Raw genomic sequence first — 57,671 nt, 5'->3', positions numbered from 1 at the left:
ATTACGTAGGAATTGCAGATTAGTATTGAAGTAATGATCGTTTTGCCACCCACAACTCCAAACCTGTGCGTTCCCTGTGTGCAGACCCATCAACCATATCTCCCGGATAGCAACAAATATAGGGATTGCCTTTAAATCGTTCTCAGATAATACTTTATGCTTTTGGTATGAATCCAGGAAAACAGTCCATTGTTCATTGTCAAAATGCTCTCGTTCTTTCCCTCTAACCCTTGACCACAAAAACACGGAAACATCATAGGCCCTCCAGCCAAAACCTCCGCAATCAAAGTCGAAATGAGTCAGGGTATCCTCGTAGAAATGTACGTTCGCTCCATGAAGATCACCATGACATGCCCCCCAATCCAGCTCTGATGAGATTTCAGCTATGCTATTTGCCAATACTTCCGACAAAGATTCTAGATAATCGATATCCTCTTGCCTGTGGGATAAAGGCTTGCGAATCGATTGAAGCGGTTCTTTAAGCAGATGATCCAGATTAAGCGTAAATCTTTGCTGCCCACATTCGAAATCATCCATAGCCAGATGCATCTTAGCCACTTGTTCACCGTATAATTCACAGCTAGCTTTTCCATCGGAATAATTGCCTTTTGCAAAAGTAAACAGAACTGCGTAACGTGTTCCTTCAGGAGCCTCCAGCTCAATTAGGTAACCACCCTCCCTGCTGATTACCGGAGCCGATACCGGGATATTCTTCTTATTTAAGTGATTCAATAACTCCAGTTCAAAATCAATCTCATGTTTATTTCGCCAATGAGCTTTATAGATCCTAAGAATGTATTTATCAATAGAGGTCTTTAGTAAATAGGTATCATTAAGTCCGTTCTCATAAAAACCACACTCCAGAACATCCCCGATTTCATAAAGATCATTAATTACGGGTACTATGGCATGGGAAGAAATTACGGAATGATACACCGGTAGTTTCAGCATATAAATCACCCTTCAACGTTAATTGCTACTCACTATTTATTTTCACGTTTGGCCCGTATAAAGGCGAGGGATTTATTAAATATAGCTAAACTTTCCGCATCGTTAATTTAATTGCTCTATAATGCTCTGCTTCGATATTGATCGTCTAACAAACTGAACCATACCAGTCTGGACAAGTAAAATAACCAAGAAATACAGGAAAATAGCACTCCAAGGGAATTGGTATTGAATGTAGGAAAGCCCCCCCATATTCCCTGCACTCTTACTTATCATGTATCCCATTAGATTGCCCGTAAAAAGAGCCATCGTAAAGCTTCCAACCACTAAAAATCCTGTTTCATAGGTTAACATAGCCATTAATTGTTTTCGGCTCATTCCTATGGCTTGCATAAGGCCTAGCTCCCCTTTTCTTGCAGAAATAGTGGTGATTATGGTGTTCAAGAGATTGATCATACTGAATACTGCTATAAAAACCATAAAACTATACACTGAAATAGTGATAGTTCTAAAAGCAATTCTATTGGATTCCACAACTTCGGAAAAAGACAATAATTTGAGTGTATCCTCATTGAGAATCACACCCTCTAACTCACTCTTTATTGACTCTTCATTCGATTTATCCATAGTAATAACTTCGTAGCTCTTATTGCTATTAAAAGGGGCTACAGTTTGCATTACTTTGGGTGGAAGATAAAATGAAGTTCCTGAATTCTTATCCGTAATATCTCCAATGATCTCAAAATCATGTTTAACCTTCTCCTGATCATTAGCAATTATGAATGAAATATGATCACCGACAGCGTAATGAGCCCCGTAATAATCTAAGTCACTACTGGCGCTGTTAAGGAGAATGTAGGATGCATCCGACGAATCAACATCCGGGATCTTCCCCTCAGCCAAATGACTACTCCATCTTTCGTTGTTTAACGTAGGGATATTCTCAATACTGACTATCGCGGCCCCGTCATCCGTTTTTATTCCTTCGATAGCAGCTTCAATATACTGATGTTCGATTACGTCCTCAACTTCATTTATAGCTAAGATTTTATTTTTTAAAGAAGTAGATAGTTGCCCTTCCGTCTGAAGATCACTTAATGAGGTTGTTTCAGAATACAACTCATTATTAATTTGAATATCAAACCGACCATGATTCGGAAAATATTTCTCTGCTTTTGAGATTGGATCGACCGAGTTTAACAATGTCCCCAAGGAAACAAATAGCGTTCCGCTTAAAAAAAGAGACAGCAAAGTCAACACCGTCTTTTTCCTGCTTCTTGATAAGTTCAATGCAGCTAAAGAAAATGGTGTGAGTCTTTTCGAGTTTCTTTTCTCCTTTTTTGTATTAACATCGGCATCTACATGTCTAATCGCCGTTATAGGAGAGATTCTTGATGCGAATTTAGATGGTGCGTTTAATGAAGCTCTAACTGTTACTTTGGTGAGCAAACCGGCTAAAAAGGCAAGTGAAAAACTTGGAACTGCATTCCAGTGAAAGCCACTTAAAATCCAGCTCATTAAACATCCAAAAATAACTCCAATAGGGATATATTTTCTTGAAAGATTTTTCCCTTCATATAGAACTAGCTGTTTTATCTGCCTTTTTGTTGCACCGATTGCTCTAAGTTGTCCGTATTGTTTAATTCGCTTAGTAATTGAAATATAAAAGATATTGTAGATGACAAGCCAACAAGCCAGTGCGATAATCAGCATGATAGACAAGATGGATATCACAGTGCTTCCTGACAGATTATTACTGTCCACATTCACATTATTGATCTGAACATTTCTCTCAGAGATACCCATTCGCTGCCCTATTTCTTTGATTTTTGACTTCAGTTCCTCGTTGGAATAACTGCTGCTGTTGTTGATGCTAATTGCCGCGGAGTAATCCTCTTTGGAAAGAAACGGATCTGCCTCAACGAACGCGCTTGATACCAGAGCATTGTAGCCGATTCGATTCTCGTTACCTGATGCGGTTGTTTGCAGAATTCCAGAAATCACAAATTGGCTGGTTTGAAATTCTTTGCTGGCATTGTTTCTAAATTGCAAAGAAATAGAATCGCCAAGCCCCAGGCTTCGATCATCAGATAACTGAAAGTCTTTTTCTATTGCAATTTCATTTTCTTTTGTAGGGAACTTCCCCAGAACGATATTGGCATTTGATAAATCCATCATGGCTTGATCCGTGTAGAGAATGGACAATAAGCGTTCTTCTTTTTTCTCTCTGCCTATTTCCTTATAGAGTCCGATTTTATTAATTCCCTCTATTTCTTTCAATCGTGAGATTTCATTGTTATTGAGATTATAGAATAAAGCCTGGAAATTCGACTCATGTTGTAGGTTAGTAAAAGAATTATAACCAAAGGTCATTACAACAGTTAATAAAAACGCAGCTAAAGCTATCACACTGCCTACAAAGTAATTTTTGGTTTTTTCCGCTTTTAAATTTGCTTTTGCAATTCTTATCATTGCTGTTTTATTCTGTATGGACATTGATACATCATCCTCCTATCGTATAACGAATATTCCTCCCTTTGCATCATCAAGTGAATACTTTCACTATTTATTCTATAGATAATATTCTCCAACAAAGATCAATCACCCTTTAAATAGATGATATATACTATATTTACTATTTATATAATATATGGATACAACAAAAAAGACTTCCCCCTCTGGAGCGTTTGAGTATCTCCAAGTTAGCGGAAGTCTTTTTATGCTCAATATGCCTTGGGTAGCAAACATTTAGATTAATAAATTACGCCTCGGCACTTCTCTCCTGAAGCGCACCGACCAACGGATTCCACCGCCAGCGCGGAGTCAATCCTTGCAGATGTACACCTCCAAACCACTCATCGCTGCCATTCTTCTGCACCCAGTCTTCGTTTCCAGCTATTACACTCTTACCTAGCTCTGTTAATACAAGCTCACAGTCTTTAAATTGCATTACTGAATCGTTATAAACAGGGAACTCATTGCATCCATGGGTTTGTAGCAAAGGGTACGTGCCTTGTACCATCTTTCTTAGGATATGCCAATATTGCAGGTCGCCCATTCCTAAGATGTTAAGCTTATCACCCACATTTTTGAACAGCTCATAGGGTGATTTTATTCCCTCACGGATCATCTCCAGCGTGATTTGTTCTACGATGCCAAGTCCGTTTGTAGTAGAAGGAAAGCGCGATAAATGCGCCCGGAAGGCGTCATGTGCAAAGGGTAAAGCCGATGTATCTGTAGTTAATCGTTGTTGCAGCAATTCTGGATTCGGTGATACATAGGCTTCCCAGAGTGCTTGACCTGCTTCTAATTCTTTGGCTCCGATTAGCTTCCATGTGCCTGATAATGTTTCCATCTGCTCTATAGAAAGTTGTCCAAGTCCTCGAAATAACTTTATTCCCGGATACTCTCCAATGCATAGTAAGCTTAGCTTGGTGGTTAACATTTTCTGCTTCGAGAACCAATGGAGTAAATAACTGAGCATCGTCTGATCGAAAAGGTCATGCTCGAACCATAACACCACTTCTTCATATTTATGGAAATCAGCTAAAATCTTCTCTTGCCTCTCACTATTGGCGATAAATTCCCTCTGCGGAATCCCCATCGTTTGTTCCAAATATTGCGCTCGAACAGCGCGGTTATCTCCATCGGCAGGATCCAAAAATACCGGCCCATGCGAATATACCTCTCTCCACACTAGTACATCACCTTTCACGATTCCTTGCCGCAGCTTCTCTCCCACTACATCTCCATTTACAATGTGAAGCACAGCTTTTCCCCCTTCGTACAAATGGTTGAATACGGAAAGAACATCTGCCACAGGCAATGCACCTTTCAGCTTGCGGCGGGCATCAAAAAGTCGCTTCTTCAACACCGAAACCGAAGTCCCCAGAAAGTCAGCAATCTCTTGTAGTGAGTAGCCTTGAAAATAATATAATTGAACGGCAATCCGCATATTGGAAGTTAATGCAGCTATAGACTCGTGAACCAGCCGCTGGGTTTCCTTTTTTTCAATAATATCTGCTATAGAAAATGAAGATTCTGTCGCTTGCGCAGCTTCCTCGTAGGGTAATGCAGGATGCTGCTTTCTTCGCAAGATGCGATAACATTGCCGCACCACAATAGCTTTAAACCAGCCCGGGAATGCCTCTACTGCTCGTAATTTATTCAAATGCAAAAAGGCTTCTGTGAAAGCTTCCTGCACAGCATCTTCCGCTAATTGATAGTCACGCAGCTTTTCGAACGCAACTGCATTGGCCATCGGTGTAAAGTGCTTAACAATCTGTTCAAAAGCTTGTCGGTCTCCTTGTTTAGCCTCTTCTATATACTGAAGCATCTGTCCTCCGCTCCCTTCTTCCGTATTATATACAAGTGCCAATGAAGTTTCTAAAGGTTACGGATGGGATTGAAAAGTCAGACGTTATTTATTTTTTCCTATTACATCCTTTGCAACCTCTAGAGCTGAAGAGGCTCGCGGCCAACCTACATAAAAAGAAAGGTGGGTGATGGCCTCCACGATTTCTTCAAGTTGTAAGCCGTTCTCTAAAGCCAAGTGCAGATGATAGGGGAGTTGTTCCGTCATGCCCCCCATCACCAAAGCAGAAATCGTAATCATGCTACGATCCCGAAGTGATAATTGCTCACGTCTCCATAAGTCCCCAAATAACACATTTTCCGAGTAGTCGACGAATGCCGGAGCGAACTCCCCTAACGATTCCCGTACATTTGTGACGATTTTCTGATGCGCCATATTACACCTCCCTAACCGGAGGTTGTAGCATTTGAGCAACACCGTTACCAAACGACCAATCTTCGAATTCCGTATCGACGAGCACAATGAATATATCTTCTTTTCTGATGTTTAGCGTCATCGATAATTCCTCGGCTAGCCTCGCGTAAAAGCTTTTCTTCTGTTCCGTTGATCTTCCGGATTTTAGCGTAACTTGGATATATATCAGTCCGTCGCTTCGTTCAATATTTAAATAATCTTTACTATAAAAAAGTTCCCCCGCTTTATGCGCATGAAAAACCTGAAACAGATCATCCTCCGGTACATGGAAATGCTGAATTAACGCGCTCATAATCGCTCTGCATATTCCTTCTAGCTGATGAATGTCGTATTGTTGCTCCAGATAACTGACTCTAATGAATGGCATTTTAATTCACTCCTTCTTTGAATTCTTTTATTGTACTCTCAGTATTTTGATTTATATAATTGAATAAGATAATAATCTTAATCAATTATACCGATAGAGGTGACAATCGATGGATCTAAAAGAACTGATGGCTTTTAAGACCATTCTTCAAGAAGGCACTTTCTCACGCGCTGCCGAGAAGTTGAATTATGCGCAGTCTACCATTACCAACCAAATTCAACGACTTGAAAAAGAACTGGGCATACAACTCTTTCACAGAGGCTGGGAAGTAGAACTGACAAGTGCCGGGCAAGTTTTTGCAGCGGAAATCGATAACCTTATTCAACATTGGAACTATGTAACAGAACTCACCAAAGCTTTACAGCATGACGAAATTGGCACACTTCATATCGGAGGCATTGAATCCATGATGGAATCCGTCCTACCGAACGCCTTGCGAAAGTTTCAGGAGCAAAAACCAAAGATGGCATGTAACTTCATTCAGGGTAACACTGATTCCCTCTCACAACTTGTTCTACAAAGAGAACTGGATTTCGCCATCTGCGGTGAGCCGTCCGACCTGTCTTTCTTTTATTTCGAACCGCTTTATCACGAGAAAATCGCTTTTATAGTAGATGAAAATCATCCTTTAAACGGACGAGACGATATTTCATTTCGAGAAATTCTTAAATATCCAATTATAGCTGGAGGACGCACTTGCTTATATTACCTTCGGTTAGCTAAGCAATTTTCGAGATTCGAATCAAAGCCCACTTTATCCACCATAAGCCAAATTTCTGCTATTCCTCATTTTGTAAGAAAGAACCTTGGGGTGGGGGTAGTGCTTGATTCGACAGCTTTAATGACAGATATCGTAAAAATAGATGTTGAACTAAGCGAGCCGTTCATTCAAGTGGGTATATTGCAGCGGCGCAACCGAGAATATCTAGCAACATCATCTAAAGAACTAATCCTACAAATCATAAAAGAAGAAATTGAGAGGATTAGTAATGCTAATCCTACGCTCCACATTTGAACCTCAAGCTAGTTCCATATATGATAGCTTTATCATCGTTATCAGGGGAGGATTCATAGAAGTGGCAGTATTAATCAATGAACAAATCAGAGCATCCGAAGTAGTTCTTACAGGACTTAGGGGTGAGAAGCTGGGGATCGTCTCACGGGAAGAGGCGCTGGCCATGGCCAGATCAGCGGGAGCTGATCTGGTATGCACCTCGCTAATGAGCAGCCCACCGCCCTGCAGCCTAACTGCAAAGGGCAAAGCAAAAGCGGCCGCGCAGAAAGAAGCAGCCTCAGCACGCAAGGCCAGTGGTGGCTCAGCTGCAAAGGGCGGCAGCAAGGAGAAGGTCAAAGAGCTCCGCTTCACTGCTCATATTGAAGAGCATGACTACGATACGAAGCTCCGTCAGGCCGAGAAGCATCTACGCTCCGGCAAGCCGGTGCAATTAGTTGTCAAAGCATCCGGTGCGAAGGAAGCTGCTGCCGCAAAGACGGTACTAGAACGCCTCGTAGCTGACCTCAAGGAAGTCGGAGTCAAAGATACCGGCATCCAGACAGGCGGCAAAGGTTCACAGGTGAAATTAAATCCACGGTGAAGAGTGGAATTTCAGATAATTTAGGCTCAAAACCAAAATCAGTAGACCATTTCATGAAAAAGCTGCTGCTATCAGCAAATGTAGCTTAATTGCGAGCAGAATTCAGAATTGCGTTTGGACACCACAGCCCTTATTCGTAACTATTTCGCTGTTCTGGGATGCTAACGGACTTCAGAGACTTTATATCACTAAAATAGCACGATATTCCCTCCATTTATGGAAAATAAGATCTCTCGAGTCCGCAACTTCCTCCAAAAGGCTTAAAATGTACAAATAGCTGCATCTAAGTCCGTTAGCACAATAGCAAGTGGAAATCAGGAACTGGGCAAGGGGCATGATTCTTATATGCAAGCAAAAGCGCCTTCGGTGCCCCTAAAGGACGGTAAGCGTTTATGCGAGAAATAGAAGGATAATGTCTCGTGCCAAACTTATACTTTCTTGTATTATTAAAAAAGGCCATCCTCTACAGGATGGCTTTTCACTTCATAGACAATGTCCTTGCTCGCTCTTAATCAGTCACCTTAAACATGATTACCCATTAATCCCCTTGGGCGATAGTTCATACCCCCAGCATAGAGGTGGGAGACATCTCCCAATCCAATACATCTGGGAACTGCATAGTGCTCGCTGCGCTCTTCAAACAAGATCGTCGTTACCGAGCTTGGAGCAAGCCAAAATACGGACCAAGCCAAGGCTAAAGGAATCTGCAATAAATGGGCTAGCCATGCAAGGCCAAAGCCACCGTGACACACAACTCCAATCTTCTTGGTAGAAGGCTCGAGGATACGATATAGGCCATCTTCTCTTTTATAGTGGTGGCTAAGCAAGAATTGATCTGAAGCCGCTTGTAGTTCGCTAAACCGCAATCTGTATTCCTCTTGTTTTAACCAATGATCTGTTTGATCAGACCATTCTCTTTTTCCACTCGATAGTTCACTAATATGTTCTCCGGGACTATCCCATATAGGCGCCATTTGTCCATCCAACATAACCCCTGTCCAATCCAATTCACAAGTCCAAGGTTCTGTCTGAATTACAAGTTCCGTCTCTTTGGCCACATAACTTGCTGTTGTCTGTGCTCTACCCAATGGTGAAGCATATAATTCATCCAGTCCGATAGATGCCATGCGTTTTCCCAATGCCGCTGCTTCCTGATGCCCGAATTCCGTTAGATCATCTATGGAATAGTCCGGATCACCATGACGAATCAGAAATATTTGCATAACAATGCCCTCCTCCCCTCAAATCCAGCCTTTTTCTTCCGCCAGCCGTACCGCCTCAATCCGGCTTTTCACTTCCAGCTTATTGAGAATTTCAGAGATGTAATTGCGGACAGTGCCATAAGACAGATGCAGCGAAAAGGCTATCTCGCTCGCGGTTTGCCCTTCTCCAGCCAGTTTTAAAATCTCGCGCTCCCGTGCTGTTAATGGATTCTCCTCCCGCAGACTGCCGAAGACTAACTCAGGAGATACCTCCCGATGTCCAGCCATGACACGACGAATAGATTCAGCTAGCTTATCTACAGGCTCGTCCTTCAACAAATACCCTTGAATACCAGCCTTTACTCCACGCTCAAAATACCCTGGACGGGCAAAGGTGGTCAAAATAATAATTCGGGTCGGACAACCCTTACTCCGCAATATTTCTGCAACCTCCAGCCCGCTCTTGAACGGCATTTCAATGTCCATGAGACAGACATCCGGCTGAAGCTTGTCGATTAAAGCTAACGCCTCCGCCCCATCACAAGCTTCTCCGACTACTTCGATATCGTCTTCAAGATCCAGCAAAGAAGCCATCGCTCCCCGAAGCAGACGTTGGTCCTCCGCTATAACAATGCTTATCATGCAGTCTCACCCCCTTGTGCATCTTTTACGATTAGCGGGATGGTAACGATCAGCGTAGCTCCCTGACCCTCAGCTGAGCTTAGCGACAGGGAGCCATCAATCAGGGATAGACGCTCTGCCATTCCCTTCATGCCATTTCCATCACTAAGCCCACCATTCCCTCTCTCCCCATGCTGTAGACCAATGCCGTTATCCTTAACGGTAATTCGCACTTCTCCAGCCAGCTTTGCCACTCCTATGAAGCATTTGTCCGCTCTACTATGCTTTACGATATTAGTCACTGCTTCTTTGATACAGAGGCTGAGGATATTTTGCGTCAGGTCGGATACCCCCTCCAGAGAGATATCCCCTTCCACTTCTAAGGCGATCTCTGCCGTCCGCAGCATCTCTCCAGCTTCAGCCAGTTCCTCTGCCACTGAGACCGCACGCATTTCCGACACTAGCTCACGCACTTGACGGAGCGCAGCCCGTGAAGTGCGCTGAATTTCCCGCGCCTCCTCTTGGGCTCGCTCCGTATTTTTCGTCACCAGCTTCTCTACGAGTTGGCTCTTTAACGTAATCAAGGACAAGGTATGGCCAAGAGTATCATGCAGGTCACGGGCGATTCGCATTCGTTCCTCACGCTTCACCAGCTCTTTAATCACCTCATTGGCTTGATCCAGCTCTTTCTCCAGCTTCTGATTCCGATTCATGGACCTCACTCCGAACGGACTAATCAACATAATAATAATAAACGGAGCTAAAAACATCACGCTTCCCCACTCCATCTCACGACCCACTAAGACCAGCACCGAAAGGATCATGATCACAAAAGAAGCAAATGCAATTTTGAACCCTTTATTCTCCGTATAATATGCGATAAAATTTGCGGTGAAAAAGCCCATGTACAGATTATAGGGGGTATAGAACAAACTAAGCACCACGATGATTAACATTTGAATAAATAACCAAACATTAAACACTCCACCCCGCACCCAATACAGCTGGCGATAGCTGATGGCAAACACCGCTATCATAATCCCGCCCAGGATGAGCTTCATTCCAGTCTCCCCGCGCAAATTCAGGATGGGCAAAACCAGATAAACAGCCCATACAAAAGGGAAAAAACCCTGTTTTTGTGGAAATAACCGGAACTTCGCACGCTCAGACATTCATTCACACCGCTTCCTGTTTTTTTCGAATATAGACCGATAGTAACATAAAAACTACCAAATATCCGAGTAAAATCAAGACATTACTCCATGTCGGAGCTGAGCCACGAACGATTTCCCAGGCTCCATTCCCATAGTTATAGGAAGGCAACCAATGACCAATCCGCTGCATTAATCGTGGCAGTATCTCAATCGGCATCCACATGCCTCCTGCTACAGCAAGAGCCATATAAATCACGTTGCTGACTCCACTGGCTGTATCCACCCGTTTCATAGCACCTACAAGCGTACCAATCGCTAAAAATGGAAGAGAACCGATCAGGATCCACAGCCCGCTAAGCACCCATTGACCTGCGGATAAAGAGACGCCATTGATTAAATAGCCTGCGATAAAAATACAAATGACCGAAAACAGATGCATCATCGTCTGTCCGAACATTTTTCCGAAAAAATAGATCGATCCCGGCAGCGGTGTAATCCGAATAAAGGTGGTCCAGCCTTGTGTTCGTTCTTGCACCAACCGGATGCCAAGCGTCATAATGGCTGAGCCCATTACACTGAAGGTCGCCATGGACATTAAATAATGAGCACGCCACGTTAGGTCATCGCTACCTGTATTGACCACCCGGGTGAAGATGAAATAGAACATGATGGGCATGAGCAAAGACCAGAACACATAATAGGGATTACGGATGATCCGCAGCATTTCCGCTTTACACTGTACAGTAATTAGTCTCATGGTTAGACAGCCTCCTCTTGGTTCATGGTCAATTGTTCAAAAGCCTCATCCAAACGTCCCTGATCAATTCGAACATCTTTCACAGGAAGTCCAGCCACAAAAATCGCTTTAAGCGCCTCATCTGTATCCTCTGTGGTCACGTGAATGCGGCCATCTTTTTCATAACAATCCTCTATAGCAGCTAAATCTAGCAGGTTTCTGCGCAATTGCGAGCGATCACCCACAGGCAGGAAGGACACGGAACGCTTCACAATCCGCGATTTAATCTCAGCTGGACTTCCGTCCGCAACTAAGTGGCCTTTACTGAATAATAGAATACGATCCGCAATATCTTCTGCTTCCTGCAAATAATGGGTCGTGAACACAATCGTTTTTCCTTGCTCCGCAAGTCCACGAACCGTTTCCCAGAACCGCCGCCGGGAAGTAATATCAAGTCCGACTGTAGGTTCATCGAAAAAGATCAGCTCCGGATTACCCGCGAGGGCTAGCGCAAAGCCCAAACTACGCTTTTGACCGCCCGAGAGCTTCTCGGCGTATCTATTCAAATCGGCTGGCGCAAGTCCAGTAGTCTTAATTAGAAACTCCATATCCATAGGCTTTGGATAATAGCTGCGGATCAGATCAATGATCTCCCGCACCTTTAGCCGATCCATTACACTTACCTCCTGCAGCATCGCTCCAGTCTTTTCACGTACTGCTTTATCCTTCGGATGATGACCGAACAACTCCACTGTACCCTCGGTAGGCTCTATTAGCCCCAGCAGCATGCCTAATGCCGTTGTTTTACCCGCTCCGTTCGGTCCCAGAATAGCTGTAATCGAACCTTTAGCAATGTTAAAGCTGATATTATCTACGGCCTTTTTATCCTTATATATTTTGCTGACCCCGTGCATTTCTATAATATTATCCATAACGTAATCCCTCCGCTTCCGAATGCGTTTGATCTATTTCAATCATATGGAAAAAGAAGACATGACATTAGTATGGACTGTCATTTCTTTAAGATGACAACTGTCACCTTCCTGGCTTCGAATAAAAAAAAGAGGCTGCCCTATCAGTAGAATGAACTACTAATAAGGCAGCCTCTTTAGGTGAAGAGAGTTTAGTTATCTCCGGAGGAATCCTTTTTCCAGCAGGAACTCCTTCATATGCAGCCGTGCTGGCTGTGCCAATCGCTCCGCCATAATGGCCGACCAAGGGGTGTCTTTGGCGCCGTGGGTCCGCTCACGCATATAGTCTGAGGAGACTTTATCGTAAGTTTTGACCTGCTCCACAGTGGTTTCCGCATTGTAGCGATTACGATGCAGAACAGCCTCTAGTGGAAGCCGCGGACGCAGGCCCGAAGCTCCGTCAGGATAACCTACACACATCCCGAATAGCGGATAGACCAATTCAGGCAGTCCCAGCAATTCCGATACCTCCGCGATCCGGTTACGGATTCCACCGATATATACAATTCCAAGTCCTAGTGATTCCGCAGCCACTGCAGCATTCTGTGCAGCAAGCGCAACATCAACGGTAGCTACAATCAGGTTCTCAGCAGAATCTTCATAAGAAGTCTCTCCCTGCAAATGAGGTTTCGTCACCTCGCGCAGCCGATACAGATCAGCGCACCAGACCAAAAACACTGGGCATTGTTCTATATAAGCCTGATTGCCCGCTAGTCCCGCAAGCTCCGTCTTTAGTGCCGGGTCAGTAACTGCAATAACACTATAAGCCTGAACATTGCTTGAGGTTGAAGCCATCTGAGCTGCTCCAATAATAGCGCTAAGCTGATCTTCACTTACTGGCTTATCCTGAAACTTGCGGACAGATGCATGTTTCATTAACAGAGAAATTGTATCGTTATTTACTTGCACTGTGGCCACTCCCTAAATAGTGATAGTGATATTACAGCTTTACCCGCTGTAGCCGAAGTGCATTCAAGACAACAGACACGGAGCTAAATGCCATCGCAGCTCCTGCCAGCCATGGGGCTAGAAACCCAAGTGCAGCAATCGGTATTCCTATTGTATTGTAAGCAAGCGCCCAGAACAAATTTTGTTTAATATTTCTCATCGTTTTGCGGCTCATCATGATCGCATCAGGAATACTCTTCAGATCCCCGCGCATCAGCGTAATATCAGCTGCTTCCATAGCTATATCCGTTCCTGTCCCAATCGCCATACCCGTATCGGCAGTAGCCAGTGCCGGAGCATCGTTGATCCCATCCCCAACCATGGCAACCTTAGTCCCATTCTGTTGGAGCTTGCGAACCTCTTCGGCTTTGCCCTCTGGCAGAACCTCTGCTAACACTTTCTCGATCCCTGCCTGCTTCGCAATAGCCTCAGCTGTAATTTTATTGTCACCAGTGATCATTACGACTTCAATACCCATATCATGGAGCGCGGCTACAGCCGCTTTTGAGGTCGGTTTAATCGTATCAGCAACGGCCACAATCCCAGCGATTTCACTCTCTACCGCTACTAGCATAGCTGTCTTTCCCGACTCCTCCAGCTTCTTCATAATTGGAGTCCATTCTGTGATATCAAGCTGATGATCTTCCATCATCCGCCGCGTGCCTACCATAACCTGCTGATCGGAAACAACGGCCATAATTCCACGTCCGGGCACATTATCAAACTGCTCAGCAGTAGGCAAAGCCAAACCTCTATCAGCAGCGCCAGCAACAATAGCCTCCGCAAGTGGATGCTCAGATAGCTTTTCAGCAGCTGCTGTTAAAGCTAACAATCGGTTTTCCGCGTTTTCTTTTCCATAAGCTGCAATTCCAGTAGTAGTCACAACATCGGTAAGCACGGGTTTACCATTCGTCACTGTACCTGTTTTATCTAGCACAACGGTCTGAATCCCTTGCGCTCCCTCTAAATGTTCCCCGCCCTTGAAGAGGATTCCAAGCTCTGCTGCCCGGCCCGATCCTGCCATAATGGAGGTTGGCGTTGCCAGACCTAGCGCACATGGACAAGCGATTACGAGCACTGCAATGGCTTTTTCGAGGGCATCAGCGAACTGGCCAGGGGCTGCCCAGAAATACCAGATCAGAAAAGTTATTACGGCAATACCCACAACAATCGGCACAAAAATCCCTGAGATTACATCGGCAATCCGCTGAATCGGAGCTTTGGAGCCTTGAGCTTCCTCCACTACTCGGATAATTTGAGCCAGCGCAGTGTCGCGACCCACTTTATTGGCTTTGATTCTCAAGATACCGTTCTTATTCATAGTGGCACCGATCACGGTATCCCCTGGTTTTTTCTCCACAGGAATACTTTCTCCGGTCAACATCGACTCATCCACAGAAGAAGACCCCTCGACAACTTCACCATCCACAGGTACCTTTGTTCCGGGCTTCACCAATACAATATCACCAGGAATAACTTCATCTGTCGGGATATTCATTTCTTGCCCATCCCGAATTACGAGGGCGGTTTTTGCCTGAAGACCCATTAAGCTTTTGATTGCGTCAGAGGAACGGCCTTTCGCCAGCGCCTCAAACCATTTACCGACAAGGATAAGTGTAATGAGTACAGCACTCGTCTCATAATACATTTCTACAGTATGATTCATTCCCTTCATGCTTAAGGAATCAATGGTCAGATAAAGACTGTAGAAATAAGCTGCCGACGTCCCTAATACGACCAACACATCCATATTGGCACTCCGGTTACGAAGGGCTTTATAAGCACCGACGTAGAACTGCCAACCGATGATAAATTGCACAGGGGTAGCCAGTACAAGCTGGAACCAAGGATTCATAAATATATCCGGTGTTGGAATCCAGCCGGTGAAGGAGAAATGACCAGCCATCGCCCATAACAATGGGAACGAAAGAATTGCAGAAATGATCCATTTCCACTTTTTATGTTGAATTTCTTTTCCACGACGATCCACATGATCCTTGCGGTCTTCTTTAAGAGAAGCTTTATATCCGATACTGCTTACCTTCTCCATGATCTCCCTTGGACTGATATTACCGGGTGTATATTCTACATGTGCTGTTTCCAGCGCTAAATTCACATTAACTGCTGCTATACCCGGTGTACGGCTCAACACTTTTTCAATCCGTGAGGAACACGCAGCACAGGTCATCCCCGATATATCAAAATCCGCAGATTCTTTAATAGTGTCATAACCAAGAGAACGGATTTTATCCTCAATTTGTGGCAACCCTGATACTGTCGGATCAAATCCAACTGTAGCCTGTTCCAAGGCTAGATTCACATTCGCACGAGATACGCCGTCCATCCGGGACAAACCCTTCTCAATTCGGGTTGCACAAGCGGAACAGGTCATGCCTGTAATCTGTACAGTTGCCTGCTGTTCGTTTGGTGAAGCTGTTGTTTTGGTTTTATCCATGATTTCCACGCCTCCACATACCCCTATAGGGTATGATAATTTCTAAAAGAAAAGGCATTGGAGCTTTGGGTAGCTTCCCCATATCACTCCAAGCCTTATTACTGTGCTTCAAATTAAACTACGTCATACCCTTGATCTACAATTGCTTCTTTAATCGCACCAAGGCTTACTTTGTTCTCATCATACTCGACGGAAACTTTCTTAGCAGCAAGATCAACTTTAGCTGTGGCTCCAAGATTGCCTACGGCTTTCTCTACGGAGTTAACACAGTGACCACAAGACATTCCTTCAACGTTTAATGTAGCGTTTGACATTAATATAACCTCCAATAAATGTTGTGAAGCTATGCTCTAGAAGCATTAGCTTATTATTTCATTAATTTGTTAACCGTAATTAGGAGCTCGTCGATAACCTCATGTTCGCCAGCTTCGATTCGCTCAACAATGCAACTTTTCATATGTCCTTCTAACAGCATCTTACCGACACCATTTAACGCCGCCTGTACCGCTGCGAGCTGGTTGAGTACATCATCACAATAGGTATCCCGTTCAATCATACCCTTTACCCCGCGGATCTGGCCTTCAATCCGGTTGAGGCGCGTATTCAAGTTATTCTTGAATTCTGCCGAATGATGACTTTTTCGTTCTCCTGATGATGAAGAATGACAATTTATGTCGCAGGATTCTGCAGCTTGCTCTTTCTTGGCAGTAGACATAAGAATCAGCCTCCTTGGTTATAATATAATATACCCCCGTAGGGTATGTCAAGAGGCATTCCTAATTCATCCACAGATGATCTCCACGGGTAGTTTGTCCCTATATTACCGCCGTATTCTTCTACGGTTGGCTATACATCTCTATTTTTTCAAAAAAACTATTGCCTCCCTATTCAAATTTGAATATAATAAATTTTGCTTCTAATTATGAACATTTTCCGAACAGAACTATCACTATCACTATTAAGAAAAAGGAGCTGCGAAGCATGCATACTAAAGAAAGTAATCTTAAACTCGTAGTGGTTGGCCTGCTGCTTGGTATTCTTATGTCCGCAATGGACAATACCATTGTAGCTTCAGCTATGGGAACGATAGTCTCAGATCTTGGCGGTCTGGATAAAATCGTATGGGTAACCTCCGCTTACATGGTAATGGTAATGGCCGGAACCCCTATCTTCGGCAAGCTCTCTGATATGTATGGACGTAAACGTTTCTTCATTTTCGGATTGATTGTATTCCTGATTGGCTCGGCTTTGTGCGGTACTGCCACCAGTATCACACAGCTCAGTATTTACCGTGCCATTCAAGGGATCGGCGGCGGTGCACTAATGCCAATCGCCTTCACCATCGTTTTCGACATTTACCCGCCTGAAAAAAGAGGAAAATTGACCGGTCTCTTTGGAGCCGTCTTCGGAATCTCCAGTGTACTTGGACCTTTACTCGGTGCCTATATTACCGACTATGTTGGTTGGCAGTGGGTATTCTACATTAACCTGCCGCTAGGAATTATTGCACTGTTCCTGATTGCAACTTCTTATAAGGAGTCGATCTCCCACGCTAAACAGCGCATTGACTGGGGTGGAGCCTTCACTCTGGTTGGCGCGATTATCTGCCTAATGTTCGCTCTGGAACTTGGTGGTAATCAATATGCTTGGGATTCCAGTGCCATCCTTGGCTTATTCGTAGGTTTTGCTGTTCTCTTGCTGGCGTTTATCCTTATTGAGAGAGTAGCTGCTGAACCTGTGATCTCGTTCGCTATGTTCCGCAAACGGTTGTTTGCAACAAGCAGTGTGACCAGCCTATTTTATGGCTCTGCTTTTATCGTAGCTACTATTTACATTCCTATCTTTGTGCAGGGTGTATTTGGCGGCTCAGCTACGAACTCAGGGCTGATCCTTATGCCGATGATGATCGGTACGGTCGTTGGCAGTCAGACCGGGGGGCTGCTTACAACAAAAACCAGCTTCCGCAACATTATGATCCTATCCGCAGTCTGCTTTGTCGCAGGGGTCTACAGCCTAAGCACTTTATCACCAGATACCTCCCGCCTCATGCTTAATGTATTTATGGCTCTGACTGGGTTCGGCGTAGGCTTTTCCTTCTCCGTGCTGAGTATGGCAGCTATCCATAATTTCGATATGCGCCAACGGGGGTCGGCAACATCGACCAGTACCTTCATGCGCTCCCTTGGAATGACGCTGGGAATTACGATCTTCGGGATTATTCAGCGGAATAGCTTTACTAACAGTCTAAGCGATGCTTTTGGCGGTAGTGAACAGTCAGCAGCTTTCGGAGATCCACGCGCTGCGTTAACACCTGAAGCAAGAGCAAAGATCCCTGCTGAAATATTAGAAAAAATATCAAGTGCGTTATCCACCTCTATTGCACAAACCTTTATGTGGGCTTTGATTCCTGCAGTGCTCGGTCTAGTCTTTGTACTGCTCATGCCAAAAGACCGTCTTACCATTCCTGCTAAAGCTGTTCAGGCGTCAGAGGGCAAAAGGTAACCATTATGTCCATGAAATTAGCCATTTTAGGTTTACTGCTGGAGCGGAACATGCATCCCTATGAAATCACATTAGTGATGAAGGAACGTTCCATGGACCGGATCACGAAGCTGCAGATGGGATCACTCTATTATGCTGTGGATAAGCTTGCACAAGATGGTTATATAGAAGCTTTAGAGGTCATCCGCAGCAGTGATCGGCCGGACAAAACAATCTATGCCATAACGGAGCAAGGTAAAGCTTTATTCGAACAGCTTATCCTGCAACAAATTAAGAAAAACGAACCCTTCTATCATCCGATGTATATGGCCCTGGCTATGTCCCGTCATATCGATCAGAGCAAGGTTGAGAAGCTGCTCGAGGAACGCCTCCGGGAAACAGAACATCAGGTTAATCTGGCTTATCAGGTATACGAGGAGCATATCTCCATCGTGCCTCGTTCTGCCCTGCATCTAATGTACGGTACATATGAGCACACCCTGACTGAGCTGAAATGGCTGCAGCGCCTATACGATGATGTTGTAGCACGCAAGCTAAAAGACATAGGGACACCGTTGAATTTAGAGGCCTAATGGCCTCTTTTTTCTGTTTAAGGGAGTCAAAATACGTTTATTAACGAGCACAATAGCCATTAAATCTCAAAGAAAGGCGAGGCGGTAAAAATGACTCAAGAAAAACATCAGCTGAATAGTGACAAACGGGATCACCCGGAACAATATCCAACAGAAAAAGAAAGTCTATTCGATCTTCATGAAAGTGAGCAGAATGTAGACCCGATTCCGATGGAAGATTTGACGCTGGAAAAGCAAGAAGAAAAGAATAAAGAAGAGACCAAACACCGCTCTTCCAGCGACAAAAAATACCATACGGGCTTCTGAGAGTGTACAATATCTACAAGTACGCAATCATAATTTCCAAGGAGGAATCACATTGTTGAAAGCGTTACCTTTAAACAAGCGCGGGATTCCCGCAAGCCGCATTGCTTTAGGCTGCATGGGGCTAGGCGGTGACTGGGACCATGAGCCGATTACTGCGGAGAATGTTAAACAGGGACATGAAGCGGTTGATGCCGCCCTTTCCATCGGCATCAACATGTTTGATCATGCAGATATCTATACTCGTGGGAAGGCGGAGAAGGTATTCGGTCAGATTTTTAAGGATCGTCCAAGACTACGTGAAGAAATCATAATTCAATCTAAATGTGGAATTAAGCTAATGGAGCCTGGAGACAGCACTAATACGTTTGATTTCTCTGGCCAACATATTCTGAACAGTGTAGATGGAATATTGTCACGACTTGGGACCGAATACATTGATATTCTTCTACTGCATAGACCTGATCCCTTAATGGATCCCGAGGAAGTAGCCTCCGCATTACATCAACTGAAGGCCGCTGGTAAGGTTCGTCATTTCGGGGTTTCCAATATGAGCGCCGCTCAGATCAAGCTGCTGCAGACTTATTGCGATGAACCTTTTATCGTAAACCAGCTGCATATGAGCTTGGCTAAGATCAGCTGGGTGGATGCTGGAATCAGTGTAAATCGTGAACCCTGGAAGGATATTATCTTCCCTGAGGGAACCCTTGAACATTGTCGAATGGAGAACATTCAGCTTCAAGCTTGGGGGCCACTCGCCCAAGGTCTATTTAGCGGGCGTTCATTAGAGGATCAACCGGAGAATATCGTCCAAACAGCAGCTATGGTCCAACAGCTCGCAGATGAAAAAGGAACAACACCCGAAGCCATTGTACTGGCTTGGCTAATGACACATCCAGCTGCCATTCAGCCTGTTATTGGAACTGTGAATCCGAAGCGTATTACTGCCTGTGCCGATGCGGACAAGCTGGAGCTTAGCCGTAAAGAATGGTATGACCTGTATGTTAGTTCACGCGGTTCAAAACTTCCGTAACATATACATTTATATTCTCAATTTCATTACTCCGCTTATGCCCGGCTCGCGTTACTACTGCGAGCCGGGTATTTTTTTGCGAATCACTCTAACTTACCGTTCTTTATTGAGAATATATTTAGTAATCGAGCGATATATGGAGTTATTTAGAGATAAATTATCATTTTCGTTCTTTATAGAGTACAAATGCGCGTTATTGGCAGTTTTCTTTTTGATTTATTCCATGTATGATTCATTACAGAAGTTGTTCTTAATAAAGAACGATAATAACGAACCAAAGAAACAGACATTGAGGGGAGGTATTCCTCTGAGACCCAGATCAGCAAGGAGAAGACCTAGAAGAAACAGGAAAATCGGATTACGTATACTGCAATCAGGAATGGCTGTCTCCGTCTTATTTCTATATACCTCGCAGCAAGTTGGTGGTACCTATGGAGGCTTTGGAGCCGCTACGCAAACCACTAGCACGATTAGCTTTTGCGAAGTATTTCCGAATTCGATCAAGGCACTGCTTACAGAGTTCAAAGAGCATGTTAATCGAGCGCTCACTTTAAAAGAATCACTACAGCCCTTTTCCTCATCAGCTAACTACTCGGACGTTTCGGGAATAGAAGGGATGTCGCTGGAAGAGCTTGATGTCGCTGCAGAAGAGATTTCTTCGCAAATAGCGGCGCTTCAATCCCAAATAGATAGCGTTAACGAGCAACTGGCGGCTAACAGCCAAATTTGGAATCAAATCCACAATGAGCTAAGTGCAGCAGCAGCCTTACTCTTCCAGATAGGAGGATATATGACTTCTCTAGATTCCAACTGTCTAGAAATCAAGGACGAGCAATTTTTCAGAGATTTACAAAGCAGCCTGAATCAAAGCGGTGTGATCTCGGAATCCTTGAATGCTTCCTTAAATGGAGTTATTAGTTACCTAACCTCCATACACGATGTCGGTCTTCCATTCGCTTCGGTAGTTACCAGTGATGTTTATGGACAACTTGAATTACGCGAAGGAGAGTTCCCACAGCCACTGCCATTCCTGATTACCTTCACTCAACCAGACGGCGTGATCTCTAGCGACCTCACCTCATCTTATGAAGCTCTAAATACCGAATTGACTAACCATAAAGAATCGGCAACCTCAGGTATCACTACCCTTCAAGATAAACTCCAATTGATCAGTCAGACTCGCGAGCAAAAACTAGAAGAGCTTGAAAAAGCTCGGCTAGAAGAAGAGCAAGCAAAGAAAGAAGAAGAAGCGAAAAAAGAAGAAGAACGTTTGGCTGAGGAGAAAAAGCAACAAGAAGCCGAGGATAAAGCGAAAGCTGAGGCAACCCCTCCAACATCAGGCGAAACTGCTCCGGAAGCCCCAAATAAAGAACAACCTGAAGCCCCAGCCACTGACCCGGTAAAGCCGGAAATTGACGAAGAGCTCACAATTCCAAAAGATGTCCCTCAGCAAGAGGCTCCACAAGAGACGCCAAAGGCGGAAGACAGTACGACTACCCCGCCGGTAGCAACCCAAGCTCCTTCGGACCCTCAACCTGAGAAAGGTGGAGAATAAGATGCGAATTAAAAAAATTATCAATAATACCCTATCGAGCTTAATGCTTGTGATCTTTATTCTGCTGGTGGCAGCCGTAGTGTTATCCAAGGCCTCCGGCGGTGAACCTGCTTTCTTCGGATATGAGATCAAAACCGTACTCTCAGGATCGATGGAACCAGGAATTCAGACAGGCTCAATTGTCGCATTAAAACCCGGAGGGGATATGAATCGTTTCAAACCAGGCGATGTCATCACCTTTAGGAATGAAGATAATCTGCTCATTACTCACCGGATTGTAGAAGCGACCGTCAATAACGCTACTGGTGAAGCTGTTTATCGCACTAAAGGCGATAACAACGACGCGCCCGACATGAACCCTACCAGTTCTGTGAATGTTGTAGCTCAGTATACCGGGGTCACTGTACCCTATGTCGGTTACGCTATGAATTTCGCGGTTTCCAAAGCTGGAAGTGTAGTCCTCATGATCGTGCCTGGCTTGATGCTTCTGCTCTATGCTCTGTATACCTCTTGGAAGGCTGTAGCTGCATTAGAAAAGAAAAATGCTGCCCTACTGCCAGCGTCGCCGCCCCCAACAGAAACACAGCCCTAAGTTGATTGTCCACTTCCGCTTACGAACCGGAAGATACAATATATAAATTTTATAAAAAATTCAAACACAAATTTGAGGAGGAATTTTATTATGGGTATCAAGAAAACATTGGGTCTTGGCGTAGCATCTGCAGCACTGGGTTTATCATTAATCGGCGGAGGAACCTTCGCATACTTTAGCGACACTGCGCAAAGCACAGCTACATTCGCAGCGGGCACGCTCGATCTGAACTCCGACCCTTCTGTCATCGTTAATATTCCTAACCTGAAACCAGGTGATACGGTAACTAAATCCTTCAAATTGAAAAACGATGGTTCGCTCGATATCGGATCTATTATTCTGAATACATCGACTCAAATCACGGATGCTAAAGGAGATAACTACCTGGATTTAGCCGAGTTCATTAAAGTTAAATTCCTTAGAAATAATGATAAAGGAGTACCTATCGTCTCTCCTGAAAATGTAGTTTATGAGACTACACTTGCTGCTTTAAAAAGTCAGCATCCGGATCTCGTAAAAAATACAGGTTGGGATCAACTCTTTACCGAAGCATCCGGTATTAAAGCCGGTACCAACGACAGCTTCTCCGTCCAATTCGAATTTGTGGAAAATAACCAAGATCAAAATATTTTCCAAGGCGATAGCTTAACACTGACTTGGGATTTCGTAGCTAAACAAGGTGCGAAAAAAGACTACTAAGATCAATAAAGTAATTTAATAAAATACTCGAAGAGCAGCAGATCCTGAATCCGGCCACGGATAAGCAGATTGCTGCTCTTCTCTTTACAATAAACTTTGTCCGATTTATTGATATTTGCTATACTAATAACAAAAATTACGGAGGGGCGTCAGCATAGTGCCACAGAATATGGGCCAACGTATCCAGCAGCTCCGCCTAGACAAGGGTTTCTCCCTATCTGAGCTTGCGGACAGAGCAGATGTGGCTAAGTCGTATCTTAGCAACGTGGAGAGAAACATCCAATCCAATCCATCCATCCAGTTTATCGAAAAAATCGCTGACGCGCTTCAGGTATCCATTCATGCCCTACTCTATGGAGAACCCAATGATGCAGAGGAATCACATTTAGATTCGGAATGGTTCCGATTGGTGCAGGAAGCTATGGACTCAGGCATTAGCAAACGCGAATTCAAAGAATTTCTGGACTATCAGAAATGGAAGCTCGATCAAAAGGATTAATACTTCCTACTAATCTGGTACGATCCTCTCTTCTACTAAATCATACCGAAAAAGGACACAGCGAAGAACCGCTGTGCCCTTTTTCGATATGTAACCCCTCTAATGTATTACTGCACGATCTGCACAGTTTTCTCATGAAAGAACTGGCGGATTTCATCTGCCTTAATGCCAGCCTTCTTAGCTGCTAATAATAAATGTACCCACTCTTGATCCAGATCAATAAACTGCTGTTCTCTGTTGCTACCCTGGTTGGACTTTTCCAAAAAATCTCCCCCTAAGATTTTACGTCCCCAGGCAATCCGGCTGTCATAGTATCTCTACCTTAGACCCGCGACTTTGTGCCCCTGCCTTTCGGCAAGTTTACCTTTTACTGGACCCTTTTCACGAAAGGATCTACTTAAAAAACTATAAAATTACTATCTGCAATAACATTATACAAAAAGAAAGCGGAAAAGTGTGTCGATTCCTGGTTACTTTCTATTTTAAAAACGAAAAATAAAAGATTTTTTTTCAAAGATCTTGTCCGATTATCACGATACTCGTCCGTTACATAAAATAAATTGTACTAGCAAAATAAATATTTACTGACCTAATAGTTAAAAATAAGGATAATAGAATCATTTTAATAGGCCTTTAGAATGGGTAATGAGAAGAAACACCCTTCTTTTCATTAGAACAAGCTAACCCATACCATTTTGCGAACGTATTGGACGAAAGAATGAATTGATTACAGTGGCCGAAAGTAGCACAATAAGATGAGAAATGAAACCGCAATCATCACAGCTCCAGTAAGCGTTGACACAAAATGTCACGTATGGAGTTCATCCGTTAAGGAGGATGTATTCATGGCAGCCAAAGAGCCCTATAACGAATCCATTTGGAGTAAGTATTACGGACCCAATTTAGGCTACATTCAAGAAAGATATGAACAGTTTGTGAAAGATCCCTCCACCGTAGAAAATAATTATCGCGAGCTTTTTACAAATTCGGGACCTCCTCCCCTAACTCCGGATAGCGAACCGGCTCCTCAGCCGCGCATCTCGGGAGACACCGAATGGCTTAGAAAAGCAGTAAGAGCTTCCAAGCTAATCGCCAATATTCGTATATATGGCCATATGGCCGCTGAAATTGATCCGCTGGTACGCGATCAGAATCCCATGGCAAAATATCTTGAGCTTGAAACCTATGGGCTGACCCGCGAAGACCTGATCGCACTGCCTGCCACGCTTATATGGGAAAATGCGCCGAATGATGTGCATACCGGATGGGATGCCGTGCAACGTATGCGTCAGGCATACACCAAGACTATCGCCTATGAATTCGGGCATGTGCATGAAGAAAAAGAACTGCAATGGCTAAATAGGCAGGCAGAATCCACCAGCTCACCAGCACCCCTAAATAATACAGAACGCAAAGAGCTCCTGAACCGCCTGATTCAGGTAGAGCAATTTGAAACCTTCCTCCACAAGACTTTTGTAGGTCAGAAGCGTTTCAGTCTTGAAGGCAATGATGCTCTTGTGCCGATGTTAGATGAAATCGTACGTGCTGCTGCACATGACGGTGCGGAGCATATTTTGATGGGCATGGCGCATCGCGGCCGCCTCAACGTTCTTGCACATATTTTGGGCAAACCTTATGATATCATATTTTCAGAGTTTCATCATTCTCCGAACAAGGAGCTTTTCCCTTCCGAAGGCTCCACAGGCATTAACTATGGTTGGACAGGTGATGTGAAATACCATCTCGGTGCAGACCGTGCTGTCCGTGAAGGAGAAACCGTACGCACAAGAATAACACTAGCGAATAACCCAAGTCACTTGGAATTCGTCAATCCTGTTGTGGAAGGTTTCACTCGTGCCGCACAAGAAGATCGGAGCACTGCAGGACTGCCGAAGATTGATACCAGTAAAGCTATGGCGGTGCTGATGCATGGCGATGCTGCTTTTCCAGGTGAAGGAATTGTTGCAGAAACGCTTAATATCGGCAAACTTCAAGGTTATCAAAATGGTGGGACGATCCATATCATTGTTAATAACCGAATTGGTTTTACGACTGAAAGTGAAGATTCCCGTTCTACGCATTATGCGAGTGACATCGCCAAAGGGTATGAAATCCCAATAGTCCATGTCAACGCTGATGACCCAGAAGCCTGCGTAGCAGCTGTACGTTTAGCTAGCGCATACCGCCATCAATTCAAAAAAGATTTCGTAATTGATCTCATCGGCTACCGCCGTCATGGTCACAACGAAATGGATGATCCTGAAACCACACAACCTATTGTCTACGGTAAGGTTCGCAATCATCCAACCGTCTACAAGGTCTATGCAGAGAGACTGAAAAACGAAAAGGTTCTTACCGCCGAAGACGTACAAAGGATGAATGCTGAAGCAGAAAGCGTATTGCAGCGTGCGTACGATACTATGAAGGAAGGCAATCATAAGAAAAAAGAACCCAAAGCCTTCATTCCTCTACAAACGGACCGCGCAGCGGCAAACACTACAGCGGTATCCATCTCCAGCCTGCAGGAGATCAATCGTGAACTGTTGACGGTTCCTGCTGGATTCCAGGTTTATCCGAAGCTGGAGCGCATTTTACAACGTCGTAAAGATGCACTGAATGAGGGTGAAAAGGTCGACTGGGCACTGGCTGAAACATTAGCCTTCGCTACCATTCTGAAAAATGGAACGCCCATCCGACTGAGCGGTCAAGATGCCCAGCGCGGAACCTTCGCACATCGCCATCTGGTGCTGCACGACAGTAAAACAGGAGATTTATTCTCTCCTCTGCATCAGCTAAGCGATTCCCGTGCCTCCTTTGGCGTATACAACAGTCCATTGTCAGAGGCATCAGTATTAGGCTTTGAATATGGTTATAATGTGTTTGCACCGGAAACCTTCGTAATCTGGGAAGCACAGTATGGTGATTTCGCCAATGCGGGTCAGGTTATTTTTGACCAGTTCATTGCCGCTGGACGCGCCAAATGGACACAGCGCAGCAATCTCGTCATCATGCTGCCGCATGGCTACGAAGGACAGGGACCTGAGCACTCTAGCGGTAGGCTGGAACGGTTCTTGCAGCTATCCGCTGAGGAGAACTGGACGGTCGCTAACCTGACTACCGCTTCGCAATATTTCCATCTGCTGCGGCGCCAAGCAGCGTTATGCGGGCAGGAAGATGCTAGACCGCTAGTCATTATGACGCCGAAAAGTCTCATTCGGAATACGCGCAGCACTTCTGCCGGAACCGAGCTGGCTTCAGGACAATTCAAGCCTGTATTAGCTGAATCTTTGCTTGGCCAGAAACCAAGTGAAGTTAAACGGCTCGTAGTCTGCAGCGGTAAAGTCGCTATCGACATCCAAACAGAACTGGAGGCAGCACCGGATAAGGATTGGTCATGGCTGCATGTTCTTCGCCTAGAGCAGCTTTATCCGTTCCCGGAACAGGAGCTAAGCGAACATTTAAACTCCTTTAGCTCCCTTCAGGAAATTGTCTGGGTGCAAGAAGAGCCGAAAAATATGGGCGGCTGGAGCTATAGTGAGCCTCGGTTACGCGCCATCGCACCGAAAAATGCCGGCGTAAGATATATCGGCCGTCCGGAACGTTCCAGCCCGGCCAGTGGTTATGCAGATGTGCATAGCTTCGAACAACGTAGAATTGTAACAGAAGCCCTAAAATCAAATTCGAACGTACAAGCGGCTGTACCGTCCTCTTAAGAGGACGGTATCACAATAGCGTAAACCATTATGTTTGGGGAGGAAACGGCCTGTGTCAGAAATCTTAGTACCCGATCTGGGAGAATCCATATCCGAAGGAACCATCTACAAATGGCTGGTTAAAGAAGGCGACACGGTAGGTCAAGGCGATGTGCTCGCTGAGCTGGAAACGGATAAAGTCAATCTGGAAATTAGTGCAGAGGTGGAGGGTGTCATCTCCACCATCCTGCGTCAAGCGGGCGAGAACGTAGCCGTTGGCGAAGCCATCGGCATCATTGGAGCCGCAAGCGGCAGTACGCCGCGGGCCGCTGAAAGCGAAGCCGAAGCGCCTAAAGCGGCTCCGGCAGGCGGCAACGCAGTAGCAGCCGCCGCGCCTGTAGCTGCGCCCGAAGTGCCTGCAGCAGGTGGCGACAGCCATGCTGCATTGGCATCGCCGGGCGCACGCAAGCTGGCACGGGAGCGCGGCATCGACCTCGGCGAGGTTAGCGCCCGTGATCCTATCGGCCGGATTGGTCAGGCCGATGTGTCCGGTCATGGTGCAGCAGCGCCGCAGGCCGCTGCACCGGTAGCTCCGGCGCCGCAAGGCAAGCCGGAACCAGCGAAGCCGGCAGCGGGCAAAGCCACGCCGGACGAGGGCAAAAACGTGGAGCGCAAGCGCATGTCACGCAGACGGCTCACGATTGCCAGCCGCTTGGTCGAAGCGCAGCAGACCGCGGCCATGCTTACCACCTTCAACGAGGTGGACATGACAGCGATCCTCGACATCCGCAAGCGCCGCAAGGATGCATTTAAAGAAAAACATGAAGTTGGACTAGGCTTCATGTCCTTCTTCACCAAAGCCGTGATCGGTGCGCTTAAAACCTATCCACTGCTGAACGCCGAAATCGACGGTGAAGATCTGGTCGTTAAGAAATTCTACGACATCGGTATTGCTGTTGCAGCGAAAGAAGGACTTGTAGTTCCCGTAGTCCGTGATGCGGATCGGCTCAGCTTCCCGGAAATCGAGCGCCAGATTGGCGAGCTCGCTTCCAAAGCACGTGCCAATACGCTCAGCCTCTCCGAGCTGCAAGGCGGAACATTCACCATCACCAACGGTGGCGTATTCGGCTCCTTGTTATCGACACCGATTCTGAATACACCACAGGTGGGTATTCTAGGGATGCATAAGATCCAACTGCGTCCGATCGCGCTGGACGAAGAAAGAACCGTAAACCGTCCAATGATGTACATCGCCCTTTCCTATGATCACCGGATCGTTGACGGCTCTGAAGCGGTAAGCTTCCTGGTCAAAGTGAAGGAATTGCTGGAAGATCCGGAAGCACTACTGCTAGAAGGCTAACGCTCTTCGAATTTTCGAAGATATAAGAATATTAAGAAGGTATCCCTACAGCTCTCGCTTTGGGGATACCTTTTTTTATATCTGGATCCAATTTCAGCCTTCCCTGCATACGATTTAACTGTATTTTATACACTTATTTATTTCTGATCCGCTCATAGCCTCTTCTCTAATTGCATTCTCTACAACTAAAATCCGTAAAAACGTCTATTTCCACTAATTTAACCAATAATAGCTGCATCAAATACAACTAAAGGGCCTATATACAGCTATTGGTGAACTTTAATTGCACATAATACAACTAACTTAGCGCATGCACATGCACCTACTAACATCAAACATCAAACATCAAACTACACACTACTAACTTCAAACTTCAAACTTCTAACTTCAAACTTCAAAACTCTACTTCAATAGCTCCTCAGCCAGCTGTAAAAATTGCTCCTGGGTCAAAATCTTATCTCCATAGCTGGTGAGTGTATAATACGCATCCTGCTTCTCGTTATACCAGTTCAGATAATCATAGCTGACTTCTTCCCTTACCACCTTGTTATAGATAACTTCTGTCCCTGCAACTGTGAGCTTATTAGCTTGATTCTCAGGCGTTTGTTCCACGAAAACCTTGCCGCCATGCATGAGCGTTGCTGAGATCCCTATAAAAGCATTGTTCTTCGAATAAGTTACACTTAGCGCCCCTGGCTCGGACCACGGTATAGCCTTCATAAACAAATTGCGGGTCCCCTTGTCCTTATTTGCCTGAGCGGTAAGATCATTTAATGTTTCCTTATACAGAGAACCTGGCTTAGCTGTATCCGTAGTCGGAGAATTAGGATGGATTACACCATATTTAAAAGCGTACCCCGCTGCCGTTTCGGGAAGCATTGGCGCCCCTGTTCTTTTGATTTCTTTTAAAAAATCAGAATACGCATCTATCCGCTGCTCTTTATACTTAAACTGCAATTCTGTCGCCAAGCCTGCTGCACCTGCTTTATTTTTCACAAGATAAGCGATCAATTCACCCGGTTTAGCGAACTCTTCTGCTTGCTGCGCATATTTATCATAAGAAGCCCTTTCTGCAGATTCAGTCGGCGCAACATGTTGGACCTTCACTACTCCTTCACTATTGCGGATTTGGATATATTCAGACGCAGCATACGCAGTCACAGAAATCAGCAGAAACAGCGTTAACATACTGGCCACTGCCGTTGTTTTATTCATCACCCTCAGCGAGAACGATCGCTTTCGACCTGTTATGCCAGTAATACGCCCCATGACCTTCTCTTCTACATCTACCTCATCCAAAAGTTCATTGCCCGCCGAGGCATAAATTATATCTTGGTATTCATTGCTGATTTTGTTTCTTTCCATATGATCTCCTCCTCTGACTTCATAGCTTCCTGAACCTTTAACTTGATCCGATTCATTCTTTTAGTTAGCGCATTGGGACTGACCCCTAGAATCTCACTTATCTCTGCATAAGTTTGTTCTTCAAACACCCGCAGAATAAGCATGTTTCTCTCCTCAAGCGACAATCCCGCTAAAGCCGCAGACAATGAAGGACTATACAACCGAGCATCCAGCTCCTGTTCAGGACTTGCAGACAGTACTTCCGGACGAAAAATACGCATGACTTGCTTATGCAGACGACGCCTGCGCAGCAGATTTAAGCAATGATGATATGCGATACGATAGAGCCATGCCGAGAAATGCATTTGCGATTTGTATTGCCGGATAGATTGATAACCCTTTACCAAAATATCCTGAACCGCGTCCTCCGCATCCTGCTTGTTTTCTAACAAACGATAGCAATATCGATAGATCGGCTTTTGGAATGACCTGACAATTAAAGCATACTGCTCGGAATCTCCCTTTTGAATCCTAACGATTAGCTCTTCCAACTCTGTCGAGTCTAGCGAATCCTGTGGCGATGTAAGCACCTCCTTAACCCTTATATCTCTATAACACTTGACCACCGAAAAAAGTGCCTATGTAAACCAAACTAAAGGAAATTTTATAAAAGCTGACAGTCACGGCTTCGGAGAATGTTTGAATCACTGACGGCTGGTGTCCCCGGATTTCTTACTTATACCATTATGCACGGTTAAAATCTGGTGAGTCTATGCTTAGCAGATGCATAACAAAACCTCCCATTAGACCTGATAACTCCAGGTTTGCTTCTAATGGAAGGTTTTTTAATAAGGCTTATTATTCTAAGACTGAGGTGTAACGTCAACGTCTGCTAAATTGTAAATTGTTGCAAAGGTTACTCTCTTATCATGGAAGGAGATAGAGTGATCGTAATCGTCTTATCGAACGGAGTCATAAAATTGACCAACACCGCCTTGCAGTTATCCTGCAGCTTCGCCTCACGCACCGTAGCCGCCAGATGTCCAAGCTCGCCCCCTGACAGTTCAATCCAGTCCTCTTCACAACTATAGCGGAGGTTACCGCCGTTCCAGAGATAATGGTCCTCTCCGACAGCCTGCAATTCACCCGATGTGAAACATCCTTCCCGTCCAAAAATAAAAGACAGCTGAGTCATAACCTCTGTAGGTTCCTCAGCATGCAACCGGAGGGTCCACCCTCTGTCCGTGCGTTGAACCTCCGTCTCCACACGGAATGTCTGTTCATGCGTAAGTGCGCGGCTCTGATGCGGTAGCAGATACCAAGGGCTTACCGGCTCCCCAGATGTTTGCGGAAGCAGTTCACCTTCTACAGGACCGTAATAACCCTTCTTTTGTTCTCCTGACAGGTGGTATCCGTCAGGTAGTTTGATCATTTTCTGCATCGGGATATAGCCCGGATTAAAGTAAGAAGCCAGTTGCACTGCAAGCAGCCTGACGGCACCGTGACGGAGTGCAAAAAAAGACGGCGTCTCCGTGATTAAGGTCACGCTAGTGTTCCCGTCCCTGTAGCGCACAACCGGTGCTCCGAAATCAGTATGCAGCCGGCTGTGGTAAATTCGCCCTTGATGGCCGGACTTCTCCATATCCTGCAGATAGCCGTGTCGCGGAAAATCGCCGTTCAGTATTTTCTCATATTTTACAGGCAGAGCTGCCGAATCTTCAAAAGGTTGCTGAAGCTCCGGCTCCAGCAGCATACGTACAAGTACGTTAACAGAGCAGACCCCCGGATTTTCCAGTGCTCTGCCTGCCCATTCGGCCATCCCCGCAAACAATGGCTCCTTATCGGAACGGGCCAGAATAGCGTACGGTAAATAATATGGAGACAGGTCGTGAAAGCTCCCCAGATCCTGGCGTCCAGAATAATCGGTCACAACTTCGCCCTTAGGATGCACCAAATAGACCATCATGTGTAAATTCAGACGAACTGGCTCCAGCAACTGCGGCCGATCCAGCAGACGAGCGGCATGAATCAGCATGATGTCGCTGACCGCACTATAAATACCGTTACTGCGCTCCGTCCATTCTCCATCAGGTGTAATATCCATCCCTTCAGCCAACCACTGATCCGCCCGTTGGACAGCCTCCTCCAGTCCGAACAGTTCATGCAGAAACCCCAGTGCTGCACACAATACCCAACGGTGATTCGGCGTGTGACAGCCCCCTGTAAGCATGACGGGAATAGTTCGCTTAAGAAACAAGAGCATATTATCAAGCACCTGTTGCAGTGGCGCCCAATCCTGCGACGCCAACAGTTGGTATAGCTGAGCATAGCCGACGATGACAAAGGCTGTATCCGGGGGAGAATGATAGTTCGTCCAGCCCGGAGAGATCGAGCCATCCTCATGTTGTGAACGCAGCACGAACTCCGTCGCCAGCAGCAGGCGGGCCAGCAGCAGCTCATCACGGTAGAATGCGGAATCCGGGTTAACCAGAGCCGCTCCCCAATAACACATATCGGTTGGTGTGCCGGTCGTATGATTAACCCAGGCAACGCCAGTACCCGGATCTATTGTCCCTCCATAATAGCGGCTCGTCGGATCAAGCACCTGCCGGGATAATCCCTCCACTGCCGCTCTATCATTACTGGCTACCAGTTGCTTGTACATTATACTTCCCTCCATGTTAACAATCTGCTCAATGTCTGGGTGGTAACATGAGCTGAAGCCGCGCCAGCTCTCGTCGGATACGTTCAGGAATTTCCGTGAACAGTTGATTCCAAGAAACGAACAATTCCTCCCGGTCCGCATATTCCCAGCACGAATAGGACAGGGAAGGCGTGAACCGGCAGGTTTTCAGATAACGGTGGACAAGACGGTCAGTTTCTCCATCGGACGCCAGAATGCCGTGAAAAAAGTCGCCATAAATCAGACCCTCCGCACCTGCTCCATCCTGTGTACTGGATGCGAATCCCGGTAACAGCTCAAAGACTTCAGGGAACGGGGCAAGAGCATGCTTGCCGGGTTGGACATAGAGGTCCACCCGTGTCCCGCTTAGATTGCTGCCCCCGCGCAGCAGCGCTTTAAGGAATTTCCCGTGAAAGCTCGCTTCGGCATCCACCACTTCCCCGTCTCTACCGATGTAAACCCACACATGCTCCAGATCATATAAATGCTGAATATCATAATCGTAATAAATCGCGTATTCCACAACGGCCAGCACATCCGGACGGTTCACAGCTAGACGGCGCCGGAAGGAAGGAGACTCTTCCTCCTGCCGCATCACCGTTATACCGAGACGTACCGGAAAAAATGGCTCGTTCTGATCGAATAATAAGCGCGGAGCATACTTCATAGCTAACCTACGGTCTTCATCGTTCAACATCAGACCTGTCCTCTACGCGCCAACTTGGCCATAAGCAGCTGATGACTTTCATCAATTTCTTCCGGCTGGCAAGCTGCCTTCAACTCATACACCTTGACCCGCGCCCGTTCAATCATCGGCAGATAAGCATCATAGAATTTCATATTCCCGCTGTTTACATAAGGGCACCAGTGATCAGACAGACCGATAGTCTCATGAATGTGAACACCTACAATATCATCCATCAGACCTTCCATTTCCCCCACACTGTCGTACAAACCCAAACGGTCCATCATAATGGCATGCCCGGTGTCATACCATATGCCCACAGGCGCTCCTTTTAGCGCCTTAATAATCATTTTGGCTTCCGCAAGCGTCGGAATCTGCTGCGGTTTGGAACGTGTTTCGATACCAAAGCGTACGTTTATCCCCTCAGAAACTGCCCGGTTACATACTTCATCTAGGCTTTCAATAATTTTCTGCACATAGCCGGCGCTATAGGCTTCCCGCCGCTCCATCAGTTCCGCCCATTTGCTGCGATAAGCGTTAGAATCTCTACCCTCTCCGTTATAAATCTGCTCCAGCTCTTTGCTGATATCATTTGGAAAGGGTACCTCACCGGGATGCACAACAACAGCTTCTCCTCCGTAACGCTGAGCATACTTAGCCGAGCCAATCAGCAGCTCAATCGCCCGCTGCCGCTTCTCCTCATCCTCAAAACCCAGCAGCACGGAATCTGTGCCATAATCGGAGTCCTGCACATGCGGGAAGGTGTTGTGGACACTGGAGATCCCCACCTCCCCCCGCTCAAGCATCGGCTCGATCGTTTCCAGCATTTCCTTAGTCACATTATAGTTCAGCTCCACTCGCTGAAAGCCCAGATCGCGGATTTCCCGCAGCATTTCACTGCCGATGGAATGACGCTTAATATTCCAGCAAGTTGAGAACGAAAACATGCCTTTGTCCTCCATAATTATTTTCTCCTCCCTTGTTACAGCTTACGGTTCAACCTTTTACGGCACCAAGCATTACACCGCTGACAAAATATTTCTGCAGCCATGGATATACGGCAAGGATCGGTACTGTTGCAAAGATAACGGTGGCCGCTTTTAGGCTCTCTGGTGTCAGTGGGGTCCGGTTGGCACCTTCCATTTGTGTCAGTTCGGATACCATGTTGTTCTGCACCATCTGGAACAGCTTGAGCTGGAGCGGATACAAATCCGGATTATTGATATACATCAAAGAATCCTGAAAGCCGTTCCACCTTCCCACTGCGTAGAAAAGCGCCAATGTGGCCATAACCGGCATGGATAGCGGCAATATAATACTCATCAGGGTACGAAGATGGGAACTGCCATCGATTTCGGCCGATTCCTCCAGGCTGGCAGGAATGTTATTGAAAAAGGAGATCAGGATAATCAGGTTAAAGGGGCTGACCAGACCTGGCAGGATAAGCGACCAGACCGAATTAATCAAATGCAAATCACGGATCAACAAATATTCAGGAATAATACCGCCGCTGAAAAACATAGTGATAACGATCAGATACATAAAAAATTTACGGCCCTTCAATTTTCTTTTGGTCAGCGGATAAGCTGCTGCCACAGTGAAAAGCATACACAGCACCGTTGTGGCAAACGTCAGAATAACCGTAAAGACAAGAGAGCGGATCATCGCATTATTGGAAAAAACATTAATGTATGCATTCCAGTTCAATTCAATGGGGAAAATCGTTACTTCTCCAGAAGTAATTGCCCGGTTGGAACTAAGCGACACGGCAATCACATGCAAAAACGGAGCCAAGCAGAACAAAACGAACAAGGCAACAAACGTTATATTGACGATATCGAATATCCGGTTTGAGGTACGTTCACTCATAGCACTCCGCCTCCTTCTTTCTTTATCATAAAATACCGTCTCCGGTCACTTTTTTCGAAATATAGTTGGAGCCAAAAATAAACACCAGTCCCACCACGGCCTGGAACAATCCGACTACAGTAGCCAACGTATATTGTCCGGATTCTAGACCCACCCGGTACACAAAGGTACTGAGCACATCAGAATACTCACGCACAGCAGTGTTACCGATAATGTAAGGGCGGTCAAAGCCGATGCTGACCATCTTTCCCAGATTGAGGATAAGCAGCGTCACGATGGTTGGTTTTATGCTAGGAAGCGTAATGTAGCGGATTTTCTTCAGCCTTGTCGCTCCATCCACTTCAGCAGCTTCAAACAGCTCTCGGTTGACACCGGTTAACGCCGCCAGATAAAGGATAGTCCCCCAACCGGCACTTTGCCAGACGCCTGTGAATAAATAAGTGATCAGCCACGGATTTTTTTCAGTCAGAAACGGGATGGGAGTAAGGCCTAAGCTCTCCAGCACACCGTTCACCATACCGGACTGGTTGCCGAACAATTGATATACGATCCCCCCGATGATCACCCAGGAAATAAAGTGGGGGATATACAAAATTGTCTGCGATATTTTTTTGAACCACACCGAACGAATTTCGAACAGCATAATCGCCAGGATAATCGGAGCCGGAAAAGAGACAAGTAAATCCAGAAAATTCAGCATAAAGGTATTGCGCAAGGTGGTGTAGAACTCTCTCATTCCAAAAACCTCGCGGAACGCATCAAAGCCAATCCACTCGCTGCCTCCAATCCCCTGAAACAAATTGAAATCCTTAAAAGCAATCTGCACACCATACATCGGACCATAGCGGAAGATCAGGAAATAAATAATAGGCAGCGAAAGCAGCGCGTACAATTGCCAATACCGTCTAAAGTATGTCGCTTTGCTCAAGTCGTTTTCCTCCTAAGGAGAAAAACCGGGTGGAGCGCAGCACCATCTCCCCCCGGTTTTCACTATATATTTGTTTATTGAGCCGAAAGTTCCTTAAACGACTTCTCCAGTTCCTCTTTCAGCTTGGTTCCGCCCAAAGTCATGTAATCTTTCATTTCCTGCTCGTAAACCGCTTCAAACTGCTCTGGTTTGGCCATTGCCGTCTTTACAATAATTACGTTGAGCTTATCTTTGAGCGTTGTGCCATATTGCGATTCCGCTTCTATCGGCTTGCCGAAGACGAGCGGCCCCACCGTGTCAGCGTTGGCGATAGCGATAGATTGAGTCAGCATCTCCCGGTTACGTTCCGGAAAGCCCAGCGCCCATGCTTTTTCATTAGTGGCCTGATCACCGATGTTTTTGCCGTTGGAGATAATGGCCATGTCGCCAGCATTAAATAGACGATCGGCGAACTCCTGGGAAACATCTGTTTTGGCCACTGGAATACCGTCTACCAGGTCGTAGTTTTCACCTTCAACGCCATTTTGGATATCAATCAGATTATTATCCGAAGCCATCCAATCGAGATACTTAACGGCTTCCACGGCGCGTTTACTACTCTTCGGAATCATGATGTACATGCCGTTGGAGGCATACCGGGATTTAATGTGCTTGTTATCAACGTTGGCGTTGGTTAAGACGTCTACCGGCAGCACCTTGCTTCCCTCTACATTTTTGTAGAGATTATCCAGGGTACCATCGGCATAGAACAAGACATCCACATCCTCCGACCAGTAGCCTACATTGCCGTTCTGGATATCCTTGGCCAACTGTGTTTTATCCTCGTCCAGACTGAAGTCCTTACTGATCATCCCTTCATTGTAGAGCTTATTAAGAAATTGCAGGGCATCCTTAAAGCCCTCATGCAGCGGCAGCTCATAACGTTGGCTGTAGGTCAGATCGCCGCTGATCGGCTTCATGAAAGAGAAAATCAACGTCTCGAATTGGGCTGGTGCCAGTGCCATGCCCATCGGGATGTTTTTGCTGCCGAGATTGCCCGGATCCTTTTCTTTAAACGCTTTCAAAGTAGTGTACAGCTCATCGGTCGTCGTTGGCACAGGCAGTCCTAATTTATCTAACCAATCCTGACGGATGTAGGAGCTATAACGGCCTGTGATCGCCCGTTTACCAGGGATCGCATACTGCTGACCTTCAAGCTGGCCGAACGCCAGCGTATCCTCGCCAATAAACTTTTTCAGATTCGGGCCATATTCATCGAGAATTTCTCCGACATCAGTCAAGCCACCTTGCTGGGCATACCGATAAAACACACTGGAATCATACGTAAATACGATATCGGGCACATCCGTATTGCTCGCCATCAAAACATTCAGCTTGGTAACTTCCTCAGAACGCTGGATAGGTACAAATTCTACATCAATGTTATTCGGATCTCCGAACTTTTCCTGCACTAGTTTAGTTAAGTAGTTATTGGTAATGGTATGAGGGGCTGGGCTGTTGCCGCGGTCAAACACTTCCACCTTTAATGTAACGCGCTTGGCACTTTCGCCGGCTGGGGCACCCTCGGATGCTGTGTTGTTTTTAGAATCATTGGAACAGCCTGCTAGCAGAGAAACGCCCATTATTGCGGTTAATCCGATCCCGATTGCTTTCTTCAGAACTCCTTGATGTACGTTCACTGTCATTTTTCCATCCCCTTCGCCCTTGCAGGCTTTAATGGTGTATTTATGATCCCCTAGCCTTAACTCTATCCATCCCCAGCGGAATCCATATCACGTGATGCTTTTTACTGCCGTGCTACTGGGTCGCTTGTTGTTCTGGATGCCCACAGTATTTCATGAATTTCGGCAGTCTGACAATAAACCTCTTTCGGATGCTCATATCCCAGCAAAATCGGACTTCCGGTTTATCCATACAACCATTTTCGTAGAATAAACCGCTTTCAAAAGTGTGAAAATAAAGACCGCATCGGTGTTCGCGCCCTCATCATAGAGGTTGGCGTGCACAGATGCGGTTATAAAAACTATTGTTCACGTGCTATTGGATTAATAAAGTCGGCAGCTATAGTCTGGAGGTCCCGCGCCCGCGCTTTAAAGAACGGTAGTCACCCGGCGTGATTCCTAATACTCGTTTGAATACCCTGCCGAATGTAATTGCATTCGCATACCCCACCTGAAGTGCGATATCCTGCAGCGAACATTCCGTTTCCACTAAAAGCTTTTCGGCTTCCTTCATGCGTAGCTCTGTAAGAAAATCAACAAATTTCATTTTAAATTCTGTTTTAAATAGATAGCTGGCATATTTGCCGGATACCTGAAACCGGTCGCTCAAATGCTTTAGGGAAAGATCGGGATTTGTAAAATTCTCTTCAATATAATTCTTCATCTCGGTTACCATCGCCCGGTAGCTTTTAGTTTCACTGACAGAAACATAAGTGCGGAATAAATCAGTCAAATACTCAAACAAAATCTCCTTCATTTCATCTATGGATTCTGCCTCTTCCAGCCGCTTCAGCTGCTTCTCCGCATTTTCTGCTGACAGCTCATCCTGCAGCTGCTCAGACATGACAGCCACTTCCCGGCTCAGCATCTGTAGCATGGCCTGAATTAGAGAGCGAATATCATCATCTTGTAAATAATCCTGTTTAAAACCATCAAAAACACCTTCCAGCAGTTCCCGCCATTGGCCGCTCGACATCCGGAACTGCTTAACAAACTCGGCAATCATTTGTAGATACTTGAATGTCTCAAGAAGCGGCTGGCGCGTTTCTCCAAATTCCGTTAAAGCAATGTCTTCGTGCATTAAAAGCTTGTGCTGCATCACATTCTCCGCTGCCGCATAGGAATCCCGGATCTCCCCTGGCCCAGCCGCCACTGGCCCGATAGCGAAGCTTAAGGAGAGGCGCAAGTTCTGCTCCACCCAGGTGTGGCAGTCCTCAGCGAATACACGGATTTTCTCTGCCATCTCTTCATCACTTCCTGTGGTCAGGAAGAGAATTGCCGCCCGGTCAGTCCCTATCCACTCCGCCCAAGCTTGCAATTCCGCACTCCGCGCCAATTCTTGAAAGACATTCATCAGGGCAAATTTAAGCGTGTTCTGATCTCCCCTTGTATACCGATCTTGAAAAACCTTGTCGTAGCGGTTGATTTCGCTTAGCACAACCATAAAGCGGGTTGTGGAATGAGCTCCGGAGAGCGGCGACAGCTCTTCCATCCGCTGGACGACATTGTCCAACCGCTCACTTTGCAAGAGATCGTTGAAAAGCTTGCTGCGCTGTAACAGCAAATTCTCTCTGCTTTTCTTATCATAATCCGTCATATGGTTGATTAGATCTTCCAGCACCCCGTCAATGAGCATCATTTCGTCCGGTCTGTCGCTGGATTGGTCCAGCTTGCGAATTTGATGACCTTCAATCCGGTTCATAATCACCTGAATTGGCTTATAGTTCCGCCGCGTAACATAGATCAGGTAAAAAATCGCGCACACAACCGTACCTAAGGCAATAGCTACCCAAAGGTAAGAAATCACTGACACCCAGCTGAATAGACTGCCCGTTTTGATCCCGCTGGTAAACGTCCAGCCAAGCCTTTCCATATATAAAGTGTTCAACTGCTTCCCATTCTTGGCACCTTCACTGTCCGAATGCGCCTGATAGACCACCTGTCCATCTGCACCAAATATGGTCAGAAAGGACAACTGTTCATTGACCATACCGTCAACGATCTGTTCCATTCCGCTCATTTTGAGATTAATTACGAGCACTCCCTCCGAGCCGAAGGGCAGCGGCATACCTTTATTTATGGTAAGCACACGTATAGACGTACGCTGAAATTCATCTTTGTATTCCCTAACAGGCTGCCAGCCTTCCGATAAAGAGCCGGAGGTGATGCGGCCAATCCAATCCTCGTCTACAAATCCTGAAAGGTCCTTTAATCCAGTTTCTGTTAAAACGCTTTCATTTCTCTTGTCATAAAGATAGATGGACTGAATATAGGGCGATTCACGCGTCAGGTTGCGTAGATTCTGGGCAACAGCGTAGACGGTCGCCATATCAATCTGGCCATGATTGTTAAAATAACGTTTATAAGCATCGCTGCGTTCAGCAGCCTCCAGCACTGACAGTTCAGCTTCCTTGATCGTTCGGTCCACATTATCCATAAGATAACTGGCGGTGATACGGTCCGCTTTTTTAGTTTCCATTCGTGAAATATCATTAATAAATACAAAAGAGGCAAAAATCAGTATCGTCACAGTAAGCAAAAAAATAGGAAAGTAGGACAGCAGCAATCGGCGATACCAGGAACGGAACAATAGATAACCCCCTCTGTACAACCGTTAGGATACCCGGCCACGGTTCAGCCGTTAATGCACGAGTAGTTCATAGATATTTGGCTGCACCATCATGGAAATGGAAACTCTTCCGCCTAATTTGCTGCCATTATAACACATACAACATGAACCCGACCAACGAAGCCATTCGTATTTTACACCTGCTCATTAAAAAGGCGAGGTGCGCACAGCCATAGCCGTGAACCCCCGCATATAAATCTGTCCGAGCAGCCGCCAAGCACCTAGTGGTAGTCCTCCTCGGCCTATAAACCACTCAGATCTCTGATATAACGGCGCGCCTTGATCGCATATTCCAGCGGATCGGCAAGTGCCGGATCCTGCTCCGCTTCCACTACAAACCATCCCGTATAAGAGTAACTTGCCAATTCGCTGAAAATCTCCGCAAAGGATATACATCCATCGCCAGGTACGGTGAATGCGCCCGCTTTTACAGCCTGGAGAAAACTGAGCTGATCCCGCAGCACACGCTGAACAACCTCCGGACGTATATCCTTTAAATGGACATGTTTAATCCGAGGTAAGTGGATGCGCAACACCTCTAAGGGATTCTCACCGGCAAAAGCTAGATGACCGGTATCGAACAGCAGAGACACCTCTTCCGGTTCCGTGAGCTCCATTAACTTAGCAATTTCGGCCCCAGTCTGCACCCCTGTCCCCATATGATGATGGTATACAAGCGCCATACCTTTTTCAGCAGCCAGCCGGCCAAGCCCACCCAGTCCATCGGCAAGTGCGGCCCACTCCGCTTCTGTGAATACAGGTTTATTAGCAAATAGCGGCGTATCCATTTGTCCCTGAATACTCCGCCCTTGCTCTGAGACGACAATCACCTTCGCACCCATCTCATATAAAAAATCACGATGCGCGCAAAAAGCCTCCACTGTCTCCTCATATGGCCGCACAGTTAGATATGCGCTGAACCAAGCGCTGGCAATCTCAAGTCCACGAAGCTCCAGTGCCCGGTGCAGCCGTTCCGGAGAGCGTGGATACTTGTTGCCCACCTCGCTTCCCTGAAACCCGGCAAGCGCCATTTCGCTAATGCACTGTTCAAAGGTATTGTCTTTTCCCAGTTCAGGCATATCATCATTAGTCCAAGCGATAGGAGCAATCGCCAGCTTGACCGCATGTTCTTTGAACATCATCGATTCTACCCCTTCCGTTTCACAGTATTACTAATACTAATAACTGCGGGCCTTTCCAAGCTGTTCAAGCTTCTGCTCGTGGGCAGCCCGAACGGCTTCACTGCCGGATACTTCTGGAACACCAACATTCCACCATGCTCCGTAACCATGTGTCATTGTCTTGGGCAGCACCTTAATGTCAATTAGGGTGGAACGATCCTGCAGCTGAGCCTCCCTCAAAGCGTCACGCAGCTGCTCAACCGTTGACGCACGAAAGGTCTTCACTCCATATCCCGCGGCACTTGCTGCATAATCTATGCCTATCAGTTCGCCGCTCAGCTGACCTTCCGGGCCCCGGTAGCGGAATTCAGTCGCCATGCTATCCAGTCCTTGCTCCATCTGCAGGTTGTTGATGCAGCCGAACCCCATGTTATCCAGCAGAATGACGTTGATCTTCTTGTTCTCCTGAAGGCTCGTCACTAGTTCCGAATGCAGCATTTGATAGCTGCCATCGCCCACCAATGCATATACCTCCCGGTCCGGCTCCGCCAATTTCACACCGAGTGCACCGGAGATTTCATACCCCATACACGAAAAGCCATATTCCATATGGTAAGTATCCGGCACAGTGGAATTCCACATCCGCTGCATGTCGCCCGGTAAGCTGCCTGCGGCTCCTATCACAATGGCGTCTTTCGGAAGATATTCATTGAGGATCCCTAGTACCTGTGTTTGCGCCAGCGAAGTGTTCAACTTCGCCGCATATTCAGATAGCTTCTCATCAAGATGTCCGGCAACTTCCGGCACGAAGGAAACTGAAGAACGATCTGGACGATCTGCCTCCTGATTCACCGTATACTCCACGTCAGATAGACGCTTTCTTTCCACTTCCCATGCCTTTTTTGCCACTACAATTTCATCTGTATAAGCGGTGCGGTAACCGCGCTTCTCCAACGTAGCAGACAGCGCCCTAAGACCTTCGGCAGCATCACAGACCACAGCCAGCGCATCCAGCTTGGAGGCATGGTAAAGGGAAGCGTTAATTGTCAGGAACTCCACCTCGGGATGGGCGAACAAACTCTTCGAACCTGTCGTGAAGTCCGTAAACCGGGTACCCACACCGATCACCAGATCCGCTTCTGTGGCCAGCGCATTGGCACAGCCATTCCCGGTAACTCCTATGCCACCGAGATTGTAGGCACAGTCGCTTGCCACGGCGCTTTTTCCAGCTTGCGTCTCACCGAATGGGATGGCGAATTTCTCCGCAAACGCACGTAATTCCATTCCTGCATCCGCATACCGGACTCCACCCCCACAGACCAGCAGAGGTCGCTGTTTGCTGGCAATAAGATCAGCTGCCGCAGCAAGCTCATCCGGATGCGGAGTACGGGAAACGATCCGGTGGATGCGCTTGCGGAAGAACTCAAGTGGATAGTCCCAGGCCTCCCCTTGCACATCCTGCGGCAGCGCAATCGTAACTGCCCCGGTATCTGCCTGATCAGTCAGCACACGCATCGCGTTCAGCAATGCCGTCATCAGCTGCTCTGGCCGATAAATCCGGTCCCAATATTTGCTCACCGCTTTGAAGGCATCGTTGACCGTTATCGACAGATTGTAGGTATGCTCCATTTGCTGAAGTACCGGATCCGGTTGACGGGTGGCAAAGGTATCGCCGGGGAGCAGCAGCACGGGAATCTGATTCGCCGTCGCAGTGGCAGCGGCTGTCAGCATATTAGCTGAACCCGGTCCTACCGAAGCGGTGCAGGCCATGATTCGCCGTCTGCGGCTCTGCTTGGCAAAGGCAGTCGCCGCATGCACCATTCCTTGCTCATTCCTCCCCTGATAGACCGTCATCTCACCCGGCGCTTCCTGAAGTGCCTGCCCCAGTCCAAGTACATTGCCATGGCCGAAAACGGTGAATATACCGTGTACAAAACGCTCGGGTCCATTGCCAAAGTCCACATATTGCTGGTTCAGAAATTTCACCAGCGCCTGCGCCGTCGTTAATCTAATCGTATCCACGTGAAACCTCCCTTTCGCCGTTTTTGTTACTGCCAGCGGGCAGTGACGACTTTTTTGCGTGTATAAAATTCAACCCCGTCGCTTCCATTCGCATGCAGATCGCCATAGAAGGAATCCTTCCAGCCGGAGAAAGGGAAAAAGGCCATCGGGGCTGGCACTCCGACATTGACACCCAACATGCCTGACTCGATATTTTCCCGGAAATAGCGCACTTTCCCGCCGTCATTCGTAAAAATACAAGCCCCGTTGGCAAAACGAGAGGTATTGGCAATTTCAATCGCCTCTTCTACATCCTTGACACGGATCACTGCCAGGACAGGCGCGAAAATTTCCTCCTGCCAGATTTTCATTTCCCGGGTCACTCCATCAAACAACGTTGGGCCGATAAAATAACCCTGTCCCTGCACCGCAGCATCCGCCCGGCCGTCTCTTAGCAACTTAGCGCCCTCGGCCATGCCTTGTTCAATATAAGCGACCGTTTTGTCTTTATGACTTTGGCGGATAACCGGCCCAAGAAACGTGTCGTCGTCCAAACCATCGCCGATGGTCATCTGCTCACATTCACGCAGGAGGATGGAGATCAGCTCATCAGCAACCTCTTCCTGCACCGTTACCACGGAGCAAGCCATACAGCGCTCTCCCGCAGAGCCGAAGGCTGCGTTGACAATCTGTGTTGCTGAAGCCTCAAGGTTCGCGTCTGCCAACACAATAGAATGATTTTTCGCCCCTGCCAGCGCCTGAACCCGCTTCAAACACGCCGTTCCCTTCTTGTAGACATATTCGGCCACCGGCTGTGAGCCAACGAAGGAAATCGCCTTCACATCAGGATGCTCCAGCAGGCCGTTTACCACCTCATGTGCACCGTTAACCAGATTGAGCACACCTTTCGGAAGCCCGGCTTCCTCTAACAATTCGACCAAACGTGCTGCCAGCAGCGGTGTGCGTTCGGAGGGCTTCAGCACAAAGGTATTCCCACAGGCGATGGCCAACGGGAACATCCAGCAAGGCACCATCATCGGAAAATTAAACGGTGTAATCCCGCCGACTACACCGATGGGATAGCGATACATCCCAGACTCGATGCCTGTCGCGATGTCGGGCAACTGCCGGCCCATCATCAGCGTCGGCGCACCTGCCGCAAATTCCACACACTCAATGCCGCGCTGCACCTCTCCGTAGGCCTCTTTGAAGCTTTTTCCATTCTCCAGCGTGATCGTCTTCGCCAGTTCATCCCAATGGTCCACCAGCAGCTGCTGATATTTGAACAAGATCCGCGCTCTGCGCGGCACCGGTGTCTTGGACCAGCCTGCAAAAGCCGCCTTTGCCGCCGCCACCGCCCGATCAACATCGACTCTGCTGGACAGCGGAACCCTTGCCATCTCCTCTCCAGACGCTGGATTGTATACCGTTTCTGAGTGCTCCGTAGCCGCCTCTACCCACTGCCCGTCAATATAGTTGTTCAGCACTTGCACGGTTTGCTGTGCCATTCTACTCACTCCTTCATCTCTATTAATGCGATCCCGCGAATCTAATCTAATCTAATCTTGCATAGCTATTCGATCTGGGGTTGTTTGAGTTGTGTCCTCTCCAACCTCTGCCTACTTACTCTGCACCTGAAGTGATTTCCTCGTTAGACAATAAAAACGCTTCCAATTCGTCCAAGGTTGGCATGGCATCCGAACAGCTGTGGCGGGAGATGACAATGGATGCCGACGCGCTGCCGCGGCGCATGGCCTCACCGACGCTTTCTCCCCGCATTAGACTGTGAATGAAGGCTGAGGCGTAAGAATCTCCGGCTCCAAATGTCTTCAATACTTTAGCGGGAAAAATACCGCTCCGATGCTTCTGCCCATCCGCCGTGTAGGAGATTGAACCACTCCCGCCATGCTTGATAACGACCAGCTTTGCTTGGTGCGAGAACCAGCGGTTAACTGTTGCTTCGTCATCTGCATCTGTCACATTGTACAGGCTCTCCATCATATTAAATTCCTCACGGGTACCGATGATACAATCGCATTTCTCAGCTGCCAGATTATAATAGACCGCTGTTTCTGCGGCTGACTTCCAAGTATAGGGGCGATAATCCAGATCAAAAAATACAGTGACATTGTGCTTGCGGGCGAACTCCAAAGCGACAAACACAGCCTCACGGGACGGACTTTGTGCCAGTGCAGTACCTGAGATCAGCAGTGCCTTGGACTTCCGAATATACTCTTCCGAGATCTCCTCCGTACTCAGCAGCAAATCAGCCACATGATCCCGGTACATCAGAATGCCGCACTCCTGAGGACTCTTTATTTCAGTAAAAGCAAGCCCAGTCACTGCACCGGTCTGGTCAACACTCACCTGGCTATCGTCAATGCCATTCCTTTGCAGATAAGTTCGGATAAAACGGCCCATCTGATCATCGGATATCTTACCGATAAAGCCAGTGCGCATCCCTAGCCGTGCTGCTCCAATTACGATATTGGCGGGAGAGCCGCCGACATATTTGGTAAAGGTCAGTGTCTCTTCCATTGGTCTTCCGGTTTCATTAGCGTTCAAGTCAATACAGAGCCGACCGACAGCGATTAAATCCAGCGGTCGTGCAGGATCGAACTGTAAACCGTTCATTATGAGGCCTCCTTGAGAAAACTTCAGTAAAATGGATTAATGAGATACAACAATCATCGGGGAATGGGTTAAGCGCTTAACCTAATTTCCATTAGTATAGTTTAGAAATTGGAGTTTGGCAATCCTGAACTTATGTACCAGAAAAAAACAAAGAAAAGACCTGTACCTCGCCGCTAAGCGAGGTACAGGTCTTCAGATAGGAGTCGGCGTTCTTACTCCGTTTGTAGAGTTTGTGTCTTCCTAATTCGGTGCCGGTCCGGTGGAATGGCGGACTATCAGTTCCGGCATCAGCATGATCTTGCGCTTAGGACTATCGGGATTGTCGATAGATTGGTTCAGCAGAATCATCGCCTGTTCCGTCATCTCACGCAGAGGCTGAGCAATGCTGGTCAAGGTGGGATGGCAAATTTCAGCCAGCATTGTATTGTCAAAACCCACTACGGACAGATCACGGGGAATTGACAAGCCTGCGCTGCGCGCCTCCTTCAATATCCCAATCGCGAGCAGATCATTGCAGGCGAATATGGCGGTCGGCCGGTCTTCCTGCGCCTGAGCCAGCATCGCGGCAGCCGCTTTGCGGCCGTTCTCCAGTGTGGCTGAGGTATGCGTGAGATTAGCCGGATTGTCAAAGCCAACACCCGCTGCCTTGAGCGCATCCATAAAGCCTTCCACGCGCAGCTTACTCCCCGGTAAATTGTCAGAGATAATGCCGAGCCTGCGATGGCCCAAGGACAACAGATATTCTGTCGCCTGATAGCCTCCCTTATAGTCATCCACCGTGACGCTGTTGCTCTCCATCCTCCGGATATCAGCCGAAAATAACACAAGCGGTACGTGATCAGCCAGCAGGCGGCGGACCATATCCGGATTCCCTGTATGAGAAGCAATGATTATACCGTCCACCCGTTTACGCAGGAGCAGTGAGATATACCGGGCCGCCTTCTCATCATCCCGGTCAGTACTGCATACAATCAAGTCGCTTCCCTGCTCCTGAGCATAATCCTCAATACCTCGGGCCGCCTCAGCAAAAAAAGGGTTGGAAATATCGGGAATCATCAGCCCGATCGTTCCCGTTCGGCGACTCGTCAGCGCAGAGGCCACCAGACTCGGCTGGTAATTCAGCTCCTCCATGATCCGATGAACCTTCTCCCGTGTCTTATCGCTAATTCTCCCATTCTTGTTCAACACCTTGGACACCGTAGCGATGGAGACTCCCGCTTCCCGTGCCACATCATATATCGTAGGTTTCATCGTTAGTGAGCCCGCCTTTACGTTCGTACAATCCTATACCTAGATTATAAGGAACTCTTCTGACAGTGTCTATTCAGCGGTGCAAGAGACTCTGTTACTGTGGCGAGCATTTGGTCAATACATCGACACAAAGAAGGAGCCTCCGCCTTGCGGAAGCCCCCTTTTCGTGCGTGCTGCTACACTATTTCTTCTTATCCTTCTGGTGTTGCTGCATCTCGAACAGCCATTCATGTTCCGGATCATTATGAAAAACCCATGTGCGGACCGGACCTGCCATCACATTGAGATAATAAGAATCATAACCCGGCGGTGCCGATACAGGATGATAGCCCTCCGGAACCAATACAATACTGCGGTCAGACACGGCCATCGTCTCATCAAGGCTGCGATCGTCATTATACACCCGCTGCACTACAAAACCATGAGCCGGGTTAACCCGGTGGTAGTATGTCTCTTCCAGGTAAGACTCAGCAGGTAGATTGTCACAGTCATGCTTGTGCGGAGGATAGCTGGACCAATTGCCGCCACCCGTACGTACTTCCACGACCAGCAGGCTCTCGGCTTCACTCTGCTCAGGCAAAATGTTGACCACTCGCCGTGACATACTGCCAGAACCGCGTGCTTCGGCCACAGTATCGCACGGAGCGATCAAACGCGGCGCATATTTACCCGTTCCTGGTGCAAGGCAAACCGCAAGTTCCAGCTCCGTCAAGGCCGTAACTTCATAATGCCCTCCCGCCGGAATATACACCGCATACGGCGGCAAATCCTCAAATACAGACATACGTTCACCGATCCCGGCGAACAACTGGGCGCCTGCTCTCACATCCGCCTTGCCCGCCAGCAGCACCAGACAGATTTCATTCCCTTCCGCGCTGCGGCTCAGCGTATCCCCAACCTGCAGCTGGTACACTTCAAAACCTACATACTCCCATCCAGCGCTCTCCTTGCTAACTGCCGCTACAAGTCCATCTTTGCCGGGTGCTCCGGCTTTTATGATTAGATTGGACATCTTCACAGACCTCCCCCATCTTCCTTCAGCATCTGCATCCGCTTACAAAGCTTGTGTCGCCGATATTCCCTCTCCGGCACAAGAAGACAACTTGACCGGAAGCCCGGTAAGATAGGATTCCTTAGCGGCTTCGGCAATCCGTTCCGCCTGTCGCCCGTCAAGCCCGCTGCAAATGATAGGCTCCTGCAGGCGGATTGCCCGGGCAAATGCGGCAACCTCTTCCACGAAAGCCTGGTTATACCGCTCGAGAAAGAAATGAAGCGGTTGATCGCGTGTGACCGAAGCAGCGGTTGAAACTTCTACAGTTGTTGGACGGCAGTTATCGGCGGTGGCTGAGCCGCAGGAACCGAACACCTCCACGCGTTGATCATAACCATATACAGCCTTACGGCTGTTATCAATGACGCAGATTGCGCCACTGGCAAAGGTCAGCGTGATGACAGCTGTATCCACATCATCGCAGCGCCCAAACATCGGATCAACGAGATTGGCACCTCGGGTATAAACTTCTGTTACTTCCTCACCCATCAGATAACGGGCCATATCAAAATCGTGAATCGTCATATCCATAAACATCCCGCCGGAAGACCGCACATAAGCCTCACCCGGAGGCTGCGGATCACGTGATGTGATCTTCACAATATGTGGACTGCCTAGCTCTCCTGATTGAACCAGTTGCTTAAGTTTGCGGAAGCTAGGGTCCATTCGCCGGTTGAAGCCGACCTGTAGCAATACACCCTCATCCTCCACTATCTTCAGTGCCTGGTGGGTAAACTCTGACGACAGGCTGATCGGCTTTTCACAGAAAATATGTTTTCCAGCCCGGGCCGCTAGCTCAATCCAAGAGGCGTGGGTATCCGTAGGTGTGCAGATAAACACAGCCTCAATCTCAGGGTCATTCAGAATGTCTTGCCCATTCACAAATGCAGAGCCAAGATTCCGGCTCTCTGCCCAGACCAGCAATTCCTCACTTACCACAGCCTCCGCAATGGATTTCAACTTAAACGACGGCATCACACGCAGATTATCTGCATGAAGCCGGCCAATTCTGCCTGCCCCAATAATGCCAACTACGATCGGATTTACCATGTTTGCTTATCCTCCTTCAAGGTAAGCGCTTAACCATCCCGAAAATAGTATACTCCAAGCACAAGTGAAGTTACAAGCAAATATTTCTCCAGCTTTTTTAACTCTCTCCTTAGCTATCTACTCCTCCTCAACAGTAATGTAACGCTTCACCTAGTGCGACTAAAACCATGGCCTGCCCGTAGGCCATAGGGGCAATAATGATTTCCTTATAATCTTCTTTTGCAGCACCAATCGGAGTGCCGCCGGATACACCAAGCACCGTGCCTTCATCGTCAATTCTGTCCAGCACCGCCCGGATCGCTTTCAGGGCATGATCTGCATACGATTCCGGCAACAACCCCCTGCGTACGCTACGCAAAATACCCGCTGCGATAGCTGCTGAGCCTGACGTTTCAGTATAACTGTTAGAGTCGTCCAGCAGCGTATGCCATAATCCGTCTCCGCTCTGGCAGGCTAATAAAGCTGTTGCCTGTGCGTTCAGGATCTGTTGAAGATATTCAAACACTCCACTGTCCAGATACGGCCCCATCAACTCCAGGTATTCAGGCAGGCCGAGTGTAAACCAGCTATTGCCCCGGCACCAGAAGGCTTCGCTGAAATTATGCCGGCCGCCAAAATGCCAGCCATGAAAAAACAGCCCCGTCTTTTTATCATACAGGTATTTGATATGCAGCAGCAGTTGGTAAAGCGACGCTTGCCGCCATGCGGAATTATCGTATTTGACACCCATTTTTGCCGTGAACAAAATAGCCATAAATAACGTATCAATCCAGATTTCATTATCATTGAGCGTAACTTCATCCTTGCTCGCTCCTGTTGTAACATGCTGATAACCAGACTCCTCCGTCCGCGGCAGGCCATGCATCAACCACTGTACCCATTCCAGGCTTAATTCCTCCGCTTCCTTCAGTTCCATTAATGACAGCAACGGTGCTGTTGTATTGATATTCCGGCTCGGCAGTCCCTTGCCCAATTGCTTGCTCATCCAAAGCTTGGCATATTCTTGATAACGCTCATCCTTGAAATGCTGCTCAAGCTTTTGAAGTCCGTAAAGCCCCACTCCCTGCGGCCAATCCCATTCCTCCATGCCAAAATCACGGGCAAAATACCCCCTTCGTCCCGCATCCTCCCCTAAATTTTGCAGTTCGGCTTCGTTTTCCGGCCGCTCCAGCTTCAGCAGCTTATCCGTCACGCGGTTCAGCTTTTCAATGATCTCAACTTTACTAATCCGGCTGTTGTTCATCTGTTTTGCGCCCCTTCGCCTGCCATTTTGGGTCTTCCCTCATGTTGGGTAGTTCCATTCACCCGTAATATATCAAACCATTCCATACAAAAACTACTTTATATTTGCTGTAATAACCCTCATATATTGCAAATCTTGCTTTTCTGAACCTATAATAAGTGCATATTACAGAATAAGGCGGTGAGAGCATTTGCTTGAAAGCGACTTACTGTACGAACAAGGGTATAGCGTACGTATCAACACGCCCGTAGATCCCCTTTTTTATTATTTTGATTATGACCAGCGTTCTCACGATATCAATATGGAGTTTCAGCATTTTCATGATTTTTACGAGATTCATATCTTGATGGATTCCCGAGCCACTCATATTATCGATGGGAATGTCTGCGCCCTCCAGCAGTATGACATCGTGCTCCTGCGTCCTTATCGGTTGCATAAGACACAATATCCGGAAGGGCCGCCGTTTAAGCGGCTGATCATAAACTTCGCCATGCCCAAGGATATACCCGGTTTAGATAACGCTTACAAAAGTATGTTTCTCTCATTTTGGGAAGAAATACCGATCTACCGTTTGCCAAAAGAGTTGCGCAAAGCCGTGTTTGATCCTCTTAACGCTATCTTCACCTTGTCACACAGCACTTCACCGTTAAATCCAGTACTGATTCACAGCCTTTTCCAACAGTTCCTCTGTGCTTTATACCAGCGTAGAGACCAGAACAGCTATGTCCCAGAGGAGATTGGAAATGCCATTATGCAAAAAATCTACTCGATCACCGCATACATCCATAGCCATTACAGCAGCGAGTTGTCCCTTGATTTCCTCGCTAAAGAGTTCTTTATCAGCTCCTATTACTTATCACACCAATTTAAGTTAATTACCGGCTCCACGCTGACAGAATATATTCAGATGACCCGGGTCCGTAATGCCCAGCAATTGCTGATCTACACCCGCCTGAAGATTTCCGAGATCGCCGGGCAATGCGGATTCAACAGCTTCTCCCAGTTCAACCGCATATTCAATAAACTTAGCGGGATGTCCCCATCCGAGTTCCGCAAGAACCAGGTCATATCCAACACTGCTTCAACCACATTTTCCTATTGATGTACTTGCTTACCTAGTTACAAAAAATCCGCTGTGCGTCCGACAAATCTATCTACCCTCTAAGTAACTATATTGAGCAGTAACAGAGGCAATGTTTAGACGCAAAAGAGAGACGAAGGGATAGCAAAAGTGATGGTGCAGGCACACACATGTTGGTATAGATGCAGGTACTGGTGCTGGTGCTGGTGCTGGTGCTGGTGCTGGTGCTGGTGCTGGTGCTGGTGCTGGTGCTGGTGCTGGTGCTGGTGCTGGTGCTGGTGCTGGTGCTGGTGCTGGTGCTGGTGCTGGTGCTGGTGCTGGTGCTGGTGCTGGTGCTGGTGCTGGTGCTGGTGCTGGTGCTGGTGCTGGTGCTGGTGCTGGTGCTGGTGCTGGTGCTGGTGCTGGTGCTGGTGCTGGTGCTGGTGCTGGTGCTGGTGCTGGTGCTGGTGCTGGTGCTGGTGCTGGTGCTGGTGCTGGTGCTGGTGCTGGTGCTGGTGCTGGTGCTGGTGCTGGTGCTGGTGCTGGTGCTGGTGCTGGTGCTGGTGCTGGTGCTGGTGCTGGTGCTGGTGCTGGTGCTGGTGCTGGTGCTGGTGCTGGTGCTGGTGCTGGTGCTGGTGCTGGTGCTGGTGCTGGTGCTGGTGCTGGTGCTGGTGCTGGTGCTGGTGCTGGGGCTGGTACTGATGCTGGTGCTGGTGCTGGGGCTGGTGCTGGGGCTGGGGCTGGGGCTGGGGCTGGGGCTGGTGCTGGGGCTGGGGCTGGGGCTGGGGCTGGTGCTGGGGCTGGGGCTGGTGCTGGGGCTGGGGCTGGGGCTGGGGTAGTCACGTTTAACTGTATTTCATACAACTATTTTTTCACGCATCACGCCACCATTAGATATAGCTGTATTTGGTGCAACTATTTCCTTGGTTTTTTCGCCTCTAAGCAACATCTCGAGATTTTAGTTGTACAGAATACAACTAAAATCCGAAGATTCACTATTTCATACGGAATAGTTGCACAGAATGCAGTTACTTCTCAGATCCCAGCAAAACTCCTTCTCCCAATTAAAGATAATCCGCCCAAACAAGTCACAGCTCAGCAAGCCACCACAAATTAAAAAAACCAGGCAGCGATTCTCCACTAACGGGAGAATCACTGCCTGGTTCTAGCTTCAATTACATCTTAAGCCGTACGTTCCGTTGCTTTGAGACGCAGCGCTTTCTTCTCTTTCGACTTCGCCACTGGCGGTTTCAGGGAAACCGCGATGATGCAGGCCAGCAGGCACAAGAGGCCAAAGATAACAAAGGTTGGTTTAAATCCGCCTAGGAAGACGGCGATAAACGAACCGGAAAGGGCACCAATACCAAAACCTTGGTAAACGATTCCGTAGTTCTTACTGTGATTTTTCAGTCCGAAGAAGTCGCTGACAATGGCGGGGAACACCGTGATATTCCCGCCAAAGCAGAACGCAATGGCTGCTACACAAGTGAAGAAAAGTCCGAAATTCAGGGTCGCGTAGCTGAGGGTCAGCATAGCTGCCGCAGTTACAGCAAGCGATGCTCCTACCAGCTTCAAGCGACTCATTTTGTCAGATAAAGCACCCAGAATTAAACGTCCCGCTGTATTAAAGATCGCAATCATAGCCACTGCACTAGCTGCTGTCTGTACATCAAGTCCAGCCAGCTGCACGCCGATATCTTTTACAATACCGATCAAATACAGACCACACATACAAGCGGTGAAAAAGATGATAAATAGCAGATAAGCTTCTTTTGTCCGCAGCATTTCTTTGACCGTATAGTCTTTCGGTGAACTCATTACTGTAGCTGTCGTTGAACCCGCTGGTGCTGGGGCTGCTTGAACCGGGGCTTCTCTTACGAGCAAGGAACCGATTACAATCATGCCCATAACAATCAAACCCCAATACATAAATGTATTAGACACACCCACTGAGTCAATCAACCCGCCGTTAATATATTTAAAGATCAAACTCCCCGTTCCATAAGCACCAACGGACACGCCGGAGATTAAACCTTTATTATTCGGAAACCATTTAATTAAATTAGATAATGAAGTGATATAAGCTGTCCCATCCGCAAAACCAACGATCACCCCAACCAATAAATAGAACATGAAGAGTGAATTGGCTTGGGAGCTAAGAATCAATCCTAGTCCGAGCACAATCCCAGCAGTAGCAGTCAAACGGCGAAGCCCGAAACGATCCTGCAGCTTCCCTGCGAACAAGGTCGCGAAAGCGAGTGCAAAGCTCGTTATAGAAAAAGTAATCGAAACAGAGTTAAGCTCCCAACCAAATTTTGTTACCAGATGCGCATTAAATAAACTCCATGTATAGATGGTACCTAGGCCCATTTGCATAATTACTGTACCTAATACGATTAGCCACCGTTTGGTGCTTTTGCTGTCCATTGTCGTAGTCATGGTCTTTTCCTTCTTTCTCTCTCGTTGTCTGCTACAAGAGCTTCTATCGCCTCTTTATTGTAGCTAAACCAGCCAATGTTGAGAGAAATCCGGCATGAGATGACGGAAATGAAGAATGAATTGCATTTATAAGCGCATAATCTGCCTGAATTCTTTTACCTTACTACGACTTACCGGCACTTCAAAATCTAAATCATGCAGGCGCAGCAAATACGTGTTGTTGAACCACGGGATGATTTCCTTGATCTTGGACAGGTTAACAATATAGGAACGATGGCAGCGAAAAAAACGATCCTGCGGCAGCCGCTGAAAGAAATCGCTAATACTAAGTGCCATGCTGTATTCCTCACCTTTAGTCATCACACTTGTACTTTTTTCCTGCGCGGAGGCGTAATAAATATCGTCGGCATTCACTACGATAATCTTTTCATTTTTCCACAGATTAACCTTGTCACTGACCGGATTACGCTCTTCTTCCCCCTGTCGTCCACGGCCGGCAAACGAATTCTCCAGCTTGTGCAGCATGGCTTTGATGCGTACCTCGCTATAAGGCTTAAGAATATAGTCAAAAGCTTCAATCTCAAACGCCTCAGCGGCATGCTCCTTATACGCAGTGATGAACACTATGTAGGGTTTTACCGAGAATCTACTGATATTTTGTGCCAACAGCACCCCATCGATGGAAGGAATATTAATATCCAGAAAAATCACATCTACCGTATCACTCTGCAAAAATTTAAGCGCGTCCAGCCCATCTTCAAACTGTGCCGTTATATCGATCCCGCTGTGCGTCTCTATTAAATAAGCCAGCTCCTGTCTTGCCAGCTCTTCATCCTCTACAATGATCGCTCTCATTGGTCCTCCTTTTTAACATCAAAAAAGATGTTCGTCCCTTTATCCAATCTCTGAATGGTAAGTCCAGTCCCATAGATCAGCTTTACCCGTTGGTGTACATTAAACAGCCCGATTTTATTCTCCGGCATATCGCCAGTATAGACCTTCTCTATCGTTTCCTCGCTGATGCCAGCTCCGGTATCGCGAATGCCCACCCGTACGGTATCCCCGTGGTCTTTTACAGAAATCGTTACTGTTCCTGTCCCTCTTACCTTCAGTATGCCATGTATAATCGCATTTTCTACAAGCGGCTGAATGATCAGACTCGGAATCCGAACCTGAACCTCATCAATATCATAAAGCACGTTAAGCCGGCTTCCAAAACGCGCCTTTTCGATCTCTACGTATTGCTGGACCTGCTGTAGCTCTCGTTTGATATCAATGAATTCATCGGTAAGCTCCAGATTGTATCTCATATAACCGGACAGATTCACAATCAGCTCGCGTGCCTTATCCGGATTAATTCGAATCGAGGACGCAATCGCATTCAGTGCATTGAACAAAAAATGCGGGTTAATGCTGGTCTGCAGTGCCTTCAGCTCCGCTTTGTTCGCCATTTCCTTAATGCCTTCCACCCGCGACACTTCCATCAAGGTAGAGATCATTTGTGACAGACCCACGGCCATAGCTTGAAGCGAATAGGTAATCTTGTGGGCTTTGGTGTAATAGATTTTGAGCGCTCCCGTCACCTCACCCTTTTCCTTCAAAGGAATAATGATCAGCGACTTGATCTGCGGATTCACGTAATCACTATCATCGTTACGGATGGTAATTTCACCACTGGACAACGTTACTTTAGTTTCCTCACTGATAATATCGTTAGTTGTCTCATAATCCTCCTCACCCACGCCAACATAGGCACGAATAAACCGAGTATCCGTAATCGCTACAGCGTCTGCACCGATATCCTCTTTGATGATCTGGCAGATGGTGTGCAGCGACTCCTGATTAATATTGCGAAAATACGGCAAGGTCTTATTGGCAATATCAAGCGCCAGCTTGGACTGCTTAGCCGCGATCCGTTCCTTCTCACCTTCCACGCTCTGCACTAGCACAACAATCAGGCCGACACTAATCTGGCTCATAATCATCGGAAAAGCGATCTTGGACACGATATCCACACCCAGCGACATCGGCTGAGCCATCGCTAGAATGAGCAGCATCGTCAGTGCCTCACAGGCCATTCCCGCCAAAATCCCTGCTATCCAGCGACGTTCACCAGAGGTGCGGCGATAGATTATCCCAGACACTATGCCTGCGGTGATACTCGTAATCAGACAAGGAAGAGAGGTTACCCCTCCGATATCAATCAGAAAACGGTGAACCCCTGAGATGATGCCTGTTATAAGTCCAACCCATGGTCCGAACAAAATCCCGCCAGATACGATGGCGATAATTCGCACATTCACAAGCGAACCTTCCACATTAATCCCGCTATAAGTGCCGAAAATGGCAAATAAGCTGAAGATCATCGTCGCAATAGCAAGCTCTTGCGGAGCGTAACTCCCTTTTTGAAAAACCTCTTTAAACCGCGGCAGACGAGTCAATACAAACAGACACATCAGCAATAACGCAGCTCTTTCCAACAATTGCAGTAATATAGTAAACGTATATTGCACGGTCACCGCCTCCAAAGGTCTCGATGTCGATTCATTATAAAGATAGTTCATGCCTCTGTCCATTCAGCCTGTCCCTTTATACCTCTATTGAAACTCTTGTTGTATGATATTAACAGATTGGAAGCATGAATATTCGGAGGTGGCAGTTTGCACAAGATAGAACACGAGGCAGATATCATTCAGCTTGTACATAATGACCCCTGGATGATGGATATTTTAGAAAATGCCAGATCGCTACAGTTACCTGACTGGTGGGTTTGTGCTGGGTTTGTACGTTCAAAAATCTGGGATACCTTACATGGATTTGAAGAGCGGACCCCTTTGCCAGATATTGATGTTATTTATTATGACGGCAGCAATCTTCATGAGGAAGTGGAAAAGCAATGGGAGGCAAAACTAAGAAATTTAAATCCCCATGTGCCATGGTCCGTTAAGAATGAAGCAAGAATGCATACCATTAACAACCTTGCGCCCTATACGTCATCTGTAGATGCCATCTCCAAGTTTCCGGAAACAGCTACAGCGCTTGGGCTTTCCTTAGATGAATACGGTAAGGTTATCCTAACCGCTCCGCATGGGATTGCAGATGTTATTAATGTAGTGTTACGGGCTACCCCTCATTTCAACAATAATCCGAACTTACTCCCTATTTATGAAAAACGAATTGCACAAAAAAACTGGCAGGCAACGTGGAAGCAATTGCAGGTCAGCGCTACCTAAAGCTAAGTTGTGTTAGCATCGGAATAAAAAAGACAGCAAGCCTCTGCTACAGAAGGGCTTGCTGCTGTTGTTTTATTACACCGCTAAATCAATACCAACCACGCCTACTACATCTCCCTGACGATTCCGGATTGCT

Annotated in this window: 51 protein-coding genes and 1 riboswitch (2 of these 52 running past the window's edge); of the genes, 15 read left to right on the top strand and 36 right to left on the bottom strand. The window is 47.0% G+C overall.

What is annotated here, in order from left to right:
* The 5 genes from NST58_RS02485 to NST58_RS02465 form a co-directional block, all read right to left on the bottom strand.
* Positions 1 to 951 carry the 5' portion of a phosphotransferase gene (locus NST58_RS02485; protein ID WP_339246063.1) on the bottom strand. Its footprint begins 27 nt before the window's first position, so the window shows 951 of its 978 coding nt (coding positions 1-951); it begins with the start codon at positions 949 to 951; its stop codon lies off the left edge, out of view.
* A 102-nt stretch (positions 952 to 1,053) separates the two neighbouring features.
* The gene (locus NST58_RS02480) at positions 1,054 to 3,444 is read right to left on the bottom strand and encodes an ABC transporter permease (protein WP_339246060.1); all 2,391 of its coding nucleotides are present in this window, start codon (positions 3,442 to 3,444) and stop codon (positions 1,054 to 1,056) included.
* 265 nt (positions 3,445 to 3,709) lie between these two features.
* Positions 3,710 to 5,284 (bottom strand): sigma-70 family RNA polymerase sigma factor, encoded by a 1,575-nt coding sequence (locus NST58_RS02475; protein ID WP_312149643.1) that lies wholly within the window; start codon positions 5,282 to 5,284, stop codon positions 3,710 to 3,712.
* 84 nt (positions 5,285 to 5,368) lie between these two features.
* Positions 5,369 to 5,698 (bottom strand): carboxymuconolactone decarboxylase family protein, encoded by a 330-nt coding sequence (locus tag NST58_RS02470; RefSeq protein ID WP_076124622.1) that lies wholly within the window; start codon positions 5,696 to 5,698, stop codon positions 5,369 to 5,371.
* A 1-nt stretch (position 5,699) separates the two neighbouring features.
* On the bottom strand, positions 5,700 to 6,104 hold the full coding sequence (locus NST58_RS02465) for a tautomerase family protein (protein ID WP_076218989.1): 405 nt from the start codon (positions 6,102 to 6,104) through the stop codon (positions 5,700 to 5,702).
* Positions 6,105 to 6,213: 109 nt separating this feature from the next.
* On the opposite strand from NST58_RS02465, the gene NST58_RS02460 reads away from it, so the two are divergent.
* Both NST58_RS02460 and infC read left to right on the top strand, forming a co-directional pair.
* The gene (locus tag NST58_RS02460) at positions 6,214 to 7,119 is read left to right on the top strand and encodes a LysR family transcriptional regulator (protein WP_339246054.1); all 906 of its coding nucleotides are present in this window, start codon (positions 6,214 to 6,216) and stop codon (positions 7,117 to 7,119) included.
* 61 nt (positions 7,120 to 7,180) lie between these two features.
* Positions 7,181 to 7,699, top strand: coding sequence for a translation initiation factor IF-3 (infC, locus tag NST58_RS02455; RefSeq protein ID WP_076185653.1), 519 nt, complete (start codon positions 7,181 to 7,183; stop codon positions 7,697 to 7,699).
* A 521-nt stretch (positions 7,700 to 8,220) separates the two neighbouring features.
* Here infC and NST58_RS02450 read toward each other — a convergent pair.
* From NST58_RS02450 to NST58_RS02410, 9 genes are all read right to left on the bottom strand, one after another.
* Positions 8,221 to 8,922 carry a histidine phosphatase family protein gene (locus NST58_RS02450; protein WP_076220222.1) on the bottom strand — a complete coding sequence of 234 codons (702 nt, stop codon included), beginning with the start codon at positions 8,920 to 8,922 and terminating at the stop codon, positions 8,221 to 8,223.
* An 18-nt stretch (positions 8,923 to 8,940) separates the two neighbouring features.
* Positions 8,941 to 9,543 carry a response regulator transcription factor gene (locus NST58_RS02445; RefSeq protein ID WP_036682756.1) on the bottom strand — a complete coding sequence of 201 codons (603 nt, stop codon included), beginning with the start codon at positions 9,541 to 9,543 and terminating at the stop codon, positions 8,941 to 8,943.
* Positions 9,540 to 10,694 (bottom strand): sensor histidine kinase, encoded by a 1,155-nt coding sequence (locus tag NST58_RS02440; RefSeq protein WP_076282343.1) that lies wholly within the window; start codon positions 10,692 to 10,694, stop codon positions 9,540 to 9,542. Before NST58_RS02440 ends, NST58_RS02445 begins: the two co-directional genes overlap by 4 nt.
* Before the next feature lie 4 nt (positions 10,695 to 10,698).
* Positions 10,699 to 11,433 (bottom strand): ABC transporter permease, encoded by a 735-nt coding sequence (locus NST58_RS02435; protein WP_036682760.1) that lies wholly within the window; start codon positions 11,431 to 11,433, stop codon positions 10,699 to 10,701.
* A 2-nt stretch (positions 11,434 to 11,435) separates the two neighbouring features.
* A complete protein-coding gene (locus NST58_RS02430) occupies positions 11,436 to 12,344 on the bottom strand; it encodes an ABC transporter ATP-binding protein (protein ID WP_339246050.1) in 909 nt (302 codons plus the stop codon).
* Between the two features lie 195 nt (positions 12,345 to 12,539).
* Positions 12,540 to 13,292 (bottom strand): oxygen-insensitive NADPH nitroreductase, encoded by a 753-nt coding sequence (gene nfsA, locus NST58_RS02425; protein ID WP_076220221.1) that lies wholly within the window; start codon positions 13,290 to 13,292, stop codon positions 12,540 to 12,542.
* 31 nt (positions 13,293 to 13,323) lie between these two features.
* Positions 13,324 to 15,786 carry a heavy metal translocating P-type ATPase gene (locus NST58_RS02420; protein ID WP_076192712.1) on the bottom strand — a complete coding sequence of 821 codons (2,463 nt, stop codon included), beginning with the start codon at positions 15,784 to 15,786 and terminating at the stop codon, positions 13,324 to 13,326.
* Positions 15,787 to 15,899: 113 nt separating this feature from the next.
* Positions 15,900 to 16,100, bottom strand: coding sequence for a copper ion binding protein (locus NST58_RS02415; RefSeq protein ID WP_076124634.1), 201 nt, complete (start codon positions 16,098 to 16,100; stop codon positions 15,900 to 15,902).
* A 53-nt stretch (positions 16,101 to 16,153) separates the two neighbouring features.
* On the bottom strand, positions 16,154 to 16,501 hold the full coding sequence (locus NST58_RS02410; protein WP_076124636.1) for a metal-sensitive transcriptional regulator: 348 nt from the start codon (positions 16,499 to 16,501) through the stop codon (positions 16,154 to 16,156).
* A 266-nt stretch (positions 16,502 to 16,767) separates the two neighbouring features.
* On the opposite strand from NST58_RS02410, the gene NST58_RS02405 reads away from it, so the two are divergent.
* The 8 genes from NST58_RS02405 (at position 16,768) to NST58_RS02370 (ending at position 23,541) form a co-directional block, all read left to right on the top strand.
* On the top strand, positions 16,768 to 18,288 hold the full coding sequence (locus NST58_RS02405; protein WP_036682771.1) for an MDR family MFS transporter: 1,521 nt from the start codon (positions 16,768 to 16,770) through the stop codon (positions 18,286 to 18,288).
* A gap of 5 nt (positions 18,289 to 18,293) precedes the next feature.
* Entirely contained in the window at positions 18,294 to 18,860 is a 567-nt protein-coding gene (locus NST58_RS02400) for a PadR family transcriptional regulator (RefSeq protein WP_036682773.1), read from the top strand.
* Between the two features lie 90 nt (positions 18,861 to 18,950).
* Positions 18,951 to 19,166: a hypothetical protein gene (locus tag NST58_RS02395; RefSeq protein ID WP_051491260.1), complete on the top strand. Its 216-nt coding sequence runs from the start codon at positions 18,951 to 18,953 to the stop codon at positions 19,164 to 19,166.
* Between the two features lie 52 nt (positions 19,167 to 19,218).
* Positions 19,219 to 20,196, top strand: coding sequence for an aldo/keto reductase (locus NST58_RS02390; protein WP_076124641.1), 978 nt, complete (start codon positions 19,219 to 19,221; stop codon positions 20,194 to 20,196).
* A gap of 379 nt (positions 20,197 to 20,575) precedes the next feature.
* Positions 20,576 to 21,751: a hypothetical protein gene (locus NST58_RS02385; RefSeq protein WP_076219723.1), complete on the top strand. Its 1,176-nt coding sequence runs from the start codon at positions 20,576 to 20,578 to the stop codon at positions 21,749 to 21,751.
* Position 21,752: 1 nt separating this feature from the next.
* Positions 21,753 to 22,343: a signal peptidase I gene (locus NST58_RS02380; RefSeq protein WP_076124645.1), complete on the top strand. Its 591-nt coding sequence runs from the start codon at positions 21,753 to 21,755 to the stop codon at positions 22,341 to 22,343.
* Positions 22,344 to 22,433: 90 nt separating this feature from the next.
* Positions 22,434 to 23,042: a TasA family protein gene (locus NST58_RS02375; protein WP_036682781.1), complete on the top strand. Its 609-nt coding sequence runs from the start codon at positions 22,434 to 22,436 to the stop codon at positions 23,040 to 23,042.
* 169 nt (positions 23,043 to 23,211) lie between these two features.
* Positions 23,212 to 23,541 carry a helix-turn-helix domain-containing protein gene (locus NST58_RS02370; protein ID WP_036682795.1) on the top strand — a complete coding sequence of 110 codons (330 nt, stop codon included), beginning with the start codon at positions 23,212 to 23,214 and terminating at the stop codon, positions 23,539 to 23,541.
* Between the two features lie 107 nt (positions 23,542 to 23,648).
* On the opposite strand, the gene NST58_RS02365 is transcribed toward NST58_RS02370, so the two are convergent.
* Positions 23,649 to 23,804, bottom strand: coding sequence for an anti-repressor SinI family protein (locus NST58_RS02365; RefSeq protein WP_232061118.1), 156 nt, complete (start codon positions 23,802 to 23,804; stop codon positions 23,649 to 23,651).
* A gap of 27 nt (positions 23,805 to 23,831) precedes the next feature.
* Positions 23,832 to 23,916, bottom strand: a riboswitch (cyclic di-GMP riboswitch).
* Positions 23,917 to 24,386: 470 nt separating this feature from the next.
* Between NST58_RS02365 and NST58_RS02360 the strand changes: the two genes are divergently transcribed.
* Both NST58_RS02360 and odhB read left to right on the top strand, forming a co-directional pair.
* Positions 24,387 to 27,254 (top strand): 2-oxoglutarate dehydrogenase E1 component, encoded by a 2,868-nt coding sequence (locus tag NST58_RS02360; protein ID WP_339246043.1) that lies wholly within the window; start codon positions 24,387 to 24,389, stop codon positions 27,252 to 27,254.
* A 52-nt stretch (positions 27,255 to 27,306) separates the two neighbouring features.
* Positions 27,307 to 28,593 carry a 2-oxoglutarate dehydrogenase complex dihydrolipoyllysine-residue succinyltransferase gene (odhB, locus tag NST58_RS02355; RefSeq protein WP_076219722.1) on the top strand — a complete coding sequence of 429 codons (1,287 nt, stop codon included), beginning with the start codon at positions 27,307 to 27,309 and terminating at the stop codon, positions 28,591 to 28,593.
* 402 nt (positions 28,594 to 28,995) lie between these two features.
* Here odhB and NST58_RS02350 read toward each other — a convergent pair whose 3' ends face one another.
* The 17 genes from NST58_RS02350 to NST58_RS02270 all read right to left on the bottom strand — a co-directional run bounded on the left by NST58_RS02350 (position 28,996) and on the right by NST58_RS02270 (position 50,803).
* Positions 28,996 to 29,958 (bottom strand): hypothetical protein, encoded by a 963-nt coding sequence (locus NST58_RS02350; protein WP_076275980.1) that lies wholly within the window; start codon positions 29,956 to 29,958, stop codon positions 28,996 to 28,998.
* Positions 29,919 to 30,527, bottom strand: a complete 609-nt coding sequence (locus tag NST58_RS02345) for an RNA polymerase sigma factor (RefSeq protein ID WP_076278924.1) — start codon at positions 30,525 to 30,527, stop codon at positions 29,919 to 29,921. The genes NST58_RS02350 and NST58_RS02345 overlap by 40 nt, the downstream gene beginning before the upstream one ends.
* Before the next feature lie 326 nt (positions 30,528 to 30,853).
* Positions 30,854 to 32,602, bottom strand: coding sequence for a hypothetical protein (locus tag NST58_RS02340; protein ID WP_339246039.1), 1,749 nt, complete (start codon positions 32,600 to 32,602; stop codon positions 30,854 to 30,856).
* A 28-nt stretch (positions 32,603 to 32,630) separates the two neighbouring features.
* Entirely contained in the window at positions 32,631 to 33,317 is a 687-nt protein-coding gene (locus NST58_RS02335; RefSeq protein WP_339246037.1) for a hypothetical protein, read from the bottom strand.
* A complete protein-coding gene (locus NST58_RS02330; protein ID WP_076275977.1) occupies positions 33,317 to 34,267 on the bottom strand; it encodes a TIM barrel protein in 951 nt (316 codons plus the stop codon). Before NST58_RS02330 ends, NST58_RS02335 begins: the two co-directional genes overlap by 1 nt.
* 34 nt (positions 34,268 to 34,301) lie before the next feature.
* Complete coding sequence (locus tag NST58_RS02325) at positions 34,302 to 35,174, bottom strand: carbohydrate ABC transporter permease (protein ID WP_038568356.1); 873 nt, start codon at positions 35,172 to 35,174, stop codon at positions 34,302 to 34,304.
* 25 nt (positions 35,175 to 35,199) lie between these two features.
* The gene (locus NST58_RS02320) at positions 35,200 to 36,102 is read right to left on the bottom strand and encodes an ABC transporter permease subunit (protein WP_038568353.1); all 903 of its coding nucleotides are present in this window, start codon (positions 36,100 to 36,102) and stop codon (positions 35,200 to 35,202) included.
* 74 nt (positions 36,103 to 36,176) lie between these two features.
* On the bottom strand, positions 36,177 to 37,787 hold the full coding sequence (locus tag NST58_RS02315) for an extracellular solute-binding protein (protein WP_076124659.1): 1,611 nt from the start codon (positions 37,785 to 37,787) through the stop codon (positions 36,177 to 36,179).
* A 376-nt stretch (positions 37,788 to 38,163) separates the two neighbouring features.
* Positions 38,164 to 40,413, bottom strand: a complete 2,250-nt coding sequence (locus NST58_RS02310) for a helix-turn-helix domain-containing protein (protein ID WP_339246033.1) — start codon at positions 40,411 to 40,413, stop codon at positions 38,164 to 38,166.
* Positions 40,414 to 40,694: 281 nt separating this feature from the next.
* A complete protein-coding gene (gene iolE / locus NST58_RS02305) occupies positions 40,695 to 41,591 on the bottom strand; it encodes a myo-inosose-2 dehydratase (protein WP_076185696.1) in 897 nt (298 codons plus the stop codon).
* 39 nt (positions 41,592 to 41,630) lie between these two features.
* Positions 41,631 to 43,595, bottom strand: a complete 1,965-nt coding sequence (gene iolD, locus NST58_RS02300) for a 3D-(3,5/4)-trihydroxycyclohexane-1,2-dione acylhydrolase (decyclizing) (protein ID WP_339246031.1) — start codon at positions 43,593 to 43,595, stop codon at positions 41,631 to 41,633.
* A 26-nt stretch (positions 43,596 to 43,621) separates the two neighbouring features.
* Positions 43,622 to 45,082, bottom strand: a complete 1,461-nt coding sequence (locus NST58_RS02295; protein WP_339246029.1) for a CoA-acylating methylmalonate-semialdehyde dehydrogenase — start codon at positions 45,080 to 45,082, stop codon at positions 43,622 to 43,624.
* A 115-nt stretch (positions 45,083 to 45,197) separates the two neighbouring features.
* A complete protein-coding gene (iolC, locus tag NST58_RS02290) occupies positions 45,198 to 46,208 on the bottom strand; it encodes a 5-dehydro-2-deoxygluconokinase (protein WP_076275974.1) in 1,011 nt (336 codons plus the stop codon).
* 240 nt (positions 46,209 to 46,448) lie between these two features.
* Positions 46,449 to 47,459 (bottom strand): LacI family DNA-binding transcriptional regulator, encoded by a 1,011-nt coding sequence (locus tag NST58_RS02285; RefSeq protein ID WP_076219002.1) that lies wholly within the window; start codon positions 47,457 to 47,459, stop codon positions 46,449 to 46,451.
* A gap of 181 nt (positions 47,460 to 47,640) precedes the next feature.
* The gene (gene iolB, locus NST58_RS02280) at positions 47,641 to 48,471 is read right to left on the bottom strand and encodes a 5-deoxy-glucuronate isomerase (RefSeq protein ID WP_076219003.1); all 831 of its coding nucleotides are present in this window, start codon (positions 48,469 to 48,471) and stop codon (positions 47,641 to 47,643) included.
* 42 nt (positions 48,472 to 48,513) lie between these two features.
* Entirely contained in the window at positions 48,514 to 49,560 is a 1,047-nt protein-coding gene (gene iolG, locus NST58_RS02275) for an inositol 2-dehydrogenase (RefSeq protein WP_339246024.1), read from the bottom strand.
* A gap of 127 nt (positions 49,561 to 49,687) precedes the next feature.
* Complete coding sequence (locus tag NST58_RS02270; protein ID WP_076275971.1) at positions 49,688 to 50,803, bottom strand: glycoside hydrolase family 88 protein; 1,116 nt, start codon at positions 50,801 to 50,803, stop codon at positions 49,688 to 49,690.
* 190 nt (positions 50,804 to 50,993) lie between these two features.
* On the opposite strand from NST58_RS02270, the gene NST58_RS02265 reads away from it, so the two are divergent.
* Positions 50,994 to 51,905, top strand: a complete 912-nt coding sequence (locus tag NST58_RS02265; protein ID WP_076275970.1) for an AraC family transcriptional regulator — start codon at positions 50,994 to 50,996, stop codon at positions 51,903 to 51,905.
* A 161-nt stretch (positions 51,906 to 52,066) separates the two neighbouring features.
* Complete coding sequence (locus tag NST58_RS02260; protein ID WP_339246020.1) at positions 52,067 to 52,702, top strand: hypothetical protein; 636 nt, start codon at positions 52,067 to 52,069, stop codon at positions 52,700 to 52,702.
* A gap of 343 nt (positions 52,703 to 53,045) precedes the next feature.
* Here NST58_RS02260 and NST58_RS02255 read toward each other — a convergent pair whose 3' ends face one another.
* From NST58_RS02255 to NST58_RS02245, 3 genes are all read right to left on the bottom strand, one after another.
* Positions 53,046 to 54,302: an OFA family MFS transporter gene (locus NST58_RS02255; protein ID WP_139329935.1), complete on the bottom strand. Its 1,257-nt coding sequence runs from the start codon at positions 54,300 to 54,302 to the stop codon at positions 53,046 to 53,048.
* A gap of 126 nt (positions 54,303 to 54,428) precedes the next feature.
* Positions 54,429 to 55,157, bottom strand: coding sequence for a LytTR family DNA-binding domain-containing protein (locus tag NST58_RS02250; RefSeq protein WP_339246014.1), 729 nt, complete (start codon positions 55,155 to 55,157; stop codon positions 54,429 to 54,431).
* Positions 55,154 to 56,758 carry a sensor histidine kinase gene (locus NST58_RS02245; RefSeq protein ID WP_280513476.1) on the bottom strand — a complete coding sequence of 535 codons (1,605 nt, stop codon included), beginning with the start codon at positions 56,756 to 56,758 and terminating at the stop codon, positions 55,154 to 55,156. Before NST58_RS02245 ends, NST58_RS02250 begins: the two co-directional genes overlap by 4 nt.
* A 261-nt stretch (positions 56,759 to 57,019) precedes the next feature.
* On the opposite strand from NST58_RS02245, the gene NST58_RS02240 reads away from it, so the two are divergent.
* A complete protein-coding gene (locus tag NST58_RS02240) occupies positions 57,020 to 57,535 on the top strand; it encodes a nucleotidyltransferase family protein (protein WP_076124758.1) in 516 nt (171 codons plus the stop codon).
* A gap of 75 nt (positions 57,536 to 57,610) precedes the next feature.
* Here NST58_RS02240 and NST58_RS02235 read toward each other — a convergent pair whose 3' ends face one another.
* Positions 57,611 to 57,671: the 3' portion of a methyl-accepting chemotaxis protein gene (locus NST58_RS02235; RefSeq protein ID WP_339246011.1), read on the bottom strand. The gene runs 1,454 nt beyond the window's last position; 61 of the gene's 1,515 nt are visible here — the last part of the coding sequence; its start codon lies beyond the right edge, outside the window; the stop codon is at positions 57,611 to 57,613.

The sequence above is a fragment of the Paenibacillus sp. FSL R10-2796 genome, from assembly GCF_037965315.1.
Classification (GTDB): domain Bacteria; phylum Bacillota; class Bacilli; order Paenibacillales; family Paenibacillaceae; genus Paenibacillus_AQ; species Paenibacillus_AQ odorifer.
The sequence above is the reverse complement of the archived record's forward strand: the minus strand, read 5'-3'. Positions and strand labels throughout refer to the sequence as shown.

Coding starts and splice junctions, on each gene's coding strand:
- NST58_RS02475 (WP_312149643.1), bottom strand. CDS start 5,284: ATGCTTCAGTATATAGAAGAGGCTAAACAAGGAGACCGACAAGCTTTT.
- NST58_RS02400 (WP_036682773.1), top strand. CDS start 18,294: ATGTCCATGAAATTAGCCATTTTAGGTTTACTGCTGGAGCGGAACATG.
- NST58_RS02325 (WP_038568356.1), bottom strand. CDS start 35,174: ATGAGTGAACGTACCTCAAACCGGATATTCGATATCGTCAATATAACG.
- NST58_RS02385 (WP_076219723.1), top strand. CDS start 20,576: ATGGCTGTCTCCGTCTTATTTCTATATACCTCGCAGCAAGTTGGTGGT.
- NST58_RS02245 (WP_280513476.1), bottom strand. CDS start 56,758: ATGTGTCTGTTTGTATTGACTCGTCTGCCGCGGTTTAAAGAGGTTTTT.
- NST58_RS02295 (WP_339246029.1), bottom strand. CDS start 45,082: ATGGCACAGCAAACCGTGCAAGTGCTGAACAACTATATTGACGGGCAG.
- NST58_RS02240 (WP_076124758.1), top strand. CDS start 57,020: ATGATGGATATTTTAGAAAATGCCAGATCGCTACAGTTACCTGACTGG.
- NST58_RS02410 (WP_076124636.1), bottom strand. CDS start 16,501: ATGTCTACTGCCAAGAAAGAGCAAGCTGCAGAATCCTGCGACATAAAT.
- NST58_RS02450 (WP_076220222.1), bottom strand. CDS start 8,922: ATGCAAATATTTCTGATTCGTCATGGTGATCCGGACTATTCCATAGAT.
- iolE (WP_076185696.1), bottom strand. CDS start 41,591: ATGTTCAAAGAACATGCGGTCAAGCTGGCGATTGCTCCTATCGCTTGG.
- NST58_RS02330 (WP_076275977.1), bottom strand. CDS start 34,267: ATGGAGGACAAAGGCATGTTTTCGTTCTCAACTTGCTGGAATATTAAG.
- NST58_RS02395 (WP_051491260.1), top strand. CDS start 18,951: ATGACTCAAGAAAAACATCAGCTGAATAGTGACAAACGGGATCACCCG.
- iolB (WP_076219003.1), bottom strand. CDS start 48,471: ATGTCCAATCTAATCATAAAAGCCGGAGCACCCGGCAAAGATGGACTT.
- NST58_RS02470 (WP_076124622.1), bottom strand. CDS start 5,698: ATGGCGCATCAGAAAATCGTCACAAATGTACGGGAATCGTTAGGGGAG.
- NST58_RS02445 (WP_036682756.1), bottom strand. CDS start 9,543: ATGATAAGCATTGTTATAGCGGAGGACCAACGTCTGCTTCGGGGAGCG.
- NST58_RS02270 (WP_076275971.1), bottom strand. CDS start 50,803: ATGAACAACAGCCGGATTAGTAAAGTTGAGATCATTGAAAAGCTGAAC.
- NST58_RS02335 (WP_339246037.1), bottom strand. CDS start 33,317: ATGTTGAACGATGAAGACCGTAGGTTAGCTATGAAGTATGCTCCGCGC.
- NST58_RS02255 (WP_139329935.1), bottom strand. CDS start 54,302: ATGACTACGACAATGGACAGCAAAAGCACCAAACGGTGGCTAATCGTA.
- iolG (WP_339246024.1), bottom strand. CDS start 49,560: ATGGTAAATCCGATCGTAGTTGGCATTATTGGGGCAGGCAGAATTGGC.
- NST58_RS02360 (WP_339246043.1), top strand. CDS start 24,387: ATGGCAGCCAAAGAGCCCTATAACGAATCCATTTGGAGTAAGTATTAC.
- NST58_RS02465 (WP_076218989.1), bottom strand. CDS start 6,104: ATGCCATTCATTAGAGTCAGTTATCTGGAGCAACAATACGACATTCAT.
- NST58_RS02375 (WP_036682781.1), top strand. CDS start 22,434: ATGGGTATCAAGAAAACATTGGGTCTTGGCGTAGCATCTGCAGCACTG.
- NST58_RS02250 (WP_339246014.1), bottom strand. CDS start 55,157: ATGAGAGCGATCATTGTAGAGGATGAAGAGCTGGCAAGACAGGAGCTG.
- NST58_RS02370 (WP_036682795.1), top strand. CDS start 23,212: ATGGGCCAACGTATCCAGCAGCTCCGCCTAGACAAGGGTTTCTCCCTA.
- NST58_RS02430 (WP_339246050.1), bottom strand. CDS start 12,344: ATGGATAATATTATAGAAATGCACGGGGTCAGCAAAATATATAAGGAT.
- NST58_RS02405 (WP_036682771.1), top strand. CDS start 16,768: ATGCATACTAAAGAAAGTAATCTTAAACTCGTAGTGGTTGGCCTGCTG.
- NST58_RS02380 (WP_076124645.1), top strand. CDS start 21,753: ATGCGAATTAAAAAAATTATCAATAATACCCTATCGAGCTTAATGCTT.
- NST58_RS02260 (WP_339246020.1), top strand. CDS start 52,067: ATGCAGGTACTGGTGCTGGTGCTGGTGCTGGTGCTGGTGCTGGTGCTG.
- NST58_RS02315 (WP_076124659.1), bottom strand. CDS start 37,787: ATGACAGTGAACGTACATCAAGGAGTTCTGAAGAAAGCAATCGGGATC.
- NST58_RS02440 (WP_076282343.1), bottom strand. CDS start 10,694: ATGTCTGAGCGTGCGAAGTTCCGGTTATTTCCACAAAAACAGGGTTTT.
- NST58_RS02350 (WP_076275980.1), bottom strand. CDS start 29,958: ATGGAAAGAAACAAAATCAGCAATGAATACCAAGATATAATTTATGCC.
- NST58_RS02480 (WP_339246060.1), bottom strand. CDS start 3,444: ATGTCCATACAGAATAAAACAGCAATGATAAGAATTGCAAAAGCAAAT.
- NST58_RS02415 (WP_076124634.1), bottom strand. CDS start 16,100: ATGTCAAACGCTACATTAAACGTTGAAGGAATGTCTTGTGGTCACTGT.
- NST58_RS02435 (WP_036682760.1), bottom strand. CDS start 11,433: ATGAGACTAATTACTGTACAGTGTAAAGCGGAAATGCTGCGGATCATC.
- NST58_RS02285 (WP_076219002.1), bottom strand. CDS start 47,459: ATGAAACCTACGATATATGATGTGGCACGGGAAGCGGGAGTCTCCATC.
- iolC (WP_076275974.1), bottom strand. CDS start 46,208: ATGAACGGTTTACAGTTCGATCCTGCACGACCGCTGGATTTAATCGCT.
- NST58_RS02460 (WP_339246054.1), top strand. CDS start 6,214: ATGGATCTAAAAGAACTGATGGCTTTTAAGACCATTCTTCAAGAAGGC.
- NST58_RS02340 (WP_339246039.1), bottom strand. CDS start 32,602: ATGTACAAGCAACTGGTAGCCAGTAATGATAGAGCGGCAGTGGAGGGA.
- NST58_RS02420 (WP_076192712.1), bottom strand. CDS start 15,786: ATGGATAAAACCAAAACAACAGCTTCACCAAACGAACAGCAGGCAACT.